The 54536-nt window shown below is 60.3% G+C and carries 59 protein-coding genes and 5 tRNA genes (2 of these 64 running past the window's edge); 47 read left to right on the forward strand and 17 right to left on the reverse strand.

Going from position 1 to position 54536, the window contains the following annotated elements:
• A protein-coding gene (locus tag KI612_RS09105; protein ID WP_226443714.1) for an STAS domain-containing protein crosses the window boundary here: on the reverse strand, positions 1 to 270 show its 5' portion. The gene continues 78 nt to the left of window position 1, outside the view; 270 of the gene's 348 nt are visible here — the first part of the coding sequence; it begins with the start codon at positions 268 to 270; its stop codon lies off the left edge, out of view.
• Positions 271 to 435: 165 nt separating this feature from the next.
• Here KI612_RS09105 and KI612_RS09110 point away from each other — a divergent pair, with 165 nt between their 5' ends.
• From KI612_RS09110 to KI612_RS09125, 4 genes are all read left to right on the forward strand, one after another.
• Positions 436 to 2586: a YgiQ family radical SAM protein gene (locus KI612_RS09110; RefSeq protein ID WP_226443716.1), complete on the forward strand. Its 2151-nt coding sequence runs from the start codon at positions 436 to 438 to the stop codon at positions 2584 to 2586.
• A gap of 28 nt (positions 2587 to 2614) precedes the next feature.
• Complete coding sequence (locus tag KI612_RS09115) at positions 2615 to 3013, forward strand: group II truncated hemoglobin (RefSeq protein WP_226443718.1); 399 nt, start codon at positions 2615 to 2617, stop codon at positions 3011 to 3013.
• Between the two features lie 71 nt (positions 3014 to 3084).
• Positions 3085 to 4926 (forward strand): translational GTPase TypA, encoded by a 1842-nt coding sequence (typA, locus tag KI612_RS09120; RefSeq protein WP_226443720.1) that lies wholly within the window; start codon positions 3085 to 3087, stop codon positions 4924 to 4926.
• A 9-nt stretch (positions 4927 to 4935) separates the two neighbouring features.
• The gene (locus tag KI612_RS09125; RefSeq protein ID WP_226443722.1) at positions 4936 to 5091 is read left to right on the forward strand and encodes a hypothetical protein; all 156 of its coding nucleotides are present in this window, start codon (positions 4936 to 4938) and stop codon (positions 5089 to 5091) included.
• Between the two features lie 57 nt (positions 5092 to 5148).
• On the opposite strand, the gene moaA is transcribed toward KI612_RS09125, so the two are convergent.
• On the reverse strand, positions 5149 to 6189 hold the full coding sequence (gene moaA, locus KI612_RS09130) for a GTP 3',8-cyclase MoaA (RefSeq protein ID WP_226443724.1): 1041 nt from the start codon (positions 6187 to 6189) through the stop codon (positions 5149 to 5151).
• A gap of 120 nt (positions 6190 to 6309) precedes the next feature.
• On the opposite strand from moaA, the gene KI612_RS09135 reads away from it, so the two are divergent.
• The gene (locus KI612_RS09135) at positions 6310 to 6768 is read left to right on the forward strand and encodes a hypothetical protein (protein ID WP_226443726.1); all 459 of its coding nucleotides are present in this window, start codon (positions 6310 to 6312) and stop codon (positions 6766 to 6768) included.
• A 168-nt stretch (positions 6769 to 6936) separates the two neighbouring features.
• On the opposite strand, the gene KI612_RS09140 is transcribed toward KI612_RS09135, so the two are convergent.
• Positions 6937 to 7012, reverse strand: a tRNA-Asn gene (locus tag KI612_RS09140).
• Between the two features lie 164 nt (positions 7013 to 7176).
• Here KI612_RS09140 and KI612_RS09145 point away from each other — a divergent pair.
• Positions 7177 to 8775, forward strand: a complete 1599-nt coding sequence (locus tag KI612_RS09145) for an AsmA family protein (RefSeq protein ID WP_226443728.1) — start codon at positions 7177 to 7179, stop codon at positions 8773 to 8775.
• Positions 8776 to 8827: 52 nt separating this feature from the next.
• Here KI612_RS09145 and KI612_RS09150 read toward each other — a convergent pair whose 3' ends face one another.
• Complete coding sequence (locus KI612_RS09150) at positions 8828 to 10036, reverse strand: amino acid aminotransferase (RefSeq protein WP_226443730.1); 1209 nt, start codon at positions 10034 to 10036, stop codon at positions 8828 to 8830.
• Positions 10037 to 10111: 75 nt separating this feature from the next.
• Between KI612_RS09150 and uvrB the strand changes: the two genes are divergently transcribed.
• Together uvrB and KI612_RS09160 are read left to right on the forward strand one after the other, a co-directional pair.
• Positions 10112 to 12175 carry an excinuclease ABC subunit UvrB gene (uvrB, locus tag KI612_RS09155; protein WP_226443732.1) on the forward strand — a complete coding sequence of 688 codons (2064 nt, stop codon included), beginning with the start codon at positions 10112 to 10114 and terminating at the stop codon, positions 12173 to 12175.
• Between the two features lie 5 nt (positions 12176 to 12180).
• A complete protein-coding gene (locus KI612_RS09160) occupies positions 12181 to 12663 on the forward strand; it encodes a low molecular weight protein-tyrosine-phosphatase (protein ID WP_226443734.1) in 483 nt (160 codons plus the stop codon).
• Positions 12664 to 12732: 69 nt separating this feature from the next.
• On the opposite strand, the gene KI612_RS09165 is transcribed toward KI612_RS09160, so the two are convergent.
• Positions 12733 to 15516, reverse strand: coding sequence for an Rne/Rng family ribonuclease (locus tag KI612_RS09165; protein WP_226443736.1), 2784 nt, complete (start codon positions 15514 to 15516; stop codon positions 12733 to 12735).
• 400 nt (positions 15517 to 15916) lie between these two features.
• Here KI612_RS09165 and KI612_RS09170 point away from each other — a divergent pair, with 400 nt between their 5' ends.
• Genes KI612_RS09170 through KI612_RS09185 form a run of 4 tightly spaced genes read left to right on the forward strand, consistent with a single transcriptional unit; the run spans position 15917 to position 18873 of the window.
• Complete coding sequence (locus KI612_RS09170; RefSeq protein ID WP_226443738.1) at positions 15917 to 16924, forward strand: RluA family pseudouridine synthase; 1008 nt, start codon at positions 15917 to 15919, stop codon at positions 16922 to 16924.
• Positions 16925 to 16929: 5 nt separating this feature from the next.
• Positions 16930 to 17580 (forward strand): HAD family hydrolase, encoded by a 651-nt coding sequence (locus tag KI612_RS09175; protein WP_226443740.1) that lies wholly within the window; start codon positions 16930 to 16932, stop codon positions 17578 to 17580.
• On the forward strand, positions 17559 to 17918 hold the full coding sequence (locus tag KI612_RS09180) for a Rieske (2Fe-2S) protein (RefSeq protein WP_226443749.1): 360 nt from the start codon (positions 17559 to 17561) through the stop codon (positions 17916 to 17918). Before KI612_RS09175 ends, KI612_RS09180 begins: the two co-directional genes overlap by 22 nt.
• A complete protein-coding gene (locus tag KI612_RS09185) occupies positions 17911 to 18873 on the forward strand; it encodes a S49 family peptidase (RefSeq protein WP_226443751.1) in 963 nt (320 codons plus the stop codon). Before KI612_RS09180 ends, KI612_RS09185 begins: the two co-directional genes overlap by 8 nt.
• Before the next feature lie 3 nt (positions 18874 to 18876).
• On the opposite strand, the gene KI612_RS09190 is transcribed toward KI612_RS09185, so the two are convergent.
• The gene (locus KI612_RS09190) at positions 18877 to 19584 is read right to left on the reverse strand and encodes an SAM-dependent methyltransferase (RefSeq protein WP_226443753.1); all 708 of its coding nucleotides are present in this window, start codon (positions 19582 to 19584) and stop codon (positions 18877 to 18879) included.
• The gene (locus KI612_RS09195; RefSeq protein ID WP_226443755.1) at positions 19584 to 20165 is read right to left on the reverse strand and encodes a Maf family protein; all 582 of its coding nucleotides are present in this window, start codon (positions 20163 to 20165) and stop codon (positions 19584 to 19586) included. The genes KI612_RS09190 and KI612_RS09195 overlap by 1 nt, the downstream gene beginning before the upstream one ends.
• A gap of 36 nt (positions 20166 to 20201) precedes the next feature.
• Here KI612_RS09195 and KI612_RS09200 point away from each other — a divergent pair, with 36 nt between their 5' ends.
• From KI612_RS09200 to KI612_RS09240, 9 genes are all read left to right on the forward strand, one after another.
• Positions 20202 to 20765: a YceD family protein gene (locus tag KI612_RS09200; protein ID WP_226443757.1), complete on the forward strand. Its 564-nt coding sequence runs from the start codon at positions 20202 to 20204 to the stop codon at positions 20763 to 20765.
• Positions 20766 to 20783: 18 nt separating this feature from the next.
• The gene (gene rpmF, locus KI612_RS09205; RefSeq protein ID WP_226443759.1) at positions 20784 to 20963 is read left to right on the forward strand and encodes a 50S ribosomal protein L32; all 180 of its coding nucleotides are present in this window, start codon (positions 20784 to 20786) and stop codon (positions 20961 to 20963) included.
• A 54-nt stretch (positions 20964 to 21017) separates the two neighbouring features.
• Positions 21018 to 22049: a phosphate acyltransferase PlsX gene (gene plsX / locus KI612_RS09210; RefSeq protein WP_226443761.1), complete on the forward strand. Its 1032-nt coding sequence runs from the start codon at positions 21018 to 21020 to the stop codon at positions 22047 to 22049.
• A complete protein-coding gene (locus KI612_RS09215) occupies positions 22050 to 23009 on the forward strand; it encodes a beta-ketoacyl-ACP synthase III (protein WP_226443763.1) in 960 nt (319 codons plus the stop codon).
• 16 nt (positions 23010 to 23025) lie between these two features.
• The gene (gene fabD, locus KI612_RS09220) at positions 23026 to 23952 is read left to right on the forward strand and encodes an ACP S-malonyltransferase (protein WP_226443765.1); all 927 of its coding nucleotides are present in this window, start codon (positions 23026 to 23028) and stop codon (positions 23950 to 23952) included.
• A 3-nt stretch (positions 23953 to 23955) separates the two neighbouring features.
• A complete protein-coding gene (gene fabG / locus KI612_RS09225; RefSeq protein ID WP_226443767.1) occupies positions 23956 to 24696 on the forward strand; it encodes a 3-oxoacyl-ACP reductase FabG in 741 nt (246 codons plus the stop codon).
• Between the two features lie 73 nt (positions 24697 to 24769).
• The gene (gene acpP, locus KI612_RS09230; RefSeq protein WP_203466564.1) at positions 24770 to 25006 is read left to right on the forward strand and encodes an acyl carrier protein; all 237 of its coding nucleotides are present in this window, start codon (positions 24770 to 24772) and stop codon (positions 25004 to 25006) included.
• A gap of 71 nt (positions 25007 to 25077) precedes the next feature.
• A complete protein-coding gene (fabF, locus tag KI612_RS09235; protein WP_226443769.1) occupies positions 25078 to 26313 on the forward strand; it encodes a beta-ketoacyl-ACP synthase II in 1236 nt (411 codons plus the stop codon).
• Positions 26314 to 26334: 21 nt separating this feature from the next.
• The gene (locus KI612_RS09240) at positions 26335 to 26769 is read left to right on the forward strand and encodes a protein YgfX (RefSeq protein WP_226443770.1); all 435 of its coding nucleotides are present in this window, start codon (positions 26335 to 26337) and stop codon (positions 26767 to 26769) included.
• Here KI612_RS09240 and nadB read toward each other — a convergent pair.
• Positions 26744 to 28381 carry an L-aspartate oxidase gene (nadB, locus tag KI612_RS09245; protein WP_226443781.1) on the reverse strand — a complete coding sequence of 546 codons (1638 nt, stop codon included), beginning with the start codon at positions 28379 to 28381 and terminating at the stop codon, positions 26744 to 26746. The two genes, KI612_RS09240 and nadB, sit on opposite strands and share 26 nt — an antisense overlap.
• Before the next feature lie 114 nt (positions 28382 to 28495).
• Here nadB and rpoE point away from each other — a divergent pair, with 114 nt between their 5' ends.
• The 13 genes from rpoE to nagZ are packed head-to-tail and all read left to right on the forward strand — an operon-like array spanning position 28496 to position 38632.
• Complete coding sequence (gene rpoE, locus KI612_RS09250; protein ID WP_226443783.1) at positions 28496 to 29095, forward strand: RNA polymerase sigma factor RpoE; 600 nt, start codon at positions 28496 to 28498, stop codon at positions 29093 to 29095.
• Between the two features lie 2 nt (positions 29096 to 29097).
• Complete coding sequence (locus KI612_RS09255; protein ID WP_226443785.1) at positions 29098 to 29532, forward strand: SoxR reducing system RseC family protein; 435 nt, start codon at positions 29098 to 29100, stop codon at positions 29530 to 29532.
• 21 nt (positions 29533 to 29553) lie between these two features.
• Positions 29554 to 30963 carry a DegQ family serine endoprotease gene (locus tag KI612_RS09260; protein WP_226443787.1) on the forward strand — a complete coding sequence of 470 codons (1410 nt, stop codon included), beginning with the start codon at positions 29554 to 29556 and terminating at the stop codon, positions 30961 to 30963.
• Entirely contained in the window at positions 30964 to 31209 is a 246-nt protein-coding gene (locus tag KI612_RS09265; protein ID WP_226443789.1) for a glutaredoxin family protein, read from the forward strand.
• Positions 31210 to 31269: 60 nt separating this feature from the next.
• Positions 31270 to 33060 carry a translation elongation factor 4 gene (gene lepA / locus KI612_RS09270; protein WP_226443791.1) on the forward strand — a complete coding sequence of 597 codons (1791 nt, stop codon included), beginning with the start codon at positions 31270 to 31272 and terminating at the stop codon, positions 33058 to 33060.
• 11 nt (positions 33061 to 33071) lie between these two features.
• Positions 33072 to 33860: a signal peptidase I gene (lepB, locus tag KI612_RS09275; protein WP_226443793.1), complete on the forward strand. Its 789-nt coding sequence runs from the start codon at positions 33072 to 33074 to the stop codon at positions 33858 to 33860.
• A gap of 10 nt (positions 33861 to 33870) precedes the next feature.
• Positions 33871 to 34221, forward strand: a complete 351-nt coding sequence (locus KI612_RS09280) for a DUF4845 domain-containing protein (protein WP_226443795.1) — start codon at positions 33871 to 33873, stop codon at positions 34219 to 34221.
• Positions 34222 to 34227: 6 nt separating this feature from the next.
• Entirely contained in the window at positions 34228 to 34896 is a 669-nt protein-coding gene (gene rnc / locus KI612_RS09285) for a ribonuclease III (RefSeq protein ID WP_226443797.1), read from the forward strand.
• Positions 34893 to 35777, forward strand: coding sequence for a GTPase Era (era, locus tag KI612_RS09290; RefSeq protein WP_226443799.1), 885 nt, complete (start codon positions 34893 to 34895; stop codon positions 35775 to 35777). The genes rnc and era overlap by 4 nt, the downstream gene beginning before the upstream one ends.
• On the forward strand, positions 35774 to 36502 hold the full coding sequence (recO, locus tag KI612_RS09295) for a DNA repair protein RecO (RefSeq protein WP_226443801.1): 729 nt from the start codon (positions 35774 to 35776) through the stop codon (positions 36500 to 36502). Before era ends, recO begins: the two co-directional genes overlap by 4 nt.
• Positions 36499 to 37254 carry a pyridoxine 5'-phosphate synthase gene (locus KI612_RS09300; RefSeq protein ID WP_226443803.1) on the forward strand — a complete coding sequence of 252 codons (756 nt, stop codon included), beginning with the start codon at positions 36499 to 36501 and terminating at the stop codon, positions 37252 to 37254. The genes recO and KI612_RS09300 overlap by 4 nt, the downstream gene beginning before the upstream one ends.
• Positions 37251 to 37628: a holo-ACP synthase gene (gene acpS / locus KI612_RS09305; protein WP_226443805.1), complete on the forward strand. Its 378-nt coding sequence runs from the start codon at positions 37251 to 37253 to the stop codon at positions 37626 to 37628. Before KI612_RS09300 ends, acpS begins: the two co-directional genes overlap by 4 nt.
• Positions 37625 to 38632 carry a beta-N-acetylhexosaminidase gene (gene nagZ / locus KI612_RS09310; RefSeq protein ID WP_226443814.1) on the forward strand — a complete coding sequence of 336 codons (1008 nt, stop codon included), beginning with the start codon at positions 37625 to 37627 and terminating at the stop codon, positions 38630 to 38632. The genes acpS and nagZ overlap by 4 nt, the downstream gene beginning before the upstream one ends.
• A 10-nt stretch (positions 38633 to 38642) precedes the next feature.
• Here the strand turns inward: nagZ and KI612_RS09315 are convergent, their stop codons facing one another.
• The 4 genes from KI612_RS09315 to earP form a co-directional block, all read right to left on the reverse strand.
• Positions 38643 to 39410 (reverse strand): hypothetical protein, encoded by a 768-nt coding sequence (locus tag KI612_RS09315; RefSeq protein ID WP_226443816.1) that lies wholly within the window; start codon positions 39408 to 39410, stop codon positions 38643 to 38645.
• Positions 39411 to 39523: 113 nt separating this feature from the next.
• Positions 39524 to 40474 carry an N-acetyl-gamma-glutamyl-phosphate reductase gene (gene argC / locus KI612_RS09320; RefSeq protein ID WP_226443818.1) on the reverse strand — a complete coding sequence of 317 codons (951 nt, stop codon included), beginning with the start codon at positions 40472 to 40474 and terminating at the stop codon, positions 39524 to 39526.
• 141 nt (positions 40475 to 40615) lie between these two features.
• On the reverse strand, positions 40616 to 41173 hold the full coding sequence (gene efp, locus KI612_RS09325) for an elongation factor P (RefSeq protein WP_226443827.1): 558 nt from the start codon (positions 41171 to 41173) through the stop codon (positions 40616 to 40618).
• Between the two features lie 39 nt (positions 41174 to 41212).
• A complete protein-coding gene (earP, locus tag KI612_RS09330; RefSeq protein ID WP_226443829.1) occupies positions 41213 to 42304 on the reverse strand; it encodes an elongation factor P maturation arginine rhamnosyltransferase EarP in 1092 nt (363 codons plus the stop codon).
• 15 nt (positions 42305 to 42319) lie between these two features.
• On the opposite strand from earP, the gene KI612_RS09335 reads away from it, so the two are divergent.
• The 8 genes from KI612_RS09335 (at position 42320) to KI612_RS09370 (ending at position 46619) form a co-directional block, all read left to right on the forward strand.
• Entirely contained in the window at positions 42320 to 42967 is a 648-nt protein-coding gene (locus KI612_RS09335; protein ID WP_226443831.1) for a uracil-DNA glycosylase, read from the forward strand.
• 11 nt (positions 42968 to 42978) lie between these two features.
• Entirely contained in the window at positions 42979 to 44790 is a 1812-nt protein-coding gene (gene uvrC, locus KI612_RS09340; protein WP_226443833.1) for an excinuclease ABC subunit UvrC, read from the forward strand.
• 5 nt (positions 44791 to 44795) lie between these two features.
• Positions 44796 to 45374, forward strand: coding sequence for a CDP-diacylglycerol--glycerol-3-phosphate 3-phosphatidyltransferase (gene pgsA, locus KI612_RS09345; protein WP_226443835.1), 579 nt, complete (start codon positions 44796 to 44798; stop codon positions 45372 to 45374).
• Positions 45375 to 45428: 54 nt separating this feature from the next.
• Positions 45429 to 45504, forward strand: a tRNA-Gly gene (locus KI612_RS09350).
• 51 nt (positions 45505 to 45555) lie between these two features.
• A tRNA-Cys gene (locus KI612_RS09355) sits at positions 45556 to 45629 on the forward strand.
• A gap of 7 nt (positions 45630 to 45636) precedes the next feature.
• Positions 45637 to 45712, forward strand: a tRNA-Gly gene (locus KI612_RS09360).
• 69 nt (positions 45713 to 45781) lie between these two features.
• Positions 45782 to 45867 (forward strand) — tRNA-Leu (locus KI612_RS09365).
• A 569-nt stretch (positions 45868 to 46436) separates the two neighbouring features.
• Positions 46437 to 46619, forward strand: coding sequence for a hypothetical protein (locus KI612_RS09370; protein ID WP_226443836.1), 183 nt, complete (start codon positions 46437 to 46439; stop codon positions 46617 to 46619).
• 87 nt (positions 46620 to 46706) lie between these two features.
• Here the strand turns inward: KI612_RS09370 and KI612_RS09375 are convergent, their stop codons facing one another.
• The 3 genes from KI612_RS09375 to KI612_RS09385 all read right to left on the reverse strand — a co-directional run bounded on the left by KI612_RS09375 (position 46707) and on the right by KI612_RS09385 (position 48135).
• Positions 46707 to 46922, reverse strand: a complete 216-nt coding sequence (locus KI612_RS09375; RefSeq protein ID WP_226443838.1) for a hypothetical protein — start codon at positions 46920 to 46922, stop codon at positions 46707 to 46709.
• A 105-nt stretch (positions 46923 to 47027) separates the two neighbouring features.
• Complete coding sequence (locus KI612_RS09380; protein WP_226443840.1) at positions 47028 to 47687, reverse strand: hypothetical protein; 660 nt, start codon at positions 47685 to 47687, stop codon at positions 47028 to 47030.
• Positions 47688 to 47697: 10 nt separating this feature from the next.
• Positions 47698 to 48135, reverse strand: coding sequence for an RNase H family protein (locus tag KI612_RS09385; RefSeq protein WP_226443842.1), 438 nt, complete (start codon positions 48133 to 48135; stop codon positions 47698 to 47700).
• A gap of 393 nt (positions 48136 to 48528) precedes the next feature.
• On the opposite strand from KI612_RS09385, the gene KI612_RS09390 reads away from it, so the two are divergent.
• From KI612_RS09390 to KI612_RS09405, 4 genes are read left to right on the forward strand one after another with little or no spacing between them, the layout of a single operon-like run.
• Positions 48529 to 48807, forward strand: coding sequence for a DnaJ domain-containing protein (locus tag KI612_RS09390; protein WP_226443844.1), 279 nt, complete (start codon positions 48529 to 48531; stop codon positions 48805 to 48807).
• Complete coding sequence (locus tag KI612_RS09395; protein ID WP_226443846.1) at positions 48804 to 49349, forward strand: hypothetical protein; 546 nt, start codon at positions 48804 to 48806, stop codon at positions 49347 to 49349. The genes KI612_RS09390 and KI612_RS09395 overlap by 4 nt, the downstream gene beginning before the upstream one ends.
• 41 nt (positions 49350 to 49390) lie before the next feature.
• Positions 49391 to 50146, forward strand: coding sequence for a hypothetical protein (locus tag KI612_RS09400; protein ID WP_226443848.1), 756 nt, complete (start codon positions 49391 to 49393; stop codon positions 50144 to 50146).
• 11 nt (positions 50147 to 50157) lie between these two features.
• Positions 50158 to 51399, forward strand: coding sequence for a hypothetical protein (locus KI612_RS09405; RefSeq protein WP_226443850.1), 1242 nt, complete (start codon positions 50158 to 50160; stop codon positions 51397 to 51399).
• A gap of 60 nt (positions 51400 to 51459) precedes the next feature.
• Here KI612_RS09405 and KI612_RS09410 read toward each other — a convergent pair whose 3' ends face one another.
• Both KI612_RS09410 and KI612_RS09415 read right to left on the reverse strand, forming a co-directional pair.
• The gene (locus KI612_RS09410; protein ID WP_226443851.1) at positions 51460 to 52008 is read right to left on the reverse strand and encodes a glutathione peroxidase; all 549 of its coding nucleotides are present in this window, start codon (positions 52006 to 52008) and stop codon (positions 51460 to 51462) included.
• A gap of 68 nt (positions 52009 to 52076) precedes the next feature.
• A complete protein-coding gene (locus KI612_RS09415) occupies positions 52077 to 53699 on the reverse strand; it encodes a methyl-accepting chemotaxis protein (protein WP_226443852.1) in 1623 nt (540 codons plus the stop codon).
• A 409-nt stretch (positions 53700 to 54108) separates the two neighbouring features.
• On the opposite strand from KI612_RS09415, the gene KI612_RS09420 reads away from it, so the two are divergent.
• Positions 54109 to 54536: the 5' portion of a cytochrome c oxidase subunit 3 family protein gene (locus KI612_RS09420; RefSeq protein WP_226443854.1), read on the forward strand. It continues 172 nt past the right edge of the window; the window shows 428 of its 600 coding nt (coding positions 1-428); the start codon lies at positions 54109 to 54111; the stop codon falls past the right edge of the window.

The following is a 54536-nucleotide window of genomic DNA, read 5'->3' on the forward strand; positions in this document are numbered from 1 at the left end:
GACTTCCTGAACCAGCGGCTGCAGTGAGGTAATGGCAAAGACACCTTGTTGTGCCTTGGCGTGCCGGGAAGCAATCATCAGGACGCGCAGCCCGGCGCTGCTGATGTATTCCACGCCGGAAAAATCGAGCAGCAGCGGCGGTTTGCCGGGCATGCAGTCCACGATCAGCGCCTCCAGCGCGCTGCCGAATGCATCGCTGGCAATGTGGTCGATCCGGCCGCTGGCCGATGCAATGAGGATTCCGGATTGTTCGCGAGTGAGGAGCTTCATCGTTGCCAGACGTGGTTTATGCTGTAGCCGGTGATTATGCCATGCACGGCCGGGCTGTGGGCTCGGGTAAAATACGGCATGGATTCAAATCAGCAAGCCAGCCGGCCTTTGTTCGGCTACCGTAAATTCTGGGCCCACCGTTTCGGCCCGGCTCCCTTCCTGCCCATGTCCCGCGCCGAAATGGACGTGCTCGGCTGGGATTCCTGCGACATTATCCTGGTCACCGGCGACGCCTACATCGACCATCCGAGTTTTGGCATGGCACTGGTCGGTCGACTGCTCGAAGCACAGGGTTTTCGCGTCGGCATCATTTGTCAGCCGGACTGGAACTCCGCCGCCGACTTCAAGAAGCTGGGCAAGCCCAACCTGTATTTCGGCGTCACGGCCGGCAATATGGATTCGATGGTCAATCGCTACACCTCCGACCGCAAGATCCGCTCCGACGACGCCTACACGCCGAACGGCGAGGCCAACAAGCGGCCGGATCATGCCGTCACGGTCTATGCCCAGCGCTGTCGCGAGGCCTTCCCGGGCAGCAACATCGTGATCGGCTCGATCGAGGCCAGTCTGCGCCGGATCGCCCATTACGATTACTGGTCGGACAAGGTACGACGTTCCGTGTTGCCCGACTCCAAGGCCGATATCCTGATTTTCGGCAATGCCGAACGCGCGCTCGTCGAACTGACGCATCGCCTGGCCAAGGGCGAGCCGATCAAGGAAATCCGCGATCTGCGCGGTACCGCCTTCATGGTGCCGATCGGCTGGCTGCCGTCGGACGACTGGAATGTCATGGATTCGAGCGAGGTCGATACGCCGGGACCGCTGGTCAAGCATGCCGATCCGTATGCCATGGATGCAGCAGGATCGAGGAATGAGGATTCAGGATCGAGTAAAGGCGGTCAGCCACTGGTTTTTTCCCCTAAATCCTCGATCCTCGATCCTCAAGCGAGGCGCGAAGCGCGTCGCGTCCAAAGAGCTCACACCGTGGTGCGTCTGCCGGCGTACGAACGGGTCAAGGATGATCCGGTACTCTACGCCCACGCTTCACGCACTTTCCATCTCGAGTCCAATCCGGGTAATGCCCGGGCCTTGGTCCAGGCGCATGGCGAGCGCGATGTCTGGCTGAATCCGCCGCCGATTCCGCTCACCACCGAGGAACTCGACGGCGTCTACGAGCTACCCTACGCCCGCCGGCCGCACCCGAGCTATGGCGAGGCGAAGATTCCGGCCTGGGAGATGATCCGTTTCTCGGTCAATATCATGCGCGGCTGTTTTGGCGGCTGCACCTTCTGCTCGATCACCGAGCACGAGGGGCGCATCATCCAGAGCCGTTCGGAAGAGTCAGTGCTGCGCGAAATCGAGGAAATGCGCGACAAGACGCCGGGTTTTACCGGCATTGTTTCCGACCTCGGCGGGCCGACCGCCAACATGTATCACCTCAAATGCAAGGACGAGAAGATCGAGGCGTCCTGTCGCCGCCTGTCCTGCGTTTATCCCGATATCTGCGAAAACCTCGGTACCGACCACAGCAAGCTGATTTCGCTATACCGCAAGGCACGCACGCTGAAGGGCGTCAAGAAGGTGCTGATCGGCTCCGGTCTGCGCTACGACCTGGCGGTGCGCTCGCCGGAGTACATCAAGGAGCTGGTGACCCATCACGTCGGCGGCTACCTGAAGATCGCGCCGGAACATACCGAGGAAGGCCCGCTGTCGAAGATGATGAAGCCGGGTATGGGCGCCTACGATCGCTTCAAGCAGTTGTTCGACCGTTTCTCGCGCGAAGCCGGCAAGGAGCAGTACCTGATTCCGTACTTCATTGCGGCGCATCCGGGAACGACCGACGAGGACATGCTCAACCTGGCGCTGTGGCTGAAGAAAAACAACTTCCGCCTTGACCAGGTACAGACCTTCCTGCCGACGCCGATGGCGCTGGCAACGACGATGTATCACAGCGAGAGGAATCCGCTGCGCAAGGTGTCGCGCAGCAGCGAGCAGGTCGGGACCGTGCGCAACGGTCGCCAGCGCAAGCTGCACAAGGCTTTCCTGCGTTATCACGATCCGGCCAACTGGCCCTTGTTGCGCGAGGCGCTCAAGGAAATGGGGCGGGCTGATTTGATCGGCAATGGTAAGAAGCAGCTGATTCCAGCCTGGCAGCCGGCCGGCACCGGCGATGCGCCGCGTGGTCAACCGGCAAAAATGGTCAAAAATCAGCCCGGCGCCTTGCCGCGGCGCGCTGAAAGCGGGCATCCAGCACGCCCTGGGGCGCCGTCGCGCCCGTTGGTCGGCCGCAAGCCGGTCGCGCGCAAACCACGTTAAATAAAAAGTTTTTCGGAGAGCAATGAGCATGGAAAGCAAGGAAAGTACGGCAACGACCTACGAAAAGATCGGCGGCGAAGCGACAGTCGGCAAGCTGGCGGATCGCTTTTATGAACTGATGGACAGCGTTTCGCATTTTGCCGAGTTGCGTGCCATGCATCCGGAAAGCCTGGCCGGCTCGCGGGAAAAGCTGTTCATGTTCCTCTCCGGCTGGTTTGGTGGCCCGGATCTTTTTGTTGAAAAATTCGGTCATCCGAAATTGCGCGCCCGGCACATGCCCTTTGCCATCGGCACCAAGGAGCGTGACCAGTGGGTCGCCTGCATGGTGCTGGCGATGGAAGACATCGGGCTGGACCCCGATATCCGCAAGGTGCTGCTGAACAATTTCTTCAATACGGCTGATTTCATGCGTAATAAAGAGGGCTAAAAGCCTTCTTGGGGATGTTGCGTTGCAGCATGGGGTGATAGAATCACGCCTTTGATTTTTCAGGCCTTCCCATGTCCGCTCGTCCGATTCGCAACATCGCCATCATCGCCCACGTTGACCACGGTAAAACCACCCTGGTCGACCAGCTCCTCCGTCAGTCCGGCACCTTTGCCGCTCACCAGCAGCTGGTCGAGTGCGTCATGGACTCCAATGACCTGGAAAAGGAACGTGGCATCACGATTCTTTCCAAGAACACTGCGGTCGAGTACGAAGGCGTACACATCAACATCGTCGACACCCCGGGTCACGCGGACTTCGGTGGTGAAGTCGAGCGCGTGCTGGGTATGGTCGATGGCGTAGTCCTGCTGGTCGATGCCGCCGAAGGCCCGATGCCGCAAACCCGTTTCGTGACCAAGAAGGCGCTGGCCCTCGGTCTGCGCCCGATCGTGCTGGTCAACAAGGTTGACCGCGACGGTGCCGATCCCGACAACGCCGTCAACCTGACTTTCGACCTGTTCGACAAGCTGGGTGCTTCCGACGAGCAACTGGACTTCCCGATTGTTTACGCCTCGGGCCTGAACGGTTGGTCGGCCATGGAACTCGACCAGCCGCGCGAAAACATGAAGCCGCTGTTCGACACCATCCTGCGCCACGTGCCGGCACCGGATGCCGATATCGAAGCGCCGCTGCAGCTGCAGATCACTGCGCTTGATTACTCCTCCTACGTCGGCCGGATCGGCGTCGGCAAGATCATTCGCGGTCGCGTCAAGACCGGTCAGAACGTGCTGGTCATGTTCGGTACCGAAGAAGAAGCGGCTGAACACGAACGTACCCCGATCAAGGCCAAGATTGGCCAGGTGTTCGGCTACAAGGGCCTGAACAAGGTCGAGATGGAAGAAGGTCTGGCTGGCGACATCGTGCAGATCACCGGTATCGAAGATCTGGTGCTCGGTTGTACCGTGACCGACCCGGAAAGCCCGGAATCCCTGCCGCTGCTGAAGATCGACGAGCCGACGCTGTCCATGCAGTTCATGGTCAACACCAGCCCGCTGGCCGGTACCGAAGGCAAGTTCGTGACCAGCCGCCAGATCCGCGATCGCCTGCACAAGGAATTGCTTACCAATATGGCGCTGCGCGTGCATGACACCCCGAACGGCGACGTGTTCGACGTTTCCGGTCGCGGCGAACTGCACCTCGGCATCCTGCTCGAAAACATGCGTCGCGAAGGCTTCGAACTGGCTGTCGGTCGTCCGCGCGTCGTCAAGAAGACGATCAACGGTGTCGAGTGCGAACCGTACGAACTACTGACGGTTGACGTCGAAGAAGACACCCAGGGCGGCGTCATGGAAAGCCTCGGTCAGCGCAAGGGCGACCTGCAGGACATGGTGCCGGACGGTCGCGGTCGCGTCCGTATCGAATACCGCATTCCGGCGCGTGGCCTGATCGGCTTCCAGGGCGAATTCATGAACCTGACGCGCGGCAATGGCCTGATGAGCCACGTGTTCGACGAATACGCCCCGGTCAAGGACGGCAGCGTTGCCGAACGTCGCAACGGCGTGCTGATCTCCCAGGATAACGGCGAAGCCGTTGCCTACGCACTGTGGAAGCTGCAGGATCGCGGCCGCATGTTCGTGGTGCCGGGCGACAAGCTGTACGAAGGCATGATCATCGGTATCCACAGCCGTGAAAACGACCTCGTCGTGAATCCGATCAAGGGCAAGCAGCTGACCAACGTCCGTGCCTCCGGTACTGACGAAGCCGTGCGCCTGGTGCCGTCGGTTCAGCTCAGCCTGGAAGCTGCGGTCGAGTTCATCGAGGAAGACGAACTGGTCGAACTGACGCCGAAGTCGATTCGTCTGCGCAAGCGTTACCTGACCGAAATCGAGCGCAAGCGCGCCGTACGCGGTCTGTAAGCAAGCAGCATGCGTTTCTGCAAGCCCTGCCGGGATGTGCTGAAACGACATCAAAAGGCGGCCCGTCGGGTCGCCTTTTTTATTATCCTGTCGCTGATGTTGACGGGGCTGGGGAAGATTTCGAAGCCGGTAAATGAAATCGGCTTCTGCAGGATTTATCCCTGATTTTTGCTGCTTTTTAGCGGTCGACCGCTAAAAAGCAGGCAAATTGCCGGCAACTGTTCAGCCGCCGGTCATCGACATGAAGCGCACGACTTGCGGCGTTTCCAGCTGTTGCGAGAAGTCGTGGCCGAAAGGCTTGATGCCCATGCTGTCGATGATTGCCTGGCGCAGGTCGGCATCGTCCTGGCCGCGCAGGATGGGGAGCAGGTGCATGACGTCGTTTTGACCGAGGCAGGGGTGGAGTTCGCCCTGGGCGGTGACGCGGACGCGGTTGCAGCTGTCGCAGAAATTATGGCTGTGCGGCGAAATGAAACCGAGGCGTGATTCATGGCCGGCGATGCGCCAGTAACGGGCCGGGCCGCCCGAGGATTCGTCACAAGGAGTCAGCTCGAAGTGCTTGGCCAGGATGGCGCGCGCTTCTTCGGATGAGATGTAGGTCTGGTTGCGGCCCAGGATGTCGCCGAGTGGCATTTCCTCGATGAAGGAAATATCGAGTTCGTTGGCGAGTGAATAGCGGACGAGTTCGACAAATTCGTCATCATTGGTGCCGCGCATCATGACCGTGTTGAGCTTGGTGCGGCGAAAGCCGGCCTTCCGGGCGGCTGCGATCCCGTTGAAAACCTTGTTGATGTCACCGATCCGGGTGATCGCCCGGAAGCGTTCGGGGCGCAGGGTGTCGAGGCTGATGTTGAGGCGTTTGACGCCGGCTGCGTAGAGCGGCCCGGCAAAGCGCTCCAGTTGCGAGCCATTGGTGGTCAATACCAGGTTGTCGAGGCCGGGCAGGGCACCCAGCCGTTCGATCAGCCACATCGCGTCCTTGCGAACGAGTGGCTCGCCACCGGTAATGCGCAGCTTGTTCACACCTAGCCCGACGAAAACCTTGGCGATGCGCAGGCATTCTTCGAGGCTCATCACCTCGTCGCGCGGCAGGAAGGTCATTTCCTCGGCCATGCAGTAGGTGCAGCGAAAATCGCAACGGTCGGTGATCGACAGGCGCAGGTAGCTGACCCGACGTCCGTATTTGTCGATCAGGGTGTTGCCGGGGTGGCCGGTTGTCGTGCCGGTACCTGGTGCTGCTGCGACTGGGGGGGCGGATATCATGGATTTGTTTTGTTTGGCTTGCAGGCGCTGCGGTGCGGGCTCAGAATGCGCATCCGCTGACAGGTGCGGGCGCTGATTATCGGTGGTCGGGTTGTTGCAAACAAGTGGATAGGTCAAAAAATGAAAAAGTTCATTCTTCTTGCTGCGTTGTCATCGGCTCTGCTGGCGGGGTGTCGCGGCGGCTTTGTGGCTCCGCCGCCTTTGCGGGCCGAAGCCGTCTTTGTTGCCGGTTCGGTCGGCAAGATTGGCGGTCTGGTCAGTTTCAGCCCGGTTGGCAATCGCTTGCGGGTAATTGCCGAGCTGTCCGGTGTGCCACCCGGGGCGCATGTTTTCCGGATTGGCCGAAGTGCCGGTTGTGCAGCTGAAGAGGGGGGCGGGCAGCAGGGCGGCGTGGCGTTGCCGACGATTGTTGCGGATTCGTCCGGTGCAGCCCGGCTGACCGCCTATCTGGCGGGAGTCGAGCTGGGGGGCGAGGGTGAAAATATCATCGGGCGCAGCGTGCGGGTTTATGCGCGTCCGGAGTATGTGGATGGCAAATCTGACGTGCTGATCGCCTGCGCCGTGATCATGCCGAAATGACAGGTGTGGAAGCTGGGCGCCGGATGATTATGCTATTCGGCAAAGCCCTGTCTGAGGGTAGAATGTGCGTCTTGTCGGGTAGCGGGGTGCCTGGTTTGGCAGGCAATGTGGTGGGTGGGGCAGAAATGCAAATGGCCCACATTGCTGTGGGCCATTCGGAATATTTCTTGGCTCCCCGACCTGGGCTCGAACCAGGGACCTACGGATTAACAGTCCGGCGCTCTACCGACTGAGCTATCGAGGAACAGAGGCGCGCAGTATAGGTTTCGAGGTCTTTTCTGTCAAGTTTTTTGTGATTTTCAAGAAGAAAAATATCCGGTTATGGATGCAAAGCTGATTTACGTAAAAACCCCGATCGGGGACGAGGCGGTACGACAAAGCACGCGTGTCGTTCAGCGAAATCTTCGCATGGTCCTCGTTCAGGTTGATGGGAAACTCAATGTCGCGGAATTGTCGGCAAAAATAGGCAATCCCCGTCTGGTTGAGGGAGCTTTGCGCGAATTGGAAGAGGGTGGGTTCATTGCTACCAAGCAGGGGGCTGTGCTGGTCAGGGAGCCAGTCAAGCCATTGGCGCTGAGCACCGAGCGGGTTTCGGCGATCTCCCAGTTTTCGACTTTCGGGAAAAATGCATCGGGCAAGCAGTCCGCAAGTGCGCCGGAGAGTGCGGTCAGTCAGTTTTCCTCTTTCGGCAAGCCGGTATTGCCTGCGGCCGGGCGTCTCAGCCAGATGCCCCCTGTTGCCAGGCACGAACCGGCCCCCTCCGACGAGCCGGTTCATCTGCCGCGGCGGACTGGTTCCGTTGCGCGTTGGTTGCTTGTTGCCCCGTTTGTCATTGGCTTGTTGCTGCTGCTTCTGGTTCTGGGCTATCCCTATGACAAGCTGAAACCGGGTATCGAAGCGGCTGCCGGCAAGTTGCTGCAGGTGCCGGTGCAAGTCGGTAGCGTCGGCGTTGCGTACTGGCCACGCCCAGCCCTGCTTCTTGCCGATGTGCGGATTGGCGAGTCAGCGGATGTCAAGGTTGATCAGGTTCGTATTGCCTCGCCGCTGTCCCTGCTGGGTTCTGCGCCGCATCTGCTTTCCCGGGTTGATCTGGTGGGCGTTTCGGTGCCAGCCGATTTTCTTGTTTCTTCCCGCCTGTTCCAGGCGTCATCGCGCGATGCGGCTGAGACCCATGTCATTCAGCGCCTGACTTTCGAGAAGCTGACAGTTTCAGCGAACGATCTGGCGCTGAAGGATCTGTCCGGAGAGGTTGTTTTCAAGAATGATGGCGGTGTGGAAAAGGCCAGTTTCGCTAATGTCGATCTGGGTATCCGCTTCTCCGCGACGCCTGCCAAGGGCGGCTTTTTGCTCGATATCGAGGGTTTTGGCTGGAAGCCGTTCGGGCAGTTGCTGAGTTTTGATTCCTTGCAGGCCAAGGGCTTGTTGCAAAAAGGGAAGCTGGTTGTCCAGAGTTTTGATACGACCTTTTTGAATGGCATTCTGAAGGGAAGCTGGTTGCTGGACTGGAGCGGGAGTGGCTTGTCGATGGCCGGTGACGCCACCCTGGCTCGACTGGATTGCCGCAAGGTGAGTACGGCTTTCGCGCCTGAATTGAAGCTGGAAGGCGAGCTGGGTGGCAGTTTGCGTTTGCGCGGCAATGGCAAGGACTGGGATGCCTTGCTGCGCAATATCGATGCCAATCTTGATGCCGATATAACGCGTGGCATTTTGCACGGGGTTGACCTGGGGGAGGCTGTTCGCCGCGGCGCCGGTTTTGTCGTGAATTCCGGCTCGACCAAGTTCGATCGCCTGAAAGTTGCAGTTGCGATCAACCCGCGTCAGGTCGTGGGGCGCGATATCCAGATGTCGGCGGGGATGGTTACGGCTAGCGGACAGTTCTCGGCCGTCGCCGATCGTCCTGTTGATGCCGGTTTGCTGGTGACGATGCAGTCTTCGGTAGCAACTGCGCGCACCTCGGTTCGGGTCAGTGGTGTCTTGCCGAATCTGAGCGCAGTCAGCGGGCGATAAAAAAGGGCAGGACCTCGGTCCTGCCCTTTGCCATCCTGCCGGGCCTGATTGATCAGGCCTTGGTGACGGCGGCGATGGCCTTGGCCACGTAGTCGAGGTTCTTGGTGTTGAGTGCGGCCAGGCAGATACGACCGGTCGACACGGCGTAGATGCCGAATTCGTCCTTCATGCGTTCAACCTGGGCGGCGGTCAGGCCGGTGTAGGAGAACATGCCGCGTTGATGGGCGACGAAGGAGAAGTCCTGGGCGCAGCCGGTGGCCTTGATGGCATCGACCAGGCCGGTGCGCATGGCGCGGATGCGCAGACGCATGCCGGCCAGTTCTTCTTCCCACTGGGCGCGCAGTTCGCTCGAAGCGAGTACGGCAGCAACCAGGGCGCCACCGTGGCTCGGCGGGTTGGAGTAGTTAGTGCGGATGACGCGCTTGACCTGCGACAGCACGCGGGCCGACTCTTCCTTGGCGGCGGTGACGACGGACAGGGCGCCAACGCGCTCACCGTACAGCGAGAAGTTCTTGGAGAACGAGCTGGAAGCAAAGAACTGCAGGCCGGAAGCCGAGAAGGCGCGAATCGCGACGGCGTCGGCATCGATGCCGTCGGCAAAGCCCTGGTAAGCCATGTCAAGGAAGGGCACCAGGCCGCGTTCCTTGCAGATGCCGACAACTTCGGCCCACTGGGCGTCCGACATGTCGGCGCCGGTCGGGTTGTGGCAGCAGGCGTGCAGCAGCACGACCGAGCCCGGTACCATGGCGTTCAGGTCGGCCTTCATGCCGGCGAAGTTCACGCCGCGGCTGGCCGCGTCGTAGTAGGTGTAGTCTTCGACCACGAAACCGGCGGCCTCGAACAGGGCGCGATGGTTTTCCCAGGACGGGTTGCTGATGTAAACCTTGGCGTCCGGATTGAGGCGCTTCAGGTAATCGGCACCGATGCGCAGGGCACCCGTACCACCGATGGCCTGGGCGGTGATCACACGGCCGGCAGCGAGGAGTTCGGAGTCCTGGCCGAACAGCAGGTTCTGCACGGCGGTGTTATAGGTGGCCGGGCCTTCGATCGGCTGGTAGCCACGCGGCAGGGCTGCCTTGACGCGGATGTCTTCGGCCGTTTTGACGGCGCCGAGCAGGGGGATCTTGCCGTTGTCGTCGAAATAGACGCCAACGCCGAGGTTGACCTTGGTGCTACGCGTGTCGGCATTGAAGGATTCGTTCAGGCCGAGGATGGGATCACGCGGGGCCATTTCCACCGCAGCAAAGATCGAAGAGGACATAAAGACTCCATGGAATAATAGGCACAATGTTCGCACAGCGATCTTGCCGGGCGAGAGAAACCGAAGAATTTTAGCATGATAGAAACCCCGACCAACACACCCGTAGCCTGCTTTGAAGGCAGTCCCTTCCGTCTGCATCAGCCGTTTCCGCCGGCCGGCGATCAGCCCGAGGCGATCCGCCTCCTCGTCGAGGGGCTGGAGGACGGTTTGTCCTTCCAGACCTTGCTCGGCGTAACCGGTTCGGGCAAGACCTACACGATGGCAAATGTGATCGCCAGGACAGGTCGACCGGCGCTGGTGCTGGCGCCGAACAAGACGCTGGCGGCGCAGTTGTATTCGGAGTTCAAGGAGTTCTTTCCGGAAAATTCGGTCGAGTACTTTGTTTCCTACTATGACTATTACCAGCCGGAAGCCTATGTCCCGTCGCGCGACCTGTTCATCGAGAAGGACAGTTCGATCAACGACCACATCGAGCAGATGCGCCTGTCGGCGACCAAGAGCCTGATCGAGCGACGCGACGTGGTGATCGTCGCCACGGTGTCCTGCATCTACGGTATTGGTGATCGCGACGAGTATCACAACATGATCCTGACCATGCGCGTCGGCGATCGACTCGACCAGCGCGCCATCGTCAAGCGCCTGACCGAGATGCAGTACGAGCGCAACGACATGGATTTTCACCGCGGAACATTCCGCGTACGCGGCGACATCATCGACATCTTTCCGGCCGAACATGCCGAACACGCCATCCGTGTTTCGCTGTTCGACGACGAGATCGAAGGATTGCAGTTTTTTGACCCGTTGACCGGTCATCTGCTGCATAAGGCACTGCGCTTCACCGTTTTCCCGGCGTCGCATTACGTGACGCCGCGCGACACCGTGGTGCGTGCCATCGAGGCAATCAAGACGGAGTTGCGCGAGCGGATCGACTTCTTTACGAAGAACAACAAGCTGGTCGAGGCGCAGCGTATCGAGCAGCGCACCCGTTTCGATCTCGAGTTGCTCGACCAGATCGGCTTCTGCAAGGGCATCGAAAACTACTCGCGGCACTTTTCCGGGCGTCGCGCCGGCGAGGCGCCGCCGACCCTGATCGACTACCTGCCGGCCGATGCGTTGATGTTCATCGATGAGTCGCACGTTACCATCGGCCAGGTTGGCGGCATGTTCAAGGGAGACCGTTCGCGCAAGGAGAATCTGGTCGATTACGGCTTCCGGCTGCCCTCTGCGCTCGACAACAGGCCCTTGCAGTTCAACGAATTCGAGTCGCACATGCGGCAGACGGTGTTTGTCTCGGCGACGCCGGCTGATTACGAAAACCAGCATGCGGGGCAGGTCGTGGAGCAGGTGGTGCGGCCGACCGGCCTGGTCGACCCGGAAGTGATCGTGCGTCCGGCATCGACCCAGGTTGATGACCTGCTTGCGGAAATCAGGAAGCGGGTCGAGGTTGGCGAGCGCGTCCTGGTCACGACGCTGACCAAGCGCATGTCGGAAGATCTGACGGACTTCCTCGCCGACAACGACATCAAGGTGCGCTACCTGCACTCGGATATCGATACGGTTGAGCGTGTCGAGATCATTCGCGATCTGCGTCTCGGCGAGTTCGATGTGCTGGTCGGCATCAATCTGCTGCGCGAGGGGCTCGACATTCCCGAGGTCTCACTGGTCGCAATTCTCGATGCCGACAAGGAGGGCTTTTTGCGCTCCGAGCGCTCGTTGATCCAGACCATGGGCCGGGCGGCGCGTCATATCCATGGCACAGCCATCCTTTATGCTGATACAGTTACGCAATCCATGCAGCGCGCCATCGCCGAAACCGGGCGGCGGCGCGAAAAGCAGATCAGTTTCAATCTGGAGCAGGGTATTACGCCGCGCGGTGTGTCCAAGAAAATCAAGGACATCATCGATGGTGTTTACGATGCAGAATCGGCGCAGACCGAGCAGAAAGCAGCTCAGCAGCAGGCTGCCTATCTGGCCATGGATGAAAAGAGCGTTGCCAAGGAAATCAAGCGTCTGGAAAAACTGATGCTTGAGTGTGCGAAAAACCTTGAATTCGAAAAGGCGGCGGCGGCCCGCGACGACTTGTTCCGGCTCAGGGAGCGGGTTTTCGGTGCGGCGCCCCACGACCCTGATGGAGACTGATAAAAATGATATATCGCGTGCTCTTTGTGTGCATGGGAAATATATGCCGATCCCCGACGGCGGAAGGTGTCCTGCGGCAATTTGTCCGGCAGAACAACCTGGGAGACAAGGTCGAGGTTGATTCGGCCGGAACGCATGGCTATCACGTCGGTGAGGCGCCCGATTCGCGGACGCAGCGTGCCGCGGCGGTGCGTGGCTACAATCTCTCGCAACTGCGGGCCCGCAAGGTGGCGCGCCAGGATCTCGATTATTTCGACCTGATTCTTGCCATGGACAAGAATAATCTCGACAACCTGCAACGTCTGGCGAGTCCGGAGCAGCATGAAAAGATCAAGCTGTTCATGGATTTTTCAAAAAACTTTGACGACAACGAAGTGCCTGACCCGTATTACGGCCTTGGGCATGGTTTCGATCTGGTGCTGGATATGGTTGAGGATGCTGCGCAGGGGCTGATCGAGGACATCAAGGAAAAGCTGGCGCATTCCTGATTCGCTGTTTGAACCGGAAATAAAAAAGGGGCGCCCGAAGGTGCCCCTTTTTTTGTCAGGCCGAAACGCTCAGTTCTGCGTTTCCACCATGACCAGTGGTGCATCCTGGGACTGCTCGGCAGCAGTCTTCTGCTTGCGCGGACGCCCCAGCTTCACGGGTGCTTCCGGTTGGGCCATGAGCGGTGCCGCCGTGGTTTGCACGAGGACCAGGCCGCTTTCGGAAAGGGTCTTTTCCAGATCAACCGGAACGGCGACCGGTGCCACGATTTTGCTGCTTTCGACGACGTCGACCGCTACGGCGGCAATCGCGACTTCCGGTTCGGCTGCAGGAGGAGCGATTTCAGGTTGCGGCGCGGCTTCGACAGGTGCAGCAAGTGCTTCCGCCGGTGCAGCGACTTCAGTTGCCGGAGCTGTGACTTCAACTGCCGGAGCTGTGACTTCAGCTACCGGAGCGGCGGCTTCAACTGCCGGAGCGACGGCTTCGGTGATGGTGACGGCAACCGGCTCGACAGCAGCTGGTGCAGCTTCCTGGGCGAGGACCGGGGCAGGCTGGGCGGCCGGTTCCGGTGCCGGAATCACGACGACAACCGGTTCCTGGCTGATCTGCTCGGCGCTTTCGGCAACTGCCGGAGCCTTGTCCTGCGTTTCCGCCGGTGCTGCATTGACGCCGTTGTTCTCGGCTTCGTTGCGGCGTTCACCGCGGCCGCGACCACCGCGACGACCACGGCGACGGGCGCCCTGTTCTTCGCCGTTGCCGGCTTCGGGGGCATCGCCGGCGTTGCCCGGCAGATTCAGGTTGGCCGTTTCAGCGGTAGCGACCGGAGCGTTCAGCTTGTTGTCGACGCTGGTTTCCGCCGGTTGCTGGCGATCGCGGCGTTCCTTGCGTTCGCCGCGCGGGCGACGTTCCTGACGCTCGCCTGCATTGGCTGTCGTAGCGGTCGACTCTTCACGCGGGGCCTTTTCCGCGTTGCGTTCGCCGCGTTCGTTGCGATTGCCGCGTTCTTCGTCACGTCCCTTGTTGCGCCCGTTGCGGCGGCCATCCCTGCCTTCGCCACGTTCACGACGACCTTCGTTGCGGCCTTCGCGCGGCTTTTTCGGTGCCGGTTGGGCAACCGGTGCCGGTTCGGCAGCCTTGGGCTCGCTACGGAACCAGGAGAAGATCTTGGCGATCAGGCCGGCTTCAGCCTGTGCCGCTGCCGGTGCCGGCACTTCCACCGTCTTTTCCGGCATGATCGGCGCCGGTTGTTCCGGCGAGATACCCTTGATCATGGCTTCCTGGCGCGGCTTGGCAGCTTCGTCCTTGCCGTTGCCCGGCTTGCTGGCTTCCTCGATCGGGGCGTCGACCATCTTGTAGGACGGTTCACGCACGTCGTCGTTGTTGAGGTCGTCGTGGCGCAGGCGGGTAATCGAATGTGCCGGCGTTTCCAGGTGGATGTTCGGGATCAGCAGGATGGTGACCTTGTGGCGCAATTCGATGGCCTGGATGTCCGGGCGCTTCTCGTTGAGCAGGAAGGTGGCAACATCGACCGGCATCTGGACATGCACGGCGCCGGTATTTTCCTTCATCGCTTCCTCTTCGAGGATGCGCAGGATGTGCAACGCGGCCGATTCGGTGGAGCGGATGTGGCCGGTGCCGGTACAGCGCGGGCAGGAGATGTAGCTGGTTTCGGCGAGAGCCGGACGCAGGCGCTGACGCGACAGTTCCATCAGGCCGAAGCGGCTGATCTTGCCCATCTGAACGCGAGCACGGTCGAAACGCAGCGCATCGCGCAGGCGGTTTTCGACTTCGCGCTGGTTCTTCTGGTTTTCCATGTCGATGAAGTCGATCACGATCAGGCCGCCGAGGTCGCGCAGGCGGAGCTGGCGGGCCAGTTCTTCTGCGGCTTCGAGATTGGTCTTGAACGCGGTTTCTTCAATATCGGCACCCTTGGTGGCGCGACCGGAGTTCACGTCGACTGCAACCAGCGCTTCTGTGTGGTCGATGACGATGGCGCCGCCGGACGGCAGGTTGACCTGGCGGACGAAGGCGGTTTCGATCTGGTGTTCGATCTGGAAGCGCGAGAAAAGCGGTACATCATCGCGGTAACGTTTGACGCGATTGATGTTGGCCGGCATCACCGTGCCCATGAAGGCGCGGGCCTGTTCGTACACCTCGTCGGTGTCGATGAGGATTTCACCGATTTCCGAGTGGAAGTAGTCGCGAATGGCGCGGATGACCAGGCTGCCTTCGAGGTAGATCAGGAAAGCACCACTCTGCTGCTTGGCGGCGCCTTCGATGGCGGTCCACAGCTGCATCAGGTAATTCAAGTCCCACTGCAGTTCCTCAGCCTGACGGCCGATGGCTGCGGTACGGGCGATCAGGCTCATGCCGCTGGGCACTTCGAGCTGGTCCATGGTGTCGCGCAATTCGGCGCGCTCGTCACCGTCGACGCGACGGGAAACACCACCGCCGCGCGGGTTGTTCGGCATCAGCACGAGATAACGGCCGGCCAGGGAAACGTAGGTGGTCAGGGCGGCGCCCTTGTTGCCACGTTCGTCCTTGTCAACCTGGACGATCAGTTCCTGACCTTCCTTGAGGGCTTCGTTGATCTTGGCGCGACCAACTTCGATGCCGGGCTGGAAATAGGAACGGGAGACTTCCTTGAACGGCAGGAAGCCGTGTCGATCCGCGCCGTAGTCTACGAAGCAGGCTTCGAGACTGGGTTCGATGCGGGTGATGATCCCCTTGTAAATATTGCTTTTACGTTGTTCCTTGGCGGCTGATTCAATGTCTAGGTCAATCAGTTTCTGACCATCAACAATGGCGACACGGAGTTCTTCAGCCTGTGTCGCATTGAAAAGCATGCGTTTCATTATTTTGGGGCTCCAGCGCGCTTGGAGCACGCGACAGGGAAGCGCCAGTTCAGGCAGCGACAGTTTCAGTTAGCGGATTGCTTCATGTAAATAAATGGCAAAGGCGATGAAGAATGTGCTGATCAACAAATGGCTGCGTGTTTTTTATTGAAATTCGCAACCTGATAATTCCTGCAACGGGCAATCCGTGCGTGCTTAAGGCGGGCTAATCCATTAACATCACTACTTTTGGTGAGTGAACTTAACCAGTCGTTTCACGTTGGTCTGGCTTGCGCAAGTGGCGCAAGTGAGACTTCGGAGCCTGCCGTGCGGCGGTCGCGCTATTGGCGCGTGGCGAACGGTCTGACGGTTCGGAATCTCTTGCAAACCTAGACGAAAAACGTGGGCAGTATATTAGAAAATGAATGATGCTGGTAACAATTCGGTCACCCATGTCGTGATCGGCGAAGAAGAAGAGGGCCAGCGTCTTGACAACTATTTGATCAGGCGTTGCAAGGGGGTTCCGAAGAGCCACCTTTATCGTATTTTGCGCAGCGGTGAAGTGCGCGTGAACAGTCGGCGGGTGGATGCCACCTATCGCCTTTGTGCCGGTGACAATTTGCGCATTCCGCCGATCCGCATTGCCGAGCGGCCGCAGAACGAGGTCGATGAGGCGGCCAAGCAGCGCGTCGATCTGCCGATCATCTATGAGGACGAAGCGCTGCTCGTCATCGACAAGCCGGAAGGCATTGCGGTGCACGGCGGCAGTGGCGTCAGTTTCGGCGTGATCGAGGCCTTGCGCCGGCAGCGGCCCCAGGCCAAGTTCCTCGAACTGGCGCACCGCCTCGACCGTGAAACTTCGGGCATCCTGCTGGTCGGCAAAAAGCGCCTGGCGCTGACGGCGCTGCACGACATGTTCCGCGAGCACGGGGCCGGTGCCGACAAGCGCTATCTGGTGCTGGTCAAGGGGCGCTGGATGAACAACACGCAGCACGTCAAGCTGCCGTTGTACAAGTATCTGACCGAAGGCGGCGAGCGGCGCGTCATGGTGCGTGATGACGGCAAGGCGTCGCACACGGTTTTCCGCCTGCTGGCGCGCTGGCCGGACATGAGTCTGCTCGAGGCGCAATTGAAGACCGGGCGCACGCACCAGATCCGGGTGCATCTCGCGCATCTCGGTTTTCCGATTCTCGGCGACGAGAAATACGGCGAATTTGCCCTCAACAAGAATCTCAAACGCGAAGGTCTGAAGCGCATGGCGCTGCACGCCTGGCGCATGGCCTTCCGGCATCCGCTGACGGCGGCGCCGCTGGAGTGTGTGGCGCCCTTGCCGGACAGCATCGGCGACTATGTCGTAGCGGTCGACGCGAAAAAAACACGCGAATTCACCGCCGAAAACCTGCAACAAATTCTCGGGAAAGAACTCTGAGCAACATGAAGTATCAACTGATCGTTTTTGACTGGGATGGCACGCTGCTTGATTCGGCAGGTGCCATCGTCAACGCCATCAAGGCATCGAGTCGTGATCTCGGCTTGCCCGAGCCGAGCGACGAGCGGGCCCGGCACGTGATCGGGCTGGGTCTGACCGATGCCTTGCGGCATGCGGTGCCGGAGTTGCAGCCGGAGCGCTACCAGGAAATGGTTGAGCGTTACCGTTTTCATTATTTGTCGGCGGATAACCAGTTGGTGCTGTTTCCCGGGGTTCCTGAAATGTTGGCTCGCCTGCAGGCAGCTGGGCATATCCTGACGGTGGCGACCGGCAAGAGTCGTCTCGGCCTGGAGCGGGCGCTCGATCATTCCGGTTTGCGCCCCTTGTTTCAGGCCTCGCGTTGCGCCGATGAATGTCATTCGAAGCCGCATCCGCAAATGCTGGAAGAGTTGACGGCGGAATTCGGCATGGCGAACGCGTCGACCGTGATGATCGGCGATACCTCGCACGATCTGCTGATGGCCAGCAATGCCGGGGTTGATAGCCTGGCGGTGACGTACGGGGCGCATCCGCACGAACATTTGCTGGAGCACAAGCCGCGGGCCTGTCTGCATAGCGTTCGGGAGTTGGACGATTGGCTGCTGCGCTACGCCTGATTTGTGCTGGTAGCGAGGTGGTCGAGGCGGGCCGCGGGTTTCGTTTTCTGGTCGAGCGTTACGGTCAGCCGGCTAACGCTTTTGTCATTCGTTACCACGGGCAGGTTTTTGCCTATTTCAACGAATGTGCACATGTTCCGGCGCAGCTGGACTGGCAGCCCGGCGAGTTCTTTGATCATTCCAAGCTATACTTGATCTGCTCGATTCATGGCGCGCTTTATGCTCCGGATACGGGCAGGTGCCTTGGTGGACGTTGCGGCAGAAAAGGGCTCAAGCCCCTGCCAGTAAGCGAAATCCAGGGGCAGATTTATTTAGAACTGGAAAACAGTCATGGATAACCCCCAATCTCCTGATACGAATTTGTCCTGGGAGCGGAAAACCCTGGAAAAGCTGGCCTTTGCCTCGCTCGAAGAGCAAAAGGCAAAGCGGCGCTGGGGTATTGTCTTCAAGGCGCTCGGTTTTGCCTATCTGCTGGTCGTCCTGTTTGCGGTGGTCGATTGGGGGGCTGGTTCCGAGCATGAGCAGCGCCATACCGCAATGGTTACCCTGAATGGCGTCATCGAGGCCAAGGGGGAAGCCAATGCTGAAAACCTGATTGCTGCGCTTGATGCCGCCTTCGAGGAAAAGAATGCGGTCGCCGTTGTGTTGCGTATCAACAGTCCGGGCGGCAGTCCGGTTCAGGCCGGTATGATCAATGACGAGATCCGTCGCCTGCGCGGCAAGTATCCGGACAAGCCGCTCTATGCCGTGGTCGAGGACATGTGCGCCTCTGGCGGTTATTTCGTGGCTGTGGCGGCTGACAAGATTTACGTGAACAAGGCCAGCATCGTCGGCTCGATCGGCGTGCTGATGGATGGCTTCGGCTTCAATGGTGTCATGGACAAGGTTGGCGTCGAGCGCCGCCTGCTGACGGCCGGTGAAAACAAGGGCTTCCTTGATCCGTTCTCGCCGCAGGTCGAGCGCCACAAGGTGCATGCCCAGACGCTGCTTAACGACATTCATCAGCAGTTCATCGATGTCGTCAAGGCGGGCCGTGGCAAGCGCCTGAAGGAAACGCCGGAAATGTTCTCCGGTCTGATGTGGACCGGTGTGCAAAGCGTGCAGATGGGTCTGGCCGACGATTTTGGCAGCATCGACTCGGTGGCGCGCGACGTCGTGCAGGCCGAGAAGGTGCTTGATTATTCGGTCAAGGACAATATTGCCGAACGTTTTGCCAAGCGTCTCGGGGCTGGTGCGGTCAACGGCCTGTGGAAGGGGGTTTCCGAAAGCGCGCTCGGGGCGCGCCTGCGGTAAGCCTCAGGCCAGTAGCAGAAAGACGGTCGGACGCCGCTCGATTTCGGGCGGCGTTTGTTTTTTCCACTGGGCAATTGTTTTGGTAATGACCGATTCGCCGGGCAGGGTCAGGTCGGTGGCGACGGTCAGGCGGGTTGCCGGCTGGCAGGCTTGCAAGATGGCATCGAACATGGCGCGATTGCGATAAGGTGTTTCGATGAACAGCTGCGTCTGCATGCGTTTGCGCGATTCGGCCTCGAGTTCGCGCAGGGTCTTGCTGCGATCGGCTTCCTTGGCCGGCAGATAGCCCTGAAAGGCGAAACGCTGGCCGTTCAGTCCCGAGGCCATCAGGGCGAGCAGGAGAGAGGATGGTCCGATCAGTGGTACGACCCGGATGTTTTCCTTCTGTGCCAGGGCAACGAGGTTGGCGCCCGGGTCGGCGACGGCGGGGCAGCCGGCTTCGGAAAGCAGCCCGACGTCGTGGCCGGCGCGCAGCGGTTCAAGCAGGCGGTCGAGCGCGGCATCTTTGGTGTGCTCGTTCAATTCTTCCAGTAATAATTCCTGCAACGGTTTGGCCGTGCCGGCGGCTTTCAGGAAGGCGCGTGCGGTCTTGGCCTGCTCGACGACGAAATGCGTCAGTGGGTGAATCACCGTCAGGACGTTGGCCGGGAGCGATTCCTGCGGCGCGGTCGGGCCGAGCGGAACCGGGATCAGGTAGAGGATGCCGGTCATTACAGAACGCTGACGCCCTGGTTGCGCAACAGGTCGCACAGTGCGATCAGGGGTAGGCCGACCAGGGCGTTCGGGTCGTCGCCCTGCATGCTGCTCAGTAGCGCGATGCCCAGTCCTTCAGATTTGGCCGAGCCGGCGCAGTTGTAGGCGGGTTCGCGGCGCAGGTAATTCTCGATTTCGCTGTCGCTCAGGTGGCGAAAGCCGACCAGGGTCGGAACGCCGCGTACTTCTGCCAGTCCGGTGCGGGCGTTGTAGAGGCAGAGACCGGTGAAAAAATTGACGGTTTTGCCGGAGAGGGTGCGCAGTTGTTCGACGGCACGTTCATGGTTGCCAGGTTTGCCATAAATTTTGCCGTCGACCGTTGCGACCTGGTCGCTGCCGATGATCAGGGCGTCGGGATACTCGCTGGCGACGGCGCGTGCCTTGGCTTCGGAGAGGCGCAGGGCAAGGCTTTCCGGCGACTCGTCGGGGAGGGGGGTTTCGTCGGTTTGCGGGTTGGCAACGGCAAAGGGCAGGCCGAGGCGGGCGAGGAGTTCGCGTCGGTACGGCGAGGTTGAAGCGAGAATAATTGGTTGGGTCATGAAAGTTTCGTTACAACAAGGTGTTGCGCCGACTTCTTGAAGCGGCACTTTGTTTTGACTTGGAAAGCCAAAAATAATATCATCTCGCGTTTAAGTCGCAACGGTTCAAGATTGAAAAGGATTCCTGACGCTTTTGTGTTCGCCAAGGATGGGCGTGTTCTCGAAGGAGAGCTGGCTGTCGCTGACTTGGAACGCCTGCATGATCTGCTGGCTGAAGTATCCGGGAGCGTAAGCTTTCGACTTCAGGGTTCCAAGGGTGAGCATGGAAAGTATTTCCTGCAGCTGGAAGTTGGCGGGTTGCTCCTGCTGGCGTGTCAGCGTTGTCTGGAGGCGGTTCCTTTCGAGCTTGATGTCGATTGTCTTCTGGAGTTGCTTCCCGAGGGTGCCGACATGTCGCAAGACGAACTCGAAGACGACACCCGTGATTTCCTGCCGGTGGCGGGCGAACTGAGCGTGGCCGAATTGGTGGAGGATGAAATTCTCCTGGCCCTGCCGGTCGCGCCGCGGCACGAAAAATGTGGTTTGCCTGGTGCAGCCGGTTCTGGTGAGCGGATCAATCCGTTTGCCGTTCTGGATGGGCTTAAAGGCAAGCCGAACTGATTTTTTTGGAGTATTAACATGGCTGTTCAACAGAACAAAAAATCCCCGTCCAAGCGTGGCATGCATCGCGCTCATGATTTCCTGACCGTTGCTCCGCTGGCTGTCGAGCCGACGACCGGTGAGACGCATCTGCGTCACCACATCTCCCCGAACGGTTTCTACCGTGGCAAGAAGGTTCTGAAGGCCAAGGGCGAGTAATCGTTCATTGAAAGGCAGGCGGTTCGTCTCGGACCGCCTGCCTTTTCTTTTGCCATGACAGCCCGCATCGCCATTGATTGCATGGGGGGAGACCACGGTCCGTCAGTGACGGTTCCGGCGGCACTCCGTTTTTTGGTGGAGCATTCGGCGGCACAGCTCATCCTGGTGGGTCAGGAGAGTGTCTTGCGCCCTATGCTTGCTACCCAGGTCGATAATCCGCGTCTTCGCATCGTTCACGCCTCTGAAGTGGTGGGGATGGATGAGTCGCCGGCGCTCGCTCTGCGCAACAAAAAAGATTCGTCCATGCGTGTCGCCATCAATCTCGTCAAGGCTGGCGAGGCGGATGCTTGCGTCTCGGCCGGCAATACCGGCGCGCTGATGGCGATCTCCAGATTTGTCCTGAAAATGTTGCCGGGTATTGATCGTCCGGCCATTTGTGCGCCGTTGCCTACCGTCAACGGGCATACCCATATGCTCGATCTGGGAGCCAACGTCGATTGTGGCCCCGAGCATTTGCTGCAATTCGGCATCATGGGTGCCATGCTGGTTTCAGCCATGGAGCACAAGGATCGCCCGACCGTTGGCCTGCTCAACATTGGTGAAGAAGAGATCAAGGGTAACGAGGTCGTCAAGGCGGCGGCCGAGTTGCTGCGAAATTCGGGGCTTAACTTCATCGGCAACGTTGAGGGAGATGGTATCTACAAGGGCGATGCGGACGTGGTTGTCTGTGACGGCTTTGTCGGCAATGTTGCCCTGAAAACCTCGGAAGGTCTGGCCCAGATGCTGGGTTCGTCGTTGCGCAGCGAGTTCAAGCGTAACTGGCTGACCAAGCTGGCTGCCCTGATTGCGATCTCTGTCCTCAATAACTTCAAGCGGCGTTTCGATCATCGCCGGTACAACGGTGCGATCCTGCTTGGCTTGAAGGGTATTTCGGTCAAGAGTCACGGTTCGGCTGATGAGCTGGCTTTTGGCAATGCCATAAGCCGGGCTTACGAGGCTGCCAAAAATCAGGTGGTTGAGCGCATCGCTGGTCGTATTGCCGAAATGACTACAACGGTGCCTGCAGGCGCCGGGGAGACTGTCTGAATGTTTGCACGTCTGATCGGTACCGGTAGCTGCCTGCCCGGTAATCCCGTTAGCAACAATGATCTGGCGGCGCGCGGCATCGATACCAATGATGAGTGGATTGTCACGCGCACAGGCATTCGCAGTCGCTATCTTGCCGAACCGGGTACCACTTCCAGTGAGCTTGGCCTGGTTGCGGCGCAGCGTGCACTTGAGATGGCTGGTGTTGCTGCGAGCGATCTCGATCTGATCATTGTTGCTACCTCGACGCCCGATTTCATCTTTCCGAGCACGGCCTGTTTGATTCAGGGGCGGCTGGGCAACAAGGGTGCCACGGCATTCGATGTCCAGGCGGTCTGTGCCGGTTTCACCTATGCGCTCGGGATTGCCGAAAAGTTCATTCGCTCCGGCAGCCACAAAAAAGCCCTGGTGATCGGCGCCGAAGTCTTCTCGCGCATTCTCGACTGGCAGGACCGTGGCACCTGTGTGCTGTTCGGCGACGGAGCCGGGGCGGTTGTGCTCGAAGCTTCCGAAAAGCCGGGCATCCTGGCGACGGCGATGCATGCCGACGGCAGTCAGAGCGGCATCCTGAACGTACCCGGTCAGATCTGCGGCGGTCAGGTGACCGGTGATCCTTTCCTGCGCATGGATGGTCAGGCTGTTTTCAAGTTCGCGGTGCGTGTGCTTGCCGAGATTGCCGAGGAGGTTTGTCGCGATGCGGGCATACAGACGGCTGATGTCGACTGGCTGATCCCGCATCAGGCAAATATCCGCATCATCGAGGCAACCGGCAAAAAGCTGGGTGTTGACCGCGAGAAAGTCATTGTCACGGTGGATCGTCACGGTAATACTTCTGCCGCTTCGGTGCCCTTGGCGCTCGACGAGGCAGTGCGTGATGGCCGCATCAAGCGCGGCCAGAAAGTCCTGCTCGAGGGTGTGGGCGGCGGCTTTACCTGGGGCGCAGCCCTGCTCGAATTCTGATAAAGGAGACCGCAGAATGTCTTTTGCTTTCGTATTTCCTGGCCAGGGCTCGCAGAGCGTTGGCATGATGGCAGCCTACGGCGATGTCGCCGTGGTGCGTGCGACTTTCGATGAGGCTTCGGCTGCCCTTGGGGATGACCTGTGGGCGATGGTTGCTGAAGGGCCGGCTGAAGTGCTGACCCAGACGGTAAACACGCAGCCGGTGATGTTGACCGCTGGCGTCGCAGCCTGGCGTCTGTGGCTGGAAAAGGGCGGGCGCAAGCCGGTTGTGCTGGCCGGACACAGTCTTGGCGAGTATTCCGCTCTGGTCGCTGCCGGTGTTATCGAATTCAAGGATGCCGTGCCGCTGGTTCGTTTGCGCGCTGCCGCCATGCAGGAAGCCGTGCCGGTCGGTACCGGTGCGATGGCTGCCGTGCTTGGTCTGGATAATGCCGGCATTGCCGCGGCCTGTGCCGAAGCGGCGCAGGGTGAGGTGGTCGAGCCGGTCAACTTCAACGCCAATGGTCAGACGGTGATCGCTGGCCACAAGGCCGCCGTCGAGCGTGCCATGGAAGCCTGCAAGGCGCGCGGTGCCAAGATGGCCAAGGCGCTGCCGGTTTCGGCGCCGTTCCACTCTTCCCTGATTCGTCCGGCAGCAGACAAGTTGGCGGCGCGTCTCGCCGAGCTGGCTTTGAATGTGCCGCAGATTCCGGTCATCAACAATGTCGATGTCGCGATCGAGAACGATCCGGCTCGCATCAAGGATGCCCTGATTCGTCAGGCCTACAATCCGGTGCGCTGGGTCGAGACCATTCAGGCGATGGCGGCACTGGGTGTGACGACTGTTGCTGAGTGTGGTCCTGGCAAGGTTCTGGCCGGTCTGACCAAGCGCTGTGCTGATGGTGTTGTCGGTGTGGCGCTGGCCGATGCCGCCGCCATCGAAGCCAATCTCGGTCTGGAGTAAGTCATGCTGAACGACAAGATTGCTCTGGTTTCCGGTGCGACGCGCGGCATTGGTCGTGCGATTGCCCTTGAACTGGGTAAGTTGGGCGCAACGGTCATCGGTACGGCAACCAGCGAAGACGGTGCGGGCAAGATTTCCGCCTATCTCGCCGAGGCCGGCATCAAGGGCAAGGGCGTGGCACTGGATGTCTGCAACGTCGCCCAGACCGATACGGTGCTTGCCGATGTGGCCAAGGAGTTTGGTGCCATTACGGTCCTTGTGAATAACGCCGGCATTACCCGCGACAACCTCGCCATGCGCATGGGTGACGACGAGTGGGATGCCGTGATCGATACCAATCTGAAAGCGGTGTTCCGCCTGTCGCGCGCTGTCATGCGCGGCATGATGAAGGCGCGTTTCGGCCGTATCGTCAATATTACTTCGGTGGTTGGTTATTCCGGCAATGCCGGTCAGGCCAACTACTGTGCTGCCAAGGCTGGCGTGGCGGGGATGACTCGCTCGCTGGCCCGCGAACTGGGTAGCCGCAACATTACGGTCAACTGTGTTGCACCGGGCTTTATCGCCACTGACATGACGCACGCGCTGACCGAGGAGCAGAAACAAGCCATGCTTGCTTCCATTCCGCTTGGCCGTGCCGGAACACCGGAAGATATTGCCGGTGCTGTCGGTTTTCTCGTATCCCCGACTGCGGCTTATGTCACCGGCACAACCGTGCATGTGAATGGCGGCATGTTCATGGATTGATTTCCCGAAGCTCCGGCTTTTGGTAAAATTCACCTGTTTTTTTTCGTACCCCTGAGGGGAAGGAGTTTTTCTAATGGATAACATCGTAGAGCGCGTCAAGAAGATCGTCGCCGAACAACTGGGCGTGAACGAAGCGGACATCAAGAACGAGTCCTCCTTTGTGGACGATTTGGGCGCTGATTCCCTGGATACCGTTGAGCTGGTCATGGCTCTGGAAGAGGAATTCGAGACCGAAATCCCGGACGACCAAGCTGAAAAGATCACGACGGTTCAACAGGCTGTCGATTTCATCCTCGCCAACAAGAAGTAATTCAATTCTCGTTGACCCAGGCAAGGCCGGCCCCATGGCCGGCCTTGCTACTTTTGCTTTCGGAGTGCACCTTGGCACGTCGCAGAGTCGTAATCACCGGTCTGGGCATCGTTAGCCCGGTCGGAAATACCGTCGAAGAAGCCTGGCAGAATATTCTGGCTGGCCGCTCCGGCATCGCCCACGTCACCAAGTTCGATACGTCTACCTTCCCGGTCCAGATTGCCGGCGAAGTAAAGAACTTTGACATCACCAGCTATATTTCAGCCAAAGACGCCCGGCGCATGGATGATTTCATCCATTTCGGCCTGGCTGCCGGCATTCAGGCCGTGCGTGACGCCGGTCTGGACAAGGAAAATGTGGTCGACCTCGAGCGTGTCGGTGTCGCCATCGGTTCCGGTATCGGCGGTTTGCCGCTGATCGAGGCAACCCAGGTCGAATACGCCGCTGGCGGCATTCGCAAGGTTTCGCCGTTCTTCGTTCCCGGTTCGATCATCAACATGATTTCCGGCAACCTGTCGATCCAGTTTGGTTTCAAGGGCCCGAATATCGCCCTGGTTTCCGCCTGCACGACGGGTACGCACTCGATCGGCGATGCTGCGCGCATCATCGAATACGGGGATGCCGACGTGATGGTTGCCGGTGGTGCCGAATCGACCGTTTCGCCGCTGGGCATGGGCGGTTTCTGTGCGGCCCGCGCGCTGTCTACCCGCAATGACGACCCGACCACGGCCAGTCGTCCGTGGGACAAGGATCGTGATGGTTTCGTGCTGGGCGAGGGCGCCGGTGTCATGGTTCTCGAAGAGTACGAGCATGCCAAGGCCCGTGGTGCCAAGATCTACGCCGAACTGGCTGGTTATGGCATGAGTGGCGATGCTTATCACATCACCGCGCCGAATACCGACGGTCCGCGTCGTTCTATGCTCAATGCGCTGAAGAATGCCGGCGTCGCCCCGGGCGATGTCCAGTATCTGAATGCGCACGGCACGTCTACGCCGCTCGGCGACAAGAACGAAACCGAAGCGGTCAAGCAGGCCTTTGGTGAAGCTGCCTACAAGCTGGTGGTCAATTCGACGAAGTCGATGACCGGTCACTTGCTGGGCGGTGCGGGTGGTATCGAGTCGCTGTTTACGGTGCTCGCCATCCACAACCAGATTTCGCCGCCGACCATCAACATCTTCAATCAGGATCCGGAGTGTGACCTGGATTACTGTGCCAACGCGGCACGCCCGATGCAGATTGATGTCGCGCTGAAGAACAACTTCGGCTTCGGTGGAACCAATGGTTCGCTGGTTTTCAAGCGCATCTGATTTAGCGTTTGGGATAGAGCGGTGCAGTTTCCGATCACCATCGGACTGCACCGTTCGCGTTTTCTGGTCGGCGCTTTTGTCTTTCTGGTCTTGCTGACCGTCCTGGTTTTATTCCTTTTTCAGCGGTCGACCGCTGTTTTTGCGGCAATTTCCCTGCTACTGGCGGTGCTTTTGGCCTGGCTGTGGCGGTATCGGCAACCGCGTTGTCCGGCCATCCGTCTTGAGGCGAGCGGGGTGATTTCCCTGCCGACCGGCGATGGCGAGTTCGCGGCTGCGCAACTCCTGCCTGGAGCAACGGTGCATCCCTGGTTGACCGTAGTCCGCCTGCGGAGTGCGGCCGGACGCGTCTGCACCCTGTGCTTGACGGTCGACAGCCTGAAAAGGGAGGATTTCCGCCAGCTCAGGGTGTTCCTGCGCTGGCGGGCCGATTTCAGCGGCGCGGACGACGCCGCTTGAGCACGGTGTTCTTTGCCTTGGGCAGCATTTCCGGATAGTCGCGGGAGTAGTGCAGGCCGCGGCTTTCCTTGCGCTGCATGGCGCAGCGGACGATCAGGTCGGCCGTGAACACCAGGTTGCGCAGCTCGATCAGGTCGTGGCTGACCCGGAAGTTGGCATAGAACTCGTCGATTTCCCGCATCAGCAGGCCGATCCGGTGCCTGGCGCGTTTCAGGCGCTTGGTGGTGCGGACGATGCCGACGTAGTCCCACATGAAGCGGCGCAGTTCATCCCAGTTGTGCGAAATGACGACTTCCTCGTCGGCGTCGGTGACGCGGCTTTCGTCCCAGGGCGGCAGCGTCGGCTGCTTGCCGGTTTTGCCGGCCAGGATGTCGTTGACCGCTGCCTCGGAAAAAATCAGGCATTCGAGCAGCGAGTTCGAGGCCAGGCGGTTGGCGCCGTGCAGGCCGGTGCATGAGGCTTCGCCGGCAACGTAAAGGCCGGCGACATCGGTGCGGCCCTTGGGGTCGCTGACGATACCGCCGCAGGTGTAGTGGGCGGCCGGAACGACCGGAATCGGATCGCGCGCGATGTCGATGCCGAGTTCGAGGCAGCGCGCATGGATGTTCGGGAAATGCTCGAGCAGGAAGGCTTCGCCCTTGTGCGAAATGTCGAGATAGACGCAGTCGATGCCGCGTTTTTTCATTTCGAAGTCGATGGCGCGGGCGACGATGTCGCGCGGAGCGAGTTCGGCCCGTTCGTCGTGCTCGAGCATGAAGCGCGTGCCGTCGGGCAGGCGGAGCAGGCCACCTTCGCCGCGTACTGCTTCGGAAATCAGGAAGGACTTGGCCTGCGGGTGATACAGGCAGGTCGGGTGGAACTGGATGAATTCCATGTTCGAAACGCGGCAGCCGGCACGGTAGGCCATGGCGATGCCGTCGCCGGTCGAGGTGTCGGGATTGGTCGTGTAGAGATAGACCTTGCCGGCGCCGCCGGTGGCGATCAGCGTGTTTGGCGCGCTGACGGTAATGACCTCGCCGCTGCGACTGTTCAGGACGTAGGCGCCGAAGCAGCGGTTTTCTCCGGTGCCCAGCTTGTCGCCGGTAATCAGGTCGATCGCGATATGGTTCTCGAGGACGGTGATGTTCGGGGTGGTGCGGACTTTTCTGGTTAGTGTGTCCTGCACCGCGAGGCCGGTGGCATCGGCGACGTGGATGACGCGACGGGCGCTGTGACCGCCTTCGCGGGTCAGGTGATAACCGGCTTCGTCCTTGGTGAAGGGAACGCCTTGTTCGATCAGCCATTCGATGGCGTGGCGGCCGTTTTCAACGACAAAACGGGTGGCAGGCTCATCGTTGAGCCAGGCGCCGGCAATCAGCGTGTCCTGGATGTGGGCTTCAATCGAGTCCTTGCTGTCAAGAACAGCAGCGATGCCGCCCTGTGCCCAGCCGGATGCCGAGTCCTCGAGGTTGCGTTTGCTGATCAGTCCAACCCGGCAATGCTTGGCCAGGCGAAGGGCGGCGGATTGGCCGGCCAGACCGCTGCCAATAATCAGGACATCAAAATTCTGCACGGCTGTTCTCTTGAAGGGTAATTGTTTTGCTCGAAATATAGCATGTGAAAAACGATTCATCCCGTTACAGAGTGTCACAATTAAGGATAATTACCTATCCTCTGCCCGAAATGGGCTGCGTTATACTGCGCCCCACAAACAGACCAATGAATATCCCCAGGGAACCCACAATCCATGAGTGAGCGCGAAGTCGACCAAATCCTGGTCGAGCGGGCGCAAGGCGGAGATCAGCGCGCCTTCGACCAGTTGGTGAGCAAATACCAGCGCAAGCTGGGACGTTTGCTGTCGCGCTTCATTCGCGACCAGGCTGAAGTGGAAGATGTTTCCCAGGAGGCTTTCATCAAGGCCTACCGTGCCTTGCCTTCCTTCCGGGGTGACAGTGCCTTTTACACCTGGCTGTACCGGATCGGCATCAATACTGCCAAGAACTACCTGGTTTCACAGGGTCGGCGGGCGCCAACCTCGACCGAGTTCGACTCCGAAGAGGCCGAAAACTTCGAGGATGCCAGCCAGCTGCGCGATATCAATACGCCGGAAAGCCTGTTGCTGTCGAAACAGATCGGGCAAACGGTGAATGCGGCGATGGATGCGCTGCCCGAGGAATTGCGTACGGCCATCATGCTGCGTGAAATCGAGGGCATGTCCTACGAGGAAATCGCCGGCATCATGGATTGTCCGATCGGTACGGTGCGCTCCCGCATTTTCCGGGCGCGCGAAGCGGTTGCCGGAAAATTGCGTCCCTTGCTCGATATTGCGCCGGATCGGCGGTGGTGAGCATGCTTGAAGAACCGGCAACCATACGCGCGATTGTGCGTGCGCTGGATGGAGCAGATGCCATTGTCGAAGTCGCCCAGGGCGGTTGTGGGCGCTGCCACGAAGAAGGTGGTTGTGGCGGGCAGCATCTGACGCAGATGTTTTGCAGTTCGCCGAAAACCTATCGTGCCGAAAATTCGCTGGGAGCAGCAATCGGCGATAGCGTGACCATTGCTGTTGCGGCAGGCAGCGTCAGGCGTACGGCAAATCTGGCTTACGGTATTCCCTTGTTGGCGATCATTGCCGGTGCTGTGTTTGGCATGCAACTGGCCGGCGATACTGGTGCCATGGCGGGGGCTGCGCTTGGCATGCTGGTGTCGCTCGTCTATGTTCGCTTCCGCTCGCGTGAAATCAATGCCGATCCTGCCGGGCGTCCGCATATCATTTCCCGTTCCTAGTCGATCAGGAGGCAAGCGCCCATGAAACGCTGGCTGGCTGTTTTCTCTCTTTGCTTTGCATGCACCACTGCTTTTGCCCAGGCCCGCGGCTTGCCGGATTTTACCGAGCTGGCTGAAAGGCAGGGGCCGGCCGTGGTCAATATCAGCACGACGCAGGTGCAGCGCAGCGCTGCGGCGGCGCCTTTCCCGTTCGACGAGAATGATCCGGCTTTCGAGTTTTTCAAACGCTTCATTCCCCGGCATCCCGGAGGTGGTACGCCGCGCGAGTTCGAGAACAAGTCGCTGGGTTCCGGCTTCCTGATCAGCCCGGATGGCTATGTCCTGACCAATGCTCATGTGATTGATGGTGCTGACGAAGTGACGGTGCGCCTGACCGACAAGCGTGAATTCAAGGCAAAGGTTGTCGGGGCCGACAAGCGGACCGATGTGGCGTTGATCAAGATCGAGGCCGCCAATCTGCCGGTTGTGAAGCTCGCCGATCCGGCGCAATTGAAGGTCGGAGAATGGGTGGTGGCCATCGGTTCGCCGTTCGGTTTTGACAATTCCGTGACGGCGGGCATTGTTTCAGCCAAGGGGCGCTCCTTGCCCCAGGAAAACTATGTGCCTTTCATCCAGACCGATGTTGCGATCAATCCCGGCAATTCGGGTGGTCCGCTGTTCAACATGCGTGGCGAGGTGGTCGGTATCAACTCCCAGATATACAGCCGCAGTGGCGGCTATATGGGTGTCTCGTTCGCGATTCCGATTGATGTGGCAATGGATGTCCAGCAGCAGTTGCGCGCTTCCGGCAAGGTCAGTCGCGGGCGTCTGGGTGTGGTCATCCAGGAGGTCAGCAAGGAGCTGGCTGATTCGCTGGGCTTGAGCAAGCCGGTTGGTGCCCTGGTCAATGCCGTTGAAAAGGGTGGGCCGGCCGAGAAGTCGGGCCTGGAGCCCGGTGATGTCATTCTCAGGTTTGATGGCAAGAATGTCGGCAATTCGGCTGACCTGCCGCGCCTGGTGGCGGCGACGCGACCGGGTACCCGGTCTGTCGTGCAAATCTGGCGCAAGGGTGCGCTGCGCGAAGTGTCGGTCACGGTCGGCGAGATTGTTGATGACAAGCAGGCGAACGGGCGGCCGTTGCGCAATGCCAAGCCGGCCGAGCCGGCTGCCAATCGCCTTGGTCTGGTGGTCTCCGAGTTGTCCGCCGAGCAGAAGCGCGATCTCAAGCTGAATTCCGGCCTGCTGATCGAGGATGTTCGTGGTTCGGGTGGGCGGGCCGAGTTGCGTCCCGGTGATGTCATTGTTGCCGTGATCAGCAAAGGAGCGACTACCGAATTGAAGTCGGTCGACCAGTTCAACAAGCTGCTTGCCCAGTTCGACAAGGGGAGTAATGTCACCTTGCTGATCCGCCGCGGCGAGATTCAGACCTTTGTCACCGTCAAGGGCTTGTGAATGCCTGTTGAGCTAACCCTGATCAGTCGCAGCTATTGCCATCTCTGTCACGACATGGAGGTTGCGCTTGCTCCCCTGTTGGCCGAGTTCGGGGCTGTTCTCAAGGTGGTTGATGTCGATGCCGATCCGCTGCTTGAGGCCAGGTATGATGAGTTGGTGCCGGTTTTGCTGCATGCCGATACCGAGCTTTGTCATTACTTCCTGGATGTCCCCAAAACTCGTGAATATTTGGCTGGAATCCGCTAAAATACAGGGTCTTCTGAACAGGGAAGGGCGCCGGAAAAGCGCCCTTTTTTACTAGCATCAATGGATCACATCCGTAATTTCTCCATCATTGCCCACATTGACCATGGCAAGTCGACGCTGGCTGATCGCATCATCCATCTTTGTGGTGGCCTCTCCGACCGTGAAATGGAAGCCCAGGTTCTCGACTCGATGGATATCGAGCGCGAGCGCGGCATCACCATCAAGGCGCAGACTGCCTCGCTGAGCTACAAGGCGCGCGATGGCAAGGTCTATAACCTGAACCTGATCGATACGCCGGGACACGTGGACTTCTCCTACGAGGTTTCGCGTTCGCTGTCGGCCTGTGAAGGTGCGCTGCTGGTGGTTGACGCTTCGCAAGGCGTCGAGGCGCAGACCGTGGCCAATTGCTACACCGCGCTGGATCTCGATGTCGAGGTCGTGCCGGTGCTCAACAAGATCGATCTGCCGTCGGCTGATCCGGATAACGCACGTCAGGAAATCGAGGACGTGATCGGCATCGATGCGACGGATGCGGTGCTGGCTTCTGCCAAGACCGGTCTCGGTGTCGAGGACATCCTCGAAGCCGTGGTTGCCCGCATTCCCGCACCGACGGGCGATGCAAGCGCGCCGCTCAAGGCCCTGATCATCGATTCCTGGTTCGACAACTACGTGGGCGTGGTCATGCTGGTGCGCGTCGTCGATGGCGTGATGCGTCCGAAGGACAAGCTGTTTTTCATGGCGACCGGCGCGCAGCAGTTGTGCGAGCAGGTTGGCGTGTTTTCCCCGAAGTCGGTGTCGCGCAGTGAATTGCGCGCCGGCGAGGTGGGTTTTGTCATTTCCGGCATCAAGGAACTGAAGGCGGCCAAGGTTGGTGACACGATCACCACCATGGATCGCAAGGCGGCGGCGCCGTTGCCTGGTTTCAAGGAAATCAAGCCGCAGGTGTTCGCCGGTCTGTATCCGGTCGAGTCCAATCAATACGATTCCTTGCGCGAGTCGCTGGAAAAGCTGAAGCTCAACGATGCGTCGCTGCAATACGAGCCGGAAGTTTCGCAGGCGCTTGGCTTCGGCTTCCGCTGCGGCTTCCTTGGCTTGCTGCACATGGAAATCGTGCAGGAACGCCTGGAGCGCGAGTTCGATCAGGATCTGATCACGACCGCGCCGACCGTGGTTTATGAAGTCGTCAATCGCGACGGCAGCGTCATCCAGATCGAAAACCCGGCCAAATTGCCCGATGTCAGCAAGATCGAGGAAGTGCGCGAGCCGATCATCACGGCCACGATTTTCGTGCCGCAGGATTACCTCGGCAACGTCATCACGCTGTGCAACCAGAAGCGCGGCAACCAGGTCGACATGCATTACCACGGCCGCCAGGTGAAGCTGGTCTATGAAATGCCGATGGCCGAAGTGGTCATGGATTTCTTCGACAAGCTGAAGTCCTGCTCCAAGGGTTACGCCTCGCTCGATTACGACTTCAAGGAGTATCGTCCGGCCGATGTGGTCAAGCTCGATATCCTGATCAACAGCGAAAAGGTCGATGCCCTGTCGCTGATCGTGCACCGCTCCAACGCCCAGTACCGCGGTCGCGAGCTGGCAAGCAAGATGCGCGAACTTATTCCCCGCCAGATGTACGACGTGGCGATTCAGGCGGCCATCGGTTCGCACATCATTTCGCGCGAAAACGTCAAGGCGATGCGCAAGGACGTGCTGGCCAAGTGTTACGGCGGCGACATCAGCCGCAAGAAGAAACTGCTGGAAAAGCAAAAGGCCGGCAAGAAACGCATGAAGCAGGTCGGCAGTGTCGAAATCCCGCAAGAAGCCTTCCTCGCCGTATTGCGCGTTGATAACTAAGAAACCGAACGATGAACTTTCCCCTGATCCTTTTCATTCTGCTCCTCGTCACCGGTGCGCTCTATGCGGTCGACGTGCTGAAATTCCGCAAATTGCGCGCACCGAACGCACCGGAGCCGCTCTGGGTGGAGTGGGGCGCCGGCTTCTTCCCGGTCATCCTGCTCGTTTTCGTGCTCCGTTCCTTCCTCTTCGAACCGTTCAAGATTCCCTCCGGTTCGATGATTCCGACGCTGCTGGTCGGCGACTACATTCTGGTCAATAAGTTCGCCTACGGTATCCGGTTGCCGGTGATCAACAAGAAGATCATCAGCATCAACGATCCGCAGCGTGGCGATGTCATGGTTTTTCGTTATCCGGAAGATCCGTCGCTCGACTACATCAAGCGCGTCATCGGCGTGCCTGGCGACACCGTGGCGTATCAGAACAAGCGTCTGACGATCAACGGCCAGGCGGTCGACATGAAAAAAGTCGAGGATTTCGAGCATCGCGACCGGATGTATTTCTCCGAGCAATATCAAGCCACGATGGGTAGTGTTCAGCATCGTGTGCTCAATGATGCTGATGCGCCGGCTTTTATTGCCGATGCGGCGCATTTTCCGCAGCGCGAAAATTGCACATACAATGCCGCTGGCGTTATTTGCAAGGTGCCGGCCGGCCATTACTTCATGATGGGCGACAATCGCGACAACAGCCGGGATAGTCGGGCCTGGGGTTTTGTGCCGGAAGAGAATATCGTCGGCAAGGCTTTCTTCATCTGGCTGAATCTCGGCGACCTGAGCCGGATCGGCTCGTTCAGATAAGGGACTGAAAATGAAATATCAACGTGGTGTTGCCCTTTCCGGGCTGCTTTTCTGGAGTGTCGTGCTGGTGCTGGTTGCCGTGGTTGGTATGAAAGTGACGCCGACCGTCATCGAGTACGTCAAGATCCTGAAGGACAGCAAGGCCGTTGTCGCCAAGATGGGTCCTGACTCGACGGTAGCCGATGTCCGCAAGTCCTTTGACAACTTCGCCAATATCGACCAGCTTGCTTTCAGCGGCAATCAGCTGGATATCTCGAAGAACAATGGCAAGATCGTCATCGAGTTCGCCTATGAAAAACGCATTCCGCTGTTCTGGAATGTCAGCCTTTTGATCGAATACAAAGGGTCGACCGCTGAGTAATCGGGGATGAGTGCACTGGCTCTTGCCCAAAAACTTGGCCACAACTTCGCCGACGCTGCGCTGCTCAAAACGGCGTTGACGCATCGCAGCTTTGGTTCGCCGAACAACGAGCGCCTCGAGTTTCTTGGCGACGGCGTGCTCAATTTTGTCGTTGCCTCGGCGCTTTACAAGCGCTTTGCCGATTTGCCCGAGGGTGACCTGTCGCGTCTGCGGGCCAATCTCGTGCGTCAGGATACCTTGCATCGCCTGGCGCTCGAGCTCGGGGTCGGCGACTGTCTGCGTCTCGGCGAGGGCGAACTGAAAAGTGGCGGTAGCCAGCGTCCTTCCATCCTGGCCGATGCCCTGGAAGCCTTGTTTGGCGCAATCTATCTCGACGCCGGCTTCACGGCAGTGCAGGCGGTGATTGCGCGCCTCTATCTGCCCTTGTTCGATGAGCTGCGGCCGGGGCAGACGCAGAAGGACGCCAAGACGCGCCTGCAGGAATGGTTGCAGGGCAAGAAGAAGCCGCTGCCGCGTTACCAGATGCTGGAAACCACCGGTGCTGCCCACGAGCAGCGCTTCGAAGTGGCCTGTGAAATAGATAATCCGCCCTTGCGCACCATCGGTCACGGCAGCAGCCGCCGCATCGCTGAGCAGGTTGCCGCCGATAACGCACTGAAAGCACTCAAGGCATGAAAACATACCGTTCCGGTTATATCGCCATCGTTGGCCGTCCCAATGTCGGCAAGTCCACCCTGCTCAATCGCCTGGTCGGTGAAAAGATCAGTATCGTGTCGCGCAAGGCGCAGACAACGCGGCACCGCGTCACCGGCATCGTCACCACCGACGATTCGCAGTTCGTCTTCGTCGATACGCCTGGTTTCCAGACCAAGTTCTCGAATGCCCTGAACCGCACGATGAACCGCGGTGTCACGCAGACCCTGGCCGACGTCGATCTGGTCCTCTTCGTCATCGAAGCCGGGCATTTCGATGCCAAGGACAAGGCGGTCATCAAGCTGTTGCCGAAGGACAGGCCGGTCATTCTGGTCATCAACAAGACCGACCAGATCAAGGACCGGATGACGCTATTCCCGTTCGTCGCCGAGGCATCGGCTGCTTACGATTTTGCTGCCGTAGTGCCGATCAGTGCCGCCAAGGGGCGCCAGACCGAAGACTTGCTGGCGGCCGCGCGCAAGTATCTGCCGAACGAAGGCCTGATGTTCCCGGAAGACGACCTGACCGACAAGAGCGAACGTTTCCTTGCTTCGGAATACATCCGCGAAAAGGTCTTCCGTCTGCTCGGCGACGAGTTGCCCTATGCCACGGCAGTTGAAATCGAAAAATACGAGATGGAAGGCAACCTGCGCCGCATCTTTGCTGCCATCGTCGTCGACCGCGAGGGGCACAAGGCGATCGTCATCGGCAAGGGCGGCGACTCGCTCAAGCGCATCGCCAGCGAAGCCCGCCAGGACATGGAGCGCCTGTTCGGCGGCAAGGTCTATCTGGAGATCTGGGTCAAGGTCAAATCCGGCTGGAATGATGACGAACGCCTGCTGAAGAGTCTCGGTTACGAATGAACCCGCGCAGCAAGGTCGACGCCCAGCCGGCTTTCGTTTTGCACACCATCCCGTTCCGGGAAACCAGTCTCATCGTTGAAGTCTTTTCCCGCGATTTCGGCCGCATGTCTTTGCTTGCCCGTGGTGCGCGCCGGCCGCGCGCCGCGATCCGCGGCCTGCTGATGGCCTTCCAGCCGATCGAGGTGGGCTGGGCCGGCAAGGGCGAAGTGCTGACCCTGATGAAAGCCGAATGGCAAGGCGGTCTGCCGCTGCTCTCCGGCGAAGCCCTGTTCTGCGGCTATTACCTCAATGAATTGCTGATGCACCTGCTGCCGCGCGAGGATGCGCACGAGCACCTGTTCGAACGCTACGCGGACATGCTCGCCCGGTTGGCGGCCGATCCCGCCGGCAAGGGGCGCGAGGCCGATCTGCGCAGCTTCGAGAAGGCCCTGCTGCAGGAACTCGGCTACGGCCTGACCCTGGAGCACGACAGCTCGGGTCAGCATATCGAGCCGGAAGGCATTTACACTTACCGCATGGAGCAGGGGCCGGTGCGCGTCGAGCATGCCGAGGCGGCGGCCCAGACCGTCAGCGGGCAGACTTTGCTCGACCTGGCGGCCGAGGATTTTTCCGACCCGCGTTCGCGCAGCGAGGCCAAGGCCCTGATGCGCACCCTGATGGCCTATTACCTGGCCGGTGTCGAACTGGAAACACGCAAGATATTCAAGGAGTTGCAGGAATTATGATCGAGCTTGGCGTCAATATCGACCACATTGCCACCCTGCGCCAGGCGCGCATGACCTACGAACCCGATCCCGTCTGGGGCGCCGTCGAGGCGCATCTGGGCGGCGCCGACGGCATCACCGTGCATCTGCGCGAAGACCGCCGCCACATCCAGGATGCCGACGTGCGGCGCCTGCGCGAGCTGACCCAGGTCAAGCTCAATCTCGAGATGGCGGCAACCGACGAAATGGTCGGCATTGCCTGCGCCCTCAAGCCGGAAATGGCGATGCTGGTGCCGGAAGGCCGGCACGAGGTGACGACCGAAGGCGGCCTCGATGTGCTGGCGCAGGAAGCTCGCCTCAAGGACGTGATCAGTCGTCTGGCCGATGCCGGCATCGTGACCAGCGTCTTCATCGATGCCGAGATCCCGCAGATCGAAGCGGCGGCCCGCATCGGCGCCAGCGTTTGCGAAATTCACACCGGGCCGTATGCGCACGCTTTCCACGCGCGCGGCCGCGACGCCGAGGCACCGGCCGTGCTCGCCGAACTCGCCAAGATTCGCGCTGCCGGCGAGGCGATCCGCGGGCTGGGCATGCGCTTCAACGCCGGGCATGCGCTCAACTACTACAACGTGCAGCCAGTGGCGCGTCTGGCCGGCGTGCGCGAACTGCACATCGGCCACGCCATCGTCAGCCGCTCGGTCTTCGTCGGCCTGCGCGAAGCGGTCCGTGAAATGAAGCAGCTGATGCGCGAAGCGGCTGGGCAGGGCGAATGATCTTCGGCATCGGCACCGACATCGCCGCGGTGGCCCGCCTGCGCGGCATGTGGGAACGCCATGGCGAGCGGGCGCTGGAAAAGCTGCTGGCGCCGCAAGAGCTTGACGACTTTGCCCGCGCCGCCGACAAGGGGCGCTTTCTCGCCAAGCGCTTTGCCGCCAAGGAAGCCTTCGGCAAGGCGCTCGGCACCGGCATCAGCCCGCCGGCCGTATTGCCGGCGATCGCGGTCGGGCACGATGAACTCGGCAAGCCGTCCCTGCTGTTTACCGGTCAACTCGCCGAAATGATGCAAAACCGCGGCCTCAAGGCCCATCTCTCGATCAGCGACGAAGCCGAGTACGCCGTCGCCTACGTTATTCTGGAGCACGCATGAGCGCCTTGCCCTATGGTCCGCTGATGATAGACATTGCCGGTCAGACGCTGACCGACCTCGACCGTGAGCGACTCTGTCACCCGCTGGTCGGCGGCATCATCCTGTTTTCGCGCAATTTTGCCTCGCGCGAGCAGTTGACCGCGCTGACGGCCGAAATCCACGCGCTGCGCGAGCCGCGCCTGCTCATCGCGGTTGATCACGAAGGCGGGCGGGTGCAGCGTTTCCGTGACGGTTTCACGCGCCTGCCGGCGATGCGCACGCTGGGCGAGTTGTACCAGCGCGATGCCGCCGCCGGCCTGGCGGCGACCCGCGCGGTCGGTCTGGTGCTGGCGGCGGAGCTGCGCGCCTGTGGCGTCGATTATTCCTTCACACCGGTGCTCGATCTCGATTACGGCCCGTCGCGGGTGATCGGCGATCGTGCCTTCCATCGCGATCCGGAAACCGTGATCGCGCTTGCTGCGGCACTTGGCGAAGGTCTGCACGCTGCCGGCATGGGCAATTGCGGCAAGCATTATCCGGGGCATGGCTACGTGATTCCCGACTCGCATGTCGAGTTGCCGATCGATGACCGGGCACTGGATGCGATGCAGGAAGACCTGCTGCCGTATCGGCGTCTGGCGCTCGATGCGGTCATGGCGGCGCACGTTATCTACGAGTGTTTTGATTGCAATACTGCTGTATTTTCAAGTAAATGGATTGATTACTTGAGAAATGACATCAAGTTTGATGGCGTGGTTTTTACCGACGATTTGTCGATGGCTGGTGCCGGCGTGGTTGGCGACATGCTGGCCCGGGTGCAGACCGCCTATGCCGCCGGCTGCGACATGCTGCTCGTCTGCAATGCGCCGGATTCAGTCGCCCTGGTGCTCGACAACTGGCAGCCGCAAGTCGATGCCCGGCGTGGGCAGCGGGTCGGCAAGCTGCTGCCGCAGCAGCCGGCGATGGCGCTCGACGATACGGCCTACCTCGCTGCCCTGGCGCAGGTCGCCGCGCTGACCGCCTGAGTTTACAAACTCAGGAGGGTTGTCCGCTGCGCCGCGCCTGCTGCCAGCCGAGGATGACCTGGCTGCTCTGGCGCTGGATGGCCTGGTAGGTCGTCTGTGGTAGCGCCTTGCTCAGTGCCGCGAGCAGTTGCTGCGTGCCCTGGCGGCCGATGTCGCCAATCTTGCCGTTGTCGTCGAGCAGGTAAATCTGGATGTGGGCCAGTGCATCGGCGAGCAGGCGCCAGCCGAGGGCCGGCATGCGCTGGTTCAGGGTCAGCATCAGGCTGCCCAGCACCTGCGCGATGGCCTGTGCCTCATCGGCGGTTTCGCAGGCAATCAGTGCGTGCCAGATCGCCAGATGGATGCCGCGCCGCAGATCGACCTTGAAGTCGATGGCATCGGTTTCGATTTCCTCGATTTGCTGGAAGTAACCCTGGAACAATGCATCGGCGCGGGCATCGAGCTGGCTGCGCAGGGCGCCGAGCAGGGCGCTCAGGGCGGGAATCGCGGTCAGGTTGAAGGTCTGCGTGTAGGCTAGGCCCCACTGGTCGAGACCGCTGACCAGCAGCGCCAGGCGCAGGGTGGCGGCTTCCGGGCTGGCGGCGCTGCGGCTCCATTCGAGCAGATGGGCGGTAACTTCACCGAGCGTCTTGCCCTGTTCTTCTTCGCTGGTCGAAAAGGCCATGCGGAATACCGACGAGAAAACCTCCTGCGCCAGGCGGGCGGCCAGACGCTGGCTGTCGCGATCGGCCTGTTCGGCAAGTTGGTCGACGGGGAGGCTGGGGGCAGAAGGATTCATGGCGGGGCGGTGTTTTCGGAAGAGGGCGTATTTTAACGACCCGGCCGCCCGATCGGCGGGCAAAAAGGCATAAAAAAACCCGTCGACCGACGGGTTTTCCGGAGCGCGAGCGCTCAGACCAGGCCGAGGCTTTCCTCAACGCCAAGATGCACGTTCATCGCCTGCACGGCGGCGCCGGAAGCTCCCTTGCCGAGATTGTCGAGGCGTGCCATGACCAGCATGCGCTGCGCGTTGCCGAAGACGGCAATGTCCACGCGGTTGCTGTTATTGTTGGCTTCGACGTTGTAGAAGCCGCCTTCGGTCGTGCTCTCGAGGTCGACCGGCTGGACGTTGATGAAGGCTTCGCCGGCGTAGTAGTCGGCGATGATCTTCTGCACTTCGGCCGGCGTTGCCGGGCGGGTGAATTGCTGCGGCTGCAGGAAGGCGGTCACGGTCAGGCCCTTGTAGAAGGGGCCGACGATGGGCTGGAAGATCGGCTCGACGGTCAACCCGGTGTAGGCACACATTTCCGGCAGGTGTTTGTGGGCGAGGCCGAGCGCGTAGGGGCGCGGTGCCTTGAGTTCGGTCGGGCTGGCGCTGGCTGCCTCGTAGTCGGCGATCATTTTCTTGCCGCCACCGGAGTAGCCGGTGATGGAATGTGCCGCAATTTGCGTGTCGACCGGCAGCAGGCCGGCGGCGATCAGCGGCTTGAGCGCCAGGATGAAGGCCGAGGCGTGGCAGCCCGGGTTGGCGATGCGCTTGCTGGCGCGGATCTTGGCGCGCTGGTCCGGGGCCAGTTCGGGCAGGCCGAAGGTCCAGTCCGGGTTGATCCGGTGTGCGGTCGACGCGTCGATAACGCAGGTATTCGGGTTGTCGACGAGGCTGACCGACTCCTTGGCTGCATCGTCCGGCAGGCACAGGAAGGTGACGTCGGATTCGTTGATCAGGCGCTTGCGCTCGGCCAGATCCTTGCGCTTGTCGGCATCGATCTTGAGCAGCGTGATGTCGGCGCGCTTGCCGAGGTATTCGTTGATCTGCAGGCCGGTGGTGCCTTCCTGGCCGTCGACAAAGACTTTATAGGTCATCTTGAATCCGGAAATTGTTGTTGTTCGAAGGTGGAATTCTGGCAGAAAAACATGTCGCTTTGACGACAAGGTGGGTTTCTGCGCCACAAAAAACAGCGGGCAGCCTAAGCTGCCCGTTTGCACTGCCGGTAAAGCCGCGGATTACTTGACGCGGTTCTTGTACTCGTCGGTGCGGGTGTCGATTTCGATCTTGTCGCCGATGCTGACGAAGGCCGGAACCGGCAGTTCGAAACCGGTGGCCAGCTTGGCCGGCTTCATGACCTTGCCCGAGGTGTCGCCCTTGACGGCCGGCTCGGTGTAGATCACTTCGCGCACGACGCTGTTCGGCAGTTCGACGGAAATGGCCTTGCCGTTGTAGAAAACGACTTCACAGGCGAGGCCGTCTTCCAGGTACTTCAGCGCGTCGGTCATGTTTTCGGCTTCGACTTCGTACTGCTCGTAGTCGGCGTCCATGAACACGTACATCGGATCGGCGAAGTAGGAGTAGGTCACTTCCTTCTTGTCGAGCATGACGACTTCGAACTTGTCGTCGGCCTTGTAGACGGCTTCGGAAGCCGCAGCGGTCAACAGGTTCTTGAGCTTCATTTTGACGACCGCAGCATTGCGGCCGGATTTGTTGTACTCGGTCTTCTGGACGACGAGGGGGTCGGCGCCGACCATGATCACGTTGCCGGAGCGGAGTTCCTGTGCGGTCTTCATTCTGGGATTCCCGAAAAGCTGAAAAATTAAAGCATTAGATTATACCTTGGGAGAACAGAATTTGACGAGCCTCGTCGCCAAATCCGGCTGTTCGGCGAGCTTTTGCGTCCATAGTCCGGTTTGTTCGCCGATTTCGGCGCGTGCGGCAAGGAAATCGTCCCAGGCGGCGGCGACATCTTTGCCGGTATTCCAGGCGCGGAACATGGCGGTGACGGCTTCACCCGGTTTTTCGCCAAAATCGGCGGTGTACCGCTGCAGGAAGGCGTCGAGCTTGTCGAGGTGGGCGTCTTCCTCCTGCGCGTAGATCTGCCAGACGAAGGGGCGGCCGGCCCACTGGGCGCGCAGGAAGGAATCCTCGCCGCGCACGAAGTTGATGTCGCAGCGCCAGAGCAGGCGGTCGTAATCGTCCTGGCTGAGGAAGGGAATCGGTTCGACGCGCAATTGGCCGATTTGCCAGGGGCCGCTGCCGCCGAGATGCGCCTGTGCCACCGCCAGCGGTTTGCCGGGCGGCAGGTAGCAGATGATAGGCGTTGCTGCGGCGGCCATCCGGTCGAGCAATTCGCCGAGTGGCGCGGTGTCGTAGCAGAACATGCTGATGTGCAGGGCGGGGCTGCTTGCCTGGGTTTGTTGCGCGGCAGTACGCCGGGCCAGCAAATCGCGTTCGCGCAGCAGTCCACCGGTCGACGCCGTAAAACCGGGGAAAAAGAAATGCTTGGTCAGCGCCAGCGTCGGGTGGGGTGACGCCATGCCGTGGCAACCCTCGACCCAGCTTTCGGCGCTCAGGTATTCGAGGTTGATCCAGTGCGGCCTGGGTTCGGTGGCGGCCATCGTCCGAACGTAGTCGGCCGGCAGTTCGCAGGCGAAGGCCTCGATGACCACCGTGCCGACCGATTCGAAGCTGGCTTGCTCCGTCCAGTGACGGATTTCGATGCCATCCAGGAACTGGCGCTCCTGCGCGCAATCGAGGGCCGGGCAGAGCGCCTGCAGGCTGGCCGGTTCATCCACCCAGAGGCGGACGGCGATGTCGTGTTCGCCGGCCAGTTGTCTGGCCAAGCGCCAGCACACGCCGATGTCGCCGTAGTTGTCGATGACCCGGCAAAAGATGTCCCAGACTCGCTGCATGGCCGCCATGCTAACATTCCCGCCATGCCAGAATTCAAAGATCCTCAGGACTGCGTCGCCTGTCCGCGCCTTGCTGCGCACCTCGCCATGATCCGCCAGCGCGACCCCGACTGGCATGCCTTGCCAGTGCCGGCCTTCGGTCCGCTCACCGCGCGCCTGCTGGTGGTCGGTCTCGGCCCGGGCGAAAAAGGGGCGAATCGCACCGGTCGACCGTTCAGCGGCGACGTCGCCGGCGAACTGCTTTATCCGGCCCTGCATCGCTTCGGTTTTGCCAGCGTTGCCGAGCCGCTCGGCGCCGACAAGTGGGCCAACCCGCTGATGCAGTTGACCGATTGCCGCGTCACCAATGCCGTGCGCTGCCTGCCGCCGGCCAACAAGCCGGTGACCGCCGAGATCCGCCAGTGCAACGGCCATCTCCAGGCCGAACTCGCCGCCATGCCCAACCTGCAGGTGATCGTCGCCCTCGGCGGCGTCGCGCACCAGGCGCTGCTCTGGGCATACGGCCTCAAACTCAAGGAACACGTCTTCGGGCACAACGTCACGCATCAGTTGCCGGACGGGCGCCTGCTCGTCGATAGCTACCACTGCAGTGGCTACAACTGGCGCACCGGGCGGCTGTCGCGCGAAAGCTTCGAGGCGGTGTTCGCCGGCATCCTGACGCATCTGCGCTGAGTTTTTCCGCGATGAGTTTCGACCACAAGGCCTTTCTTGCCTCCTTGACCGAGTTGCCCGGCGTGTACCGGATGCTCGATGCCAACGACGTCGTGCTCTACGTCGGCAAGGCGAAAAACCTCAAGAAGCGGGTCACCTCGTATTTCCGGGAAAACCTGCCCAGCCTGCGCATCGCGCACATGGTCAGCCAGATCGACCATATCGAGACGACCGCGACGCGTACCGAGGCCGAGGCGCTGCTGCTCGAGAACAACCTGATCAAGTCGCTGGCGCCGCGCTACAACATCCTGTTTCGCGACGACAAGTCCTATCCCTACATCGTCGTCACGCGCGGCGACTTCCCGCGTCTCGGCTTCTACCGCGGCAACCCGGATCGCAAGGCCGATTACTTCGGGCCCTATCCGTCGTCCTGGGCGGTGCGCGACAGCATTCACCTGTTGCAGAAAATGTTCCGCCTGCGCACCTGTGAAGACACGGTATTCGCCAATCGCTCGCGCCCCTGCCTGCTCTACCAGATCAAGCGCTGCAGCGGTCCGTGCGTCGATCTGGTTGCGCCCGAGGAATACGCGGCCGATGTGCAGTTGGCCGCGATGTTCCTGCTTGGCAAACAGCAGGAGGTCACCAAACGCCTGAACCAGGCGATGGAAGAAGCGGCGGCGCGCCTTGCCTTCGAGCAGGCGGCGATCTATCGCGACCAGATCCAGTCGTTGCACCAGGTGCAGGAAAAGCAGTTCGTCTCGAGCAGCAAGGGCGAGGACGTCGATATCGTCGTCGCCCAGCGCGAAGCCGGGCAGTTGTGCGTCAATCTGGCCATGGTGCGCGGCGGGCGCCATCTCGGCGACCGGCCGCTGTTTCCGAGCAATGCCGGCGAATCGACGCCGGTCGATGCCATTGCCGCCTTCATCCGCCAGCATTATTCGATGCACCCGGCGCCGGCCCGCCTGCTCATTTCGCCGGCCTTGCCGGCTGATGAAAAGGGCGAGCTGGAAGGTGCGCTGGCCGAACTGGCCGGGCGTCCGGTGCCGATCCAGGAAGGGCGCTCGGAATTGCACAAGGCCTGGATCGAGATGGCTTTCCAGAACGTCCGGCTTGCCATCCTGGCGCGCAATCAGGCCTCGGCGCAGCAGGAGCAACGTCTCGCCGCGCTGCAGGAAGCCTTGCAATTGCCGGAGGCGATCGAGCGCATCGAATGCTTCGACATCAGTCACACCATGGGCGAGGCAGCCGTCGCCTCCTGTGTCGTCTATCAGGGTAACGGCATGAAGCGTTCCGACTATCGCCGTTTCAACATGCGCGACATCACGCCGGGCGACGATTACGCCGCGATGCGCCAGGCAGTCAGCCGCCGTTACGACAAGGTCGCGAGTGGCGAAGGAATGGCGCCCGACCTGATCTTGATCGATGGCGGCAAGGGGCAGGTGGCTTCGGCCTATGCCGCGCTGGCCGATCTCGGATTGACGCACATTCCCATGCTCGGCGTCGCCAAGGGCGAGGAGCGCAAGCCGGGGCTGGAAACACTGATTTTCCCTGAGGGACGGGAGCCGTTACAATTGCCGCCGGAACACCCGGCCCTGCACCTGATCCAGGAAGTCCGCGACGAAGCCCACCGTTTTGCCATCACCGGCCATCGCGCCCGGCGCAGCAAGGCGCGCAAGACTTCAACGCTGGAAAGCCTGCCCGGTATCGGTCCGGCCCGACGCAAGGCACTGGTTGCACGTTTCGGTGGCTTGCCCGGCGTTCTCGCGGCCAGCGCGGAGCAACTGGCAGAAGTCCCCGGTGTCAGCCGGGAGTTGGCCGATAAAATCTATTCTGCGCTACATTGAACCCCATGCCTTTCAATTTGCCCATCCTGCTCACCTGGCTCCGCATCGTGGCGATTCCGCTGCTGATCGCGATCTATTACCTGCCAGCCGGCTGGGCGAGCATGCACGAGCGTGATGTCGCGGCGACGCTCATTTTCATGGCGGCGGCGTTTACAGATTGGGCGGACGGCTACCTGGCCCGGCGTCTGAACCAGACCTCGGCCTTCGGCGCCTTTCTCGATCCGGTTGCCGACAAGCTGATGGTTGCCGCTGCCCTGATCGTGCTGGTGCAGCTTGGTCGTACCGACGCGATCATCGCGACCATCATCATCGGTCGCGAGATCACGATTTCCGCCCTGCGTGAATGGATGGCCAAGATCGGTGCGGCGAAAAGCGTTGCCGTCTCGATGCTTGGCAAGATCAAGACGGCAGCCCAGATGCTGGCCATTCCGCTGTTGCTGTACCATGTTCCCTTGTTCGGACAGGATGTTCTGGTGCTCGGTAACTGGTTGATCTGGATCGCCGCCTTGCTGACCTTGTGGTCGATGGGGTACTACCTGCGCATGGCCTGGCCGGAAATTGCCAAACGCAGTGCAGAAAAATAAGCTGAAGATGTTGACAGGGCCTGCGAATCGTCTATAATGCGCGCTCTGTTTGACGCGGCAGTAGCTCAGTTGGTAGAGCGATACCTTGCCAAGGTATAGGTCGAGAGTTCGAGACTCTTCTGCCGCTCCAGTTTTCCAGGGCAAAGCGCAGCTTTGTTCAGCAGTAAAGATGTATCGGTTAGGCGCGATAGCAAAGCGGTTATGCACCGGATTGCAAATCCGTGTAGGTCGGTTCGACTCCGGCTCGCGCCTCCAGGGTTTTGCGGCAGTAGCTCAGTTGGTAGAGCGATACCTTGCCAAGGTATAGGTCGAGAGTTCGAGACTCTTCTGCCGCTCCAGATGAAAAGAGGGAAAGCGATTTTCGCTTTCCCTCTTTTGCATTCGGGGGCCGATATAATTGGCAAACCGCCCGGGTGGTGAAATTGGTAGACACAAGAGACTTAAAATCTCTCGGCTTATGGCTGTACGGGTTCGATTCCCGTCCCGGGCACCAATAAAGCGTTTCATGCAGTTGTGAAACCTGTACTGGTGAATTTTTCGATTGGACTGATTACGGCTTGCCGGCAATTCATTTTTGTCGCCTGAAACTGGGTGTGCAAGTGGAGCGGTTGTCCGAATGGCTGCTTGTTCAGATCGTTGGGGTACCAGGTTGTGTATCGGGTAGTTACAAAGTGCCTTGATCATCGTGGTAAATGGGTCAAGGAGGCTGGACCATGGCTGGCATCGTCCGAAGATGCCGAGCATTGGTCCGGCTTGTTCCGGAGTTTGGGCTACCTCTCCGAAGTCGAAGTGATGCGTGGTCATATTTCAGGCGCGACGGAAGATGACGATTTCCGTAACGCGCTGTCGAGCATGGCATAGCGGCCAGCCCGACGTTTCTATCCCCACTTTTTCTTGCCCTGCCAGCGCGGCTTTTCCCGATTGCGCGGGAGTTGCGTGCGTTTGTCAGGTAGTATGCCGATGTCGTCCTTGTTCTCGTTGAACAGGGATTCAGGATGACATGGTTTTTAATAAAAATGTAATGCCAGACTGCTAAAGTGGGCTGGCTTACAAGAGGAATATATGAATAATCAAATCGAGCAGTTGCGTGAAAAGGCAGTAAAGCTCTGCGCCGATCACGGTGTGACGATCCAGCCTTATGGCGGCGTCTGGTGGTTGTTGGGCAACGGGATCAACCGTGTTGTCGCAGATTTGGCCGGCTTGTGCCGGTCCGACCTCGCTCCGCTGACCATGGCTGAGCGCTAGACCCTTTCCGGATTACCGAAGGGAATGAAGAAAGCCGGGGCGACCCGGCTTTTTGTTTGTTCGGCTTTTCAGCGCTTGCCTGCCGGTTCAGCAGGAAGGTGGCTGGGATGATGCTGAATTCTTGCCGGCATTGCTCGCCGATATCGTGCGCAGCGCGGCCGCGGTGCGTAACAGGCTGTCGCTGATCGCCTTCTTGTTGGCAAAGATGCGATGCAGTGCCTTGTGCATGCCGGCAACGGTGCGGGCGTAGTGAGCAAGGTCTTCGGTGTCTGGCGGGGTGATTCGATTGCTGGCGGGATGCATGCTATGCCTTTCACATGAATTTCATTGCCCGCCAGTTTATATCGATATGATTATCGAATTGTTAACCGGAGATGTTATTTCTGTGTAGCGGTTTGCATTGCCTGATTATGGCTTGGTGATGGCTTTCCGGATTTCACCGTTACAGGCATTAGCAATCCGCTCGTACTCTTCCGGCGTGTCGATCAGGGCCTGGGCCGCGTCAACGCTTGCGATGCGGCGTTCGATGTAAGGGAGCCAGCGTTCGTCGAGTTCCTGCAGCAGTTGTGCACGTTTCTGCCCGACCGGGCCGCGCCACGGTCCGCCAGTGGCAAAGCGGCTATTCAGCGTGGCGAGCAGGTCCTTTTCGATTTCGCCGATGTGGGCCTGGTAGGTTTTGACATGGCGAAGTTCATGTTCGTAGATCTCGCCGTAGGCGCAGCTGCCGGCGGGAAACTCCCTGGCCACGTAGAGGACCATGGGAGCAAAGCCGATGCTGATGGTGATTTGCGGGCTGATGCATTCCCAGCGCCCGCTTTTGTCGATGATGGCGGGCGTGGCGGTGGCGAATTTGACGACCGCGTTGCCGCGGGTCAGGCCAAGTACGACCTGGCCCGGTCGGGTCTGGCTGGCGCCGATATTGGTCAGGCTCTTGTAGCTGTAGCGGGTGTTTTGCGTGATCGCCACTTCGATGCGCTTGAATGTCACTGAAGGCATCGGCAATTGCTCGCATTCGTCGGCGAGGAGCGGTCCGGAGAGGGCAATCAACAGCAGGGCGGCATAACGCATTGCGTGTTGATCAGGCCGCAGCGAGGGCGGCATGATGATCGGCCAGCGTGTTGCCGCGGCAGGTGGCATGGGCCTTGATCCAGGTGATTACCGTGTTTTCCAGGACGCCGCCAATGATCTGCTGCTCGGCCAGCATTTGCGCCAGTTCGGGATCTTCGCCAAGGCCGTGCATTTTTGCCTGTTGCAGGCGGTTGACCGTATCGAGATTGTCGCAGAACAGGGCGAGCGGCTTGCCGGGAAAGTCGGCCCCGGCATGATGCAGGGCGAAGAGGGCGGCCTGCAGTTCCTGTTCATTGCTGCCGATCAGCGGTGTTGTGCGGCTGTTGATCTGCGGCTCCTCGTCTGTATCGGCAAAGATCACGGCCGCCTGGCCGCCATGGCGTTTTTCGCTGGCGTCGGAAAAGACCAGAATGTGGCCGGCAAACCGGCTGCCGAATTTGGCTGGCAAGGGGCCAATCGATTGATACTGCAGCCGGGGTTTTTTCTTTGGGCGTCTTCTGGGCATGATGGAAGGGCAATTGCTCGGTGGCGGGGAGAATATACTGTCCCGGCTTTTCTCGCGTGGAGTTTCTTTGTGGCAAAACAGGAAGCCGATCAGGTTTGGCGCTGGCTGTTTTGTCGCTATTCGCCATTGATTTTCCGAGCCGGGGCCGGTCTATCGTAAAATCACGGGATGAGCCGACCCGAACCGATTTTTGCCCGCCGCAGCAACTGCTGCACTGGGCTGACGGTCGACATGTCGAAACAGGCGATTTTGCCTTGCCCGCAGGTGGCCGGATGGCTGCTTGCGGCGGCGAAATGACGGCCATGCCGACCAGTAATACTCTCTGTTAAAGACCCCATGAAAGACTATTACGGATTACTCGGCGTCGCGCCGGATGCCAGCCATGAGCTGATCAAGACGGCTTACCGGCGCAAGGCCGCGCAGTTTCACCCGGACCGCAATCCCGATGCGGATGCGGCGGGGAAATTCCGGGCCGTGCAGGAAGCCTACGAAACCCTGGCCGACGTTGAGCGCCGCAAGGCCTACGACGAGACGCGCCGCTCCAGCCTGATCGACGACCCGCTCGCCGTGGCGCGGGAAATCTGGAGCAACTATTTAGGAAACATGCAAAAGTGAAGCAGTCATATTATTTTTCCGAGCTTTCTTCGTCCTACGATGCCGAGATCCAGGACCTGCTCAGCGATTCGGAAGGCAAGTCGGCCCTCAAGGCCCGCCTCGCCGAAAAACGCCAGGAATTGCACAGCCTGCTGGCGATGATCGAATTCGCGCCCGAGATGGTCGTGCCGGTCTTCTACGACGGCTTTGCCTTCACCAACCCGAAGGCGATGGCAGCAGCCGTGCAGTGCGAGCCGGATGACGGCGATTTTCCGACCTGGGACCGCCTCTCCGCCTTCGTCAAGCTCGAGGGCTGGGCACAGCCGCTGGCCGATGCCGTGCTCGGCGAGGGCGCCGGCGAGGAATTCATGGTCACGGCCGCCTGCCTTGAGTATGTCCGCAAGTTCGACACCGCGGCGCCTGCTGCAGCGGCCGAGGATGACGAGGACGGCGAGCGTCGCGAACGCGGCGAAGACGAGGATGGCGACGATGACGACCGCGACCTGGGCGAGGCCGGCGACGACTGGCTGGCCGACCAGGGCTTCGACTCCGCCAAGTCCTGAGCTGCTGCATACCGCAACCGAATTTCCCGATAAGGCATGACATGACACATCCGGTCGTACTCAAGACATCCCAACTCATTCTCGCCGGCGACATCAAGGGCGCCGAAACGGCACTCACCGCGATTGCTGATTCCGATGGCGACGAAGCGCTGGTCACCGTCCTCAACGAAGTGCCGCCCAAGGACCTGCTCGCCATCATGCGCAGCTTCGACGGCTCCAAGCAGACGGTGGTGAACATGCTGGTGACGCCCGAGCAGTTCGCGCGCGCCGTCGTGCTCGAAACGCGCTACCGCGACCAGACCCACGCCGCCTTGCACGGCATGATGAATGCCGTGCTCTACCGCGACATCGACATGACCGCCGAGTACCTCGAGGCGATCGGCGAGAGCGACGGCGGTTACCAGGTCCTCGCCGACTACTTTGCCGAGCGCGACGACGAATTGCTCGATTTCGCCATCTCCGGCCAGTTCTCCGAAGAGTTCGACTGGGATGGCGGACATGCCGCGCGCTCGATTTCCTGGCTCAACGAAAAAATCGGCGAAATTGACGAAGCCCTGCACGAAGGCAACTCGATCACCGGTTCGCGGCCCAAGGTGTCGCGCGCCGACATCGGCGACCACGACTGGATGGAAACCGCCTGGGTGCTGCGTTACGAGCTGCCGGACATTTTCGAGCAGATCGTCATCACGCTGCGCGACCGCCTGCAACAACGCGTCGAGCGCCTCGAGGAGTCGGAAGACACGGCACCGGTCCGGCCGGCCGCCGCACCTGGCGACGACGAGGAATCGGCACTGTAAGGAGGGCGCCCGTGAAAAATTCCGTTGCCATCGTCGATGATCGCCCGTTTTTCGAGCGCGCCGTGCGTTACGGGCTCGAATACGGCATTCTCGGCCGCGAGCACCTGAGCCGGATGGAAGCCGACGCGCCGAAAGGCATCGTCCAGATCGCCGACCATTTCGGCACCGCCTATCTGCGCACCGACCTGGAAACAGCGGTGGCGCGCATGGCCAACCTGATCAGCCTGTATCTCGAGGATTTCTCGAACGGCGACCTGTTCACCGCCGCCGGCTCGCTGCGCGACAACACCTTGCTCTCGCACTCGCGCGGCGGCTCGGAAATGCTCAAGCGCCTGCATGCGATGCCGGGCGAAACCAGCATGCATCGCCGTACGGTCGACGCCGCCGGACAGAAGTTTTTCGTCAATGAGCGGACTTTCGCCTTTCCGCTCAGCCTGAGCAGCTACCGCGAACAGTTGCGGCAATGCCAGGCCAACCAGATGCGTATCGACTTCGCCCGCTGGCTGGCCCGCCTGTTGAACGCCCAGCCCGACGAGTACGAGGATTTCAGCGCCGAGGAAGTGATCCGCTCGGCGATGCTGGTGCTGCATGTCGGTCCGGCGACACTGGAAATACCGTCCAAGACCCAGTTCATCAAGCTGGTCGAGACCCTGCGCAAGAAGTCCTTCAAGGCCAAACCGGCGGTGCTCGACACTTTCCTGCGCGATGCGCCGGAAGACTTCCGCAAGCTGACGCAGCAAGCGATGCAGGATTTCATCGAGACGGCGCTGCCGCGCCTGAAATCGGTGGAAAAGTCGGCCGACGAAATCCTGCACGCCGAGGCGCAAGGCGCCTTCTTCATCCGCGAGATGCCGGAAGAGGACGTCGTTGCCTACGACAAGCTGGTGGCGCGCGAATGGGTGCGCATCACCAAGGGCGATGCCGACGATCCGGCGGTGCTCGCCACCATCTTCCTCAATGTCGCGACCGGCCAGCCGGCCAAGGCCAAGGCCCTGCTCAAGGAAGCGAAGGGCATCATCCAGGCTTTCCGTGAGCGCGGCTTCGACAGTGCTGCGGTGCTCGCCTTCATCGAGGAGCACGCCCCCTTCGAGCAGAAGGAAGACCTCAAGGCGATGTGGCTGGAAGACCTCAAGCCGGACGCCGAGGTGCATCTCGCCGACAACGATCCGCAGATGCCCGATGCCTACATGGAGCGCTCGCTGCAATGGTTCCGGAAAAACTGCATGGCGAGCTGGAAGGGCAGCAGCCGCTGAGGCCGCTTGCAGCAAACAAAAAGAGCGACCCGCGAGTCGCTCTTTTTTATGCGTGTTTGCTCAGTTCTTCGCCAGTTCCTGCTCGATGGCGGCGATCAGTTTCTCGGCGTCGGGCAGGGTGTCCGGCGCAAAGCGGCGTACCACCTTGCCGGTACGGTCGACCAGGAATTTTTCGAAATTCCACAGCACTTCCGGGGCCGGCGTCGGCTCGATCTTGTAGCCGCGCAATTGCTCTTCCATCACGGCACGATCCTCGGTGACCGGCTGCGCGGCGGTCAGCCAGGCGTAAAGCGGATGCTTGTCCGGGCCGGTGACAGCTATCTTGCTGTAGAGCGGGAAGCTGACGCCGAACATCGAGGTGCAGAAAGACTGGATCTCGCTGTCGCTGCCCGGTTCCTGGCCGGCAAAGTCGTTGGCGGGAAAGCCGAGCACGGCGAAGCCGCGTTCGCGATAGTCGGCGTAGAGCTTTTCCAGGCCGGCATATTGCGGCGTCAGGCCGCATTTGGAGGCGACATTGACGATGAGCAGGACCTCGCCGGCTTGCGCCTGCAGCGTTGTCGGCTTGCCGTCGATGGCATTGAGGGCGATATCGTAGAGCGGGTGGGGCATGCAGTTCTCCGGGCTTGAATACGTCATTGAGACAAGCTGCACGCGAATTGGTGCCGCCTGTCTGCTACTCAGACGATATATTGCGCCACCGACTTTTCCATGCGTTCGACCATGCTGTTCAGGTGCTCAACCGTCGATGTGGTCTGGGCGACCACCGCCATGTTCTGTTCGGTCATCGCGGAGACCTGTTCGACACTCTGCGCCATCTCGCTCATGGCTTGTTCCTGCTCCCTGGAGGAGTGGGTGATGTCATTGACCATCTGCATGGTCGTGGTCATCTGGGCGTTGATCTCACGCAGCGCCTGCTGCGCGTTCTGGACCAGGGTGACCCCGTTTTCGACCTGCGTCGCGCCGGTGCGCATCCCGTCGACGGCCTTGCCGGTTTCATCCTGCACGGCATTGGTCATGCCACGGATTTCTTCCGTTGCCTTGGCGGTGCGTTCAGCCAGTTTGCGGACTTCGTCGGCGACCACCGCAAAGCCGCGCCCGGCTTCACCGGCGCGGGCGGCTTCGATGGCGGCATTGAGTGCGAGCAGGTTGGTCTGGTCGGCAATATCCTTGATCACGCCGGTGATGCGTGAAATTTCCTCGGATTGAGCACCCAGCTTCTCGACCTGAGCCGCCGATGTCTTGACCGTGTCGGCCAGGGACAGAATCGTGCTGCAGGCTTCTTCCGAAAGTCTTTCGCCATCGGCGGAGACCTGGGTCGCAGCCTGGGCGGCATCGCGGGTTGCGCCTGCGTGCGCGGCAACCTCGCCGATCGAAACGGTGATTTCCTCGATGCCGGCGGCAGCCGATGCCGTCGCGTCGTTCTGGACACGTGCCGAGCGCCCGACATTGGCAATCCCCTGGCCGACTTCGCTTGATACCAGATGAACCTGGTGAGCGGTATCTGCCATGCCCTGGACCATGGCCAGGACCGACGAGACGAAACGGTCGACCTTGCGGACGAACACGCCGAGATCGTCGGGGCGGGCGAGATCGAAGCGCTGTTTCAGGTTGCCGCTGAGCAGCAGGTTTTCCAGATAGTCGTTGGCTTTTTCCAGGTCATTGCGCAGTCTCGGGGCAAAAAAGAGCAGGAAGAACAGGCTCCAGAGCACCCCCAGTCCGGCAAGCACCTGAAGCGCGGAGGCCGGCAGCACGGAGGCGGCGAATACCGCCAGACTCAGCAACAGCGCGAAGATTCCGAACAGCATCGGTTGCAGACCGATCCCGGCAAACAGGGAGAAGGGAGAGGCATGGGCGGGAACGGCCCGGCCATGAAAAATCCGGATCGAGGTGTCGCCCTGTTTCAGGCGTTGGTAGATGGCTTCGGACGCCTTGATTTCTTCCCGACTGGGACAGGTGCGCACCGACTGGTAGCCGACGATCTGGCCGTTCTCGCGGACCGGAGAAGCATTGGCAACGACCCAGTAGAAACCGCCATCCTGGCGCCGGTTCTTGACCACGCCGCGCCACGGCCGCCCCTGCTTGAGGTCCTGCCACATGTCGGCAAAGGCCTGCGGCGGCATGTCGGGATGGCGGACCAGGTTGTGCGACTGGCCGATCATCTCTTCGCGCCGGAAACCGCTGATCCGGGCAAAGGCTTCGTTGGCCTCGACGATGTTTCCCTTGAGGTCGGTTCGCGAGTAGATGAACTGACCTTCCGGAAGATGCGTTTCCGTATTGGTGACAGGCTGGTTGTTACGCATTGCTGTTTTCCCATGTTTTTTGGCAGCTGTTGGCGCTTTTGGCGGGTCAGTGCTCAATAATTTGCCGGCCGATGCTACGCAGGGGCTATGACTTAAGCAATATACGGAAGTCGGTATTGGCAGCTATGCAGTATTGGTTAAGTGCCAGGCGCCGCGCGGGAAAATACACACGGCATGCGGCCCGCTTCTTGATACGCCGGGCGGTGTCTGTTCATACCGACAGTGTTTTGCCTGGCATGCAGGAAACCGGTATTCCTTCCGGGTAAGTCCCCGGGCAGCCTGATCCATTTCCGGAATATCTGCGGGTAATTGCATCTCCGCGCAGCAAACAGTGCGGGTGGTTTGCCGCTGGGGCGATAATTTTATCTAGATCAAGGTAATTGACGCGCCTGACCCGCACCATGCGGACATGTCTTCTGTCAGCCTTGATGTGCCGCCGCCAGTCCGGCGGGTTTTCCTTGATCCGCCGGGCGATCTGGCGATCTGGATTTTCATTCTTGCCGAGTTGCTCGCCTTTGCCGTCCTCTTTGTGCTTTACGGTGTGGCGCGGGCGCGCCATGTCGAGTTGTTCAACGAAATGCAGCTGACGTTGGACCGGAATGCCGGGGCGCTCAACACGATCCTGCTGATTACCGGCAGCTGGTGCGTCGCCCGCGCGGTGGTGGCGATCAAGGGCGATGCCCGTGTCGCCAGCGCGCGCTGGCTGGCGGCCGGGATACTCGCCGGGCTCGGATTTCTCGTCGTCAAATTGTTCGAGTACGACGCCAAGTTCGCGGCCGGCATCAATCTCGATACCAATTTGTTTTACATGTTCTACCTGTCGCTGACGTTCTTTCA

It is taken from the genome of Quatrionicoccus australiensis, assembly GCF_020510525.1.
Classification (GTDB): domain Bacteria; phylum Pseudomonadota; class Gammaproteobacteria; order Burkholderiales; family Rhodocyclaceae; genus Azonexus; species Azonexus australiensis_B.

Bases quoted from the DNA above. Each gene is read 5' to 3' on its own strand.
- acpS (WP_226443805.1), top strand. From the start codon at position 37,251: ATGATCTTCGGCATCGGCACCGACATCGCCGCGGTGGCCCGCCTGCGC.
- nadB (WP_226443781.1), bottom strand. From the start codon at position 28,381: ATGAATCGTTTTTCACATGCTATATTTCGAGCAAAACAATTACCCTTC.
- KI612_RS09260 (WP_226443787.1), top strand. From the start codon at position 29,554: ATGAAACGCTGGCTGGCTGTTTTCTCTCTTTGCTTTGCATGCACCACT.
- KI612_RS09415 (WP_226443852.1), bottom strand. From the start codon at position 53,699: ATGCGTAACAACCAGCCTGTCACCAATACGGAAACGCATCTTCCGGAA.
- rpoE (WP_226443783.1), top strand. From the start codon at position 28,496: ATGAGTGAGCGCGAAGTCGACCAAATCCTGGTCGAGCGGGCGCAAGGC.
- KI612_RS09115 (WP_226443718.1), top strand. From the start codon at position 2,615: ATGGAAAGCAAGGAAAGTACGGCAACGACCTACGAAAAGATCGGCGGC.
- KI612_RS09315 (WP_226443816.1), bottom strand. From the start codon at position 39,410: ATGAATCCTTCTGCCCCCAGCCTCCCCGTCGACCAACTTGCCGAACAG.
- KI612_RS09400 (WP_226443848.1), top strand. From the start codon at position 49,391: ATGACACATCCGGTCGTACTCAAGACATCCCAACTCATTCTCGCCGGC.
- KI612_RS09300 (WP_226443803.1), top strand. From the start codon at position 36,499: ATGATCGAGCTTGGCGTCAATATCGACCACATTGCCACCCTGCGCCAG.
- rnc (WP_226443797.1), top strand. From the start codon at position 34,228: ATGAGTGCACTGGCTCTTGCCCAAAAACTTGGCCACAACTTCGCCGAC.
- typA (WP_226443720.1), top strand. From the start codon at position 3,085: ATGTCCGCTCGTCCGATTCGCAACATCGCCATCATCGCCCACGTTGAC.
- KI612_RS09410 (WP_226443851.1), bottom strand. From the start codon at position 52,008: ATGCCCCACCCGCTCTACGATATCGCCCTCAATGCCATCGACGGCAAG.
- KI612_RS09135 (WP_226443726.1), top strand. From the start codon at position 6,310: ATGAAAAAGTTCATTCTTCTTGCTGCGTTGTCATCGGCTCTGCTGGCG.
- KI612_RS09265 (WP_226443789.1), top strand. From the start codon at position 30,964: ATGCCTGTTGAGCTAACCCTGATCAGTCGCAGCTATTGCCATCTCTGT.
- KI612_RS09110 (WP_226443716.1), top strand. From the start codon at position 436: ATGTCCCGCGCCGAAATGGACGTGCTCGGCTGGGATTCCTGCGACATT.
- KI612_RS09335 (WP_226443831.1), top strand. From the start codon at position 42,320: ATGCCAGAATTCAAAGATCCTCAGGACTGCGTCGCCTGTCCGCGCCTT.
- KI612_RS09145 (WP_226443728.1), top strand. From the start codon at position 7,177: ATGGTCCTCGTTCAGGTTGATGGGAAACTCAATGTCGCGGAATTGTCG.
- KI612_RS09195 (WP_226443755.1), bottom strand. From the start codon at position 20,165: ATGACCCAACCAATTATTCTCGCTTCAACCTCGCCGTACCGACGCGAA.
- KI612_RS09175 (WP_226443740.1), top strand. From the start codon at position 16,930: ATGAAGTATCAACTGATCGTTTTTGACTGGGATGGCACGCTGCTTGAT.
- efp (WP_226443827.1), bottom strand. From the start codon at position 41,173: ATGAAGACCGCACAGGAACTCCGCTCCGGCAACGTGATCATGGTCGGC.
- moaA (WP_226443724.1), bottom strand. From the start codon at position 6,189: ATGATATCCGCCCCCCCAGTCGCAGCAGCACCAGGTACCGGCACGACA.
- uvrB (WP_226443732.1), top strand. From the start codon at position 10,112: ATGATAGAAACCCCGACCAACACACCCGTAGCCTGCTTTGAAGGCAGT.
- KI612_RS09370 (WP_226443836.1), top strand. From the start codon at position 46,437: ATGAATAATCAAATCGAGCAGTTGCGTGAAAAGGCAGTAAAGCTCTGC.
- nagZ (WP_226443814.1), top strand. From the start codon at position 37,625: ATGAGCGCCTTGCCCTATGGTCCGCTGATGATAGACATTGCCGGTCAG.
- recO (WP_226443801.1), top strand. From the start codon at position 35,774: ATGAACCCGCGCAGCAAGGTCGACGCCCAGCCGGCTTTCGTTTTGCAC.
- KI612_RS09255 (WP_226443785.1), top strand. From the start codon at position 29,098: ATGCTTGAAGAACCGGCAACCATACGCGCGATTGTGCGTGCGCTGGAT.
- rpmF (WP_226443759.1), top strand. From the start codon at position 20,784: ATGGCTGTTCAACAGAACAAAAAATCCCCGTCCAAGCGTGGCATGCAT.
- acpP (WP_203466564.1), top strand. From the start codon at position 24,770: ATGGATAACATCGTAGAGCGCGTCAAGAAGATCGTCGCCGAACAACTG.
- KI612_RS09170 (WP_226443738.1), top strand. From the start codon at position 15,917: ATGAATGATGCTGGTAACAATTCGGTCACCCATGTCGTGATCGGCGAA.
- fabD (WP_226443765.1), top strand. From the start codon at position 23,026: ATGTCTTTTGCTTTCGTATTTCCTGGCCAGGGCTCGCAGAGCGTTGGC.
- KI612_RS09280 (WP_226443795.1), top strand. From the start codon at position 33,871: ATGAAATATCAACGTGGTGTTGCCCTTTCCGGGCTGCTTTTCTGGAGT.
- fabG (WP_226443767.1), top strand. From the start codon at position 23,956: ATGCTGAACGACAAGATTGCTCTGGTTTCCGGTGCGACGCGCGGCATT.
- KI612_RS09125 (WP_226443722.1), top strand. From the start codon at position 4,936: ATGCGTTTCTGCAAGCCCTGCCGGGATGTGCTGAAACGACATCAAAAG.
- KI612_RS09380 (WP_226443840.1), bottom strand. From the start codon at position 47,687: ATGCGTTATGCCGCCCTGCTGTTGATTGCCCTCTCCGGACCGCTCCTC.
- KI612_RS09150 (WP_226443730.1), bottom strand. From the start codon at position 10,036: ATGTCCTCTTCGATCTTTGCTGCGGTGGAAATGGCCCCGCGTGATCCC.
- lepA (WP_226443791.1), top strand. From the start codon at position 31,270: ATGGATCACATCCGTAATTTCTCCATCATTGCCCACATTGACCATGGC.
- KI612_RS09185 (WP_226443751.1), top strand. From the start codon at position 17,911: ATGGATAACCCCCAATCTCCTGATACGAATTTGTCCTGGGAGCGGAAA.
- era (WP_226443799.1), top strand. From the start codon at position 34,893: ATGAAAACATACCGTTCCGGTTATATCGCCATCGTTGGCCGTCCCAAT.
- KI612_RS09190 (WP_226443753.1), bottom strand. From the start codon at position 19,584: ATGACCGGCATCCTCTACCTGATCCCGGTTCCGCTCGGCCCGACCGCG.
- pgsA (WP_226443835.1), top strand. From the start codon at position 44,796: ATGCCTTTCAATTTGCCCATCCTGCTCACCTGGCTCCGCATCGTGGCG.
- KI612_RS09375 (WP_226443838.1), bottom strand. From the start codon at position 46,922: ATGCATCCCGCCAGCAATCGAATCACCCCGCCAGACACCGAAGACCTT.
- KI612_RS09215 (WP_226443763.1), top strand. From the start codon at position 22,050: ATGTTTGCACGTCTGATCGGTACCGGTAGCTGCCTGCCCGGTAATCCC.
- lepB (WP_226443793.1), top strand. From the start codon at position 33,072: ATGAACTTTCCCCTGATCCTTTTCATTCTGCTCCTCGTCACCGGTGCG.
- KI612_RS09390 (WP_226443844.1), top strand. From the start codon at position 48,529: ATGAAAGACTATTACGGATTACTCGGCGTCGCGCCGGATGCCAGCCAT.
- uvrC (WP_226443833.1), top strand. From the start codon at position 42,979: ATGAGTTTCGACCACAAGGCCTTTCTTGCCTCCTTGACCGAGTTGCCC.
- plsX (WP_226443761.1), top strand. From the start codon at position 21,018: ATGACAGCCCGCATCGCCATTGATTGCATGGGGGGAGACCACGGTCCG.
- earP (WP_226443829.1), bottom strand. From the start codon at position 42,304: ATGGCGGCCATGCAGCGAGTCTGGGACATCTTTTGCCGGGTCATCGAC.
- KI612_RS09165 (WP_226443736.1), bottom strand. From the start codon at position 15,516: ATGAAACGCATGCTTTTCAATGCGACACAGGCTGAAGAACTCCGTGTC.
- argC (WP_226443818.1), bottom strand. From the start codon at position 40,474: ATGACCTATAAAGTCTTTGTCGACGGCCAGGAAGGCACCACCGGCCTG.
- KI612_RS09160 (WP_226443734.1), top strand. From the start codon at position 12,181: ATGATATATCGCGTGCTCTTTGTGTGCATGGGAAATATATGCCGATCC.